Raw genomic sequence first — 57,671 nt, 5'->3', positions numbered from 1 at the left:
CGACAAGCTGGTCAAGGACGGCTGCCAGTTCATCATCGCCACCCATTCGCCGATCCTGCTGGCCTATCCGCGCGCCAGGATCCTCAGCTTCGGGGCCGACGGCATCCGCGACGTCGCCTACGAAGACACCGAGCACTACGCCATCACGCGCGACTTCCTGAACCACTATCCGCGCCGCCTGCAGCAACTGCTGGACGGGGACTAGGCTGCGCCGCCCGGCCGCCATGTTGACGTATGCTGCTTCCAAACGGACAGCAATGAAAGGCGGCGATGGCGATCGATACCCGACAACTGCAGGCGGTGGTGATGCTGCCCGGACCGCAGCGCTACGAATATTTCGTCAAGCACGTGGCCGAAACCGGCGTGGTCTGGAGCCTGTACCGCCAGGGCTGGGCGCTGGCCAAGAAGGAGGACGGCACGCTGGTGTTCCCGCTGTGGCCGGATAGCGAATTCGCGCAGGTCTGCGCCGACTACGAATGGACGGGATACGCGCCGCAATCCTTCGCGCTGGACGAACTGATGACGGAACTGCTGCCGCAGCTGGAGCAGGACGGCATCGTCACCGGCGTGTTCTATACGCCCGGCGCGCGCGACGTGATGCCGACCGCCGGGCTGCTGCGCGCCGACCTCGACGATGAAATGGGGCGTCGCCGCCATGGCGTCGAAGGGGGAATGCCATGATCCTGCCCCACGGTTCCTTGTCCCTGTCGAGCCTGGAAGAACAATGGCTGCAGCCGGGCATGAAAGGCTTGCCGATCACCGCACCCTTGCGCCAGGGCGCGATCGGCGTGCAGGGCTGGAACGTGCTGCACGGCGACACCGGCTTCCCGGTCGGCGTGCTGAAGCTGAGGGCGCTGGAACACAACCTGGCGTGGATGCGCGATTTCTGCGCGCGCCACGGGGTCCTGCTGGCGCCGCACGGCAAGACCACCATGTGCCCGCAGCTGTTCGGCGCCCAGCTGGCCCACGGCGCCTGGGGCATCACGCTGGCGACCGTGCCGCAGGTGCAGGTGGCGCACCGCTTCGGCGTGCGCCGCGTGCTGCTCGCCAACCAGCCGGTCGCACGCAGCGACATCCGCGCGCTGCTGCAGCTGCTGCACGACGATCCCGATTTCGAGTGCAGCGTGCTGACCGATGCCCTGGCCGGCGTGGCGCGCCTGGCCGAGGAGGTGGCACAGCGCTCGCTGGCACGGCCGCTGCCGGTGCTGGTGGAGCTGGGCCTGCAGGGCAAGCGCAGCGGCTGCCGCACGCCGGAACAGGCGTTGACGGTGGCGCGTGCCGTCGCCGGCGCGCCGGGACTGGCGCTGGCCGGCTTCGAGGGCTACGAAGGGCTGCTGGTGTCGGACGACCGCGAAGCCGACCTGCGCGCGGTCGGCGCCTTCGTCGACCAGCTGTGCGGACTGGTGCTGGAAGCCGACGACGAAGGGCTGTTCACCGGCAGCACGATCCTGGTGTCGGCCGGCGGCTCGACCTATTTCGATCTGGTGGCGCGCGGCCTGGGCTCGCTGCACGGCTTGTCGCGGCCCTTGCAGCCGGTGCTGCGCAGCGGCTGCTACGTCACCAGCGACCATGGCTTGTATCACGACGCCCTGGCCGAACTCGATGCGCGCGCCGGCTATGCGGCCGGGCAGGGCTTGCGCCCGGCGCTGGAAATCTGGAGCGTGGTGCAATCGCGCCCCGAGGCAGATCTCGCCATCCTGGGCATGGGCAAGCGCGACGCGTCGCACGATGCCGGCCTGCCGCTGCCTTTGCTGATGCACCGGCCGGGGCCCGGCAGCCCGCAGGCGCTGGCGCCGGGCTGCGCCATCGTCAAGATGAACGACCAGCATGCCTACCTGCGCCTGCCCGAGGGGCCGCTGCGCGAGGGGCTGGCGGTGGGCGACCTGGTCGGCTGCGGCATCTCGCATCCCTGCACCACCTTCGACCGCTGGCCGCTGCTGCTGGCGGTCGACGACGATTACCTGGTGCGCGGGGCCTGCAATACCTTCTTCTGAAGCAGCCGGGCATTAAGTTACAATCAATTGTCGCTTCAACCAGAACGTAATCCCATGCCCGCCACCCCGCAGTCGCTGTTCCCGCCCATCCTGCCCAACCGCCATGGCATGCTCGCCGTCGACGACCTGCACACGATCTACTGGGAAGAAGTGGGCAACCCGAACGGCATCCCGGTGATCTTCCTGCACGGCGGCCCGGGCGCGGGTTTATCTCCCCAGCACCGCCGCTTCTTCGATCCCAGCGCCTACCGCGTGATCCTGTTCGACCAGCGCGGCGCCGGCAAATCGACCCCGCTGGGCGAATGGCGCAACAACACGACCCAGTTGCTGATCGACGACATCGAGCGCCTGCGCGCCATGTTCGGCATCGAGCGCTGGCTGGTGTTCGGCGGTTCCTGGGGGTCGACGCTGGCGCTGGCCTACGGGCAGGCGCACCCGGAGCGCTGCCTCGGCTTCGTGCTGCGCGGGATCTTCCTGTGCACCCCGGCCGAGATCGACTTCTTCCTGTACGGCGTGCAGTGGTTCTATCCGGATCTGTACGACGAGTTCATCGCTCCCATTCCGCCCGAGGAACGCGGCGACCTGCTCAAGGCCTATGCGACCCGCCTGCTGTGCGACGATCCGCAGCAGTTCTGGCCGGCGGCGCGCGCCTGGAGCCGCTTCGAGGGCCGCCGCGTGTTCCTGCTGCCGCAGGAAGAGGAAAGCTCGTCGGACACGCTCGACCTCGGCGTCGGCCGCCTGGAAGCGCACTATATGGCCAACGGCGCCTTCCTCGAGGACGACCAGCTGATCCGCAACATGGGTCGGATCGCGCACTTGCCGGGCGTGATCGTGCAGGGGCGCTACGACGTGATCTGCCCGCCGCTGGCGGCCTACCGCCTGCAGCAGGCCTGGCCGGGATCGCGCATGCGCATGATCCCGGACGCCGGCCACGGCGCGCTCGAAACCGGCATCGCGCGCGCGCTGGTCGGCGCCACCGAACAGTTCAAACGCCACGGCCGCTTCGACTGAGGAAAGCCATGAATATCCAGACCAACGACATCGGCCACGTGATCCAGCTGTCGATCGCGCCCGTGTTCCTGCTGACCGGCGTCGCCACCAAGCTCACCGTGCTGATGAACCGCCTGGGACGCATCATCGACCGCACGCGCGTGCTCAAGGAGCAGCTGCGCAAGGGGCCGAATCCCGAATGCCACGAAGAGCTGGATGTGCTGTACGTGCGCTGGCAGCTGATCAACTACGCGCTGACCGCCAGCACCCTGTGCGGCTTCCTGATCTGCGTCGTCATCGCCTGCCTGTTCCTGGGCGACACCGCCAACCTGCCGCTCGACCGCTATATCGCCGGCATGTTCGTGATCGCCATGATTGCCCTGATTGCCAGTTTCACTTTCCTGTTGCGCGAAGTCTTCGTCTCGTTCCGCTACATGCGCATGCACCTGCACGACACGCCGGCGCCCGAGCCGCAGCAGATGACGACGACGCATTGACCCCCTTTTGAAAGCCTCGAATCACCATGCAAGACTACCAACGACCCCCGACCCTGTACCGCTACGGCCTGCGCAGCGAACTGGAACAGGCGCTCAGCGCCGGCCAGTTCCGCCTGGTGCCCGCCAACGGCTTCCTGGTGGTCTCCTTCGCGCAGGAGTGGAACAAGGAACTGTTCACCGTGCTCGGCCCGGCCGACAGCTGCCTGGTCATCCATGATGCGGAGGCCTTCGGCGAGCGCCTGCACCGTGCCGTGCAGCGCACGCTGCCCAACTGGGCCGGCATCGACGGCCCGGTCGAATACGGCGTACGCTCGCGCCTCGGCCTGGCGTTCTCGAAAACCGCCGCCGAAGCACGCGAAAAGGAGTGGAAATTCGCCTGGCGCTCGATGTCGCCGCAGGCCAGCCTGAATCCGGTCACGGTGCGCATCGGCAGCCTCGAGCAGTTTGCCGAGCTGCGTTCGCCGGAAAGCTATCCGGTGTAAAAGGGCGCGTCCGGCGCGTGCAAAAAAATGGCCGGGTGAACTTCCACCCGGCCACTACCACCAACCACAGTGATTCAGTCCTGTCCGGCGCCGCTGCTGCCCTTCTTGCTCGGCCGGCTGGCGTAATCCGAGGCCGGCTGCTGCGTTTGATCGATCTGGCGCGAACCGCCGGCGCCGGTCTGCAGCGACCCCGACGGTCCGGTCGGCGATTCCTGCGAGCCGGCTTTCTGCTGCTGTTCCATGCCGCCGTAACCCGACTGGCGCGACGCGTTCAGGCGATCTTCCTCGCCACGCGCCTGCATCCGCTGCGCGCTCTGGCGGGCGCTCCAGCCGGCCTGCTGGGCACCGCCGCCGCCGCGCTGGCTGCCGACATTCGCATCGCCGCCGCCGCTACCGCCCTGCAGCGAACCGCGTGCCCGCAGCGCCGCACCCTGCTGTTCGATATTCGCCGACTGCACGCTGGCGCCGCCCGGCGCGACCCAGCCCGGCGCACGCGGCTGCTGGCTGCCCTCGGCCACCGTCATGGTCACGGCCTTTTCCTTGGCGATGCCGCGTGCACGGACGCTGTCCGGTCCTTTTTGCTTGGTCATGTTGATCCTCCTCAAGTGCTGCGCTGCTGAAGCGCTGACAGGAAGATCATGCGCGCCGGGAAGCCCGTATTCCAGAGGAAGAGGGAGCGCACCTTTGTAGGAGTAGAACTACCATCATTCCCGAGGGAATTGAGAATGATGGTTACTGCCGAGTTGCCTCAGGTAGGATTTATTTTTTGCGCACGACCACGCAACCGATCGAGTAACCGGCACCGAACGAGCAGATCACGCCCTGGGCGCCGCTCGGCAGGTCGTCCTGGTACGAGTGGAAGGCGATGATCGAGCCGGCCGACGAGGTATTCGCATAGGTATCCAGGATCACCGGCGCCTCGTTGGCGGCGGCATCGCGGCCGAGCAGGGTGCGGATGATCAGCTGGTTCATGCTCAGGTTGGCCTGGTGCAGCCAGAAGCGCGAGATATCGCCGATCTGCAGGCCGGCGCCCTCCACGGTCTCGCGGATCATCTCGGCCGCCATCGGGCAGACTTCCTTGAACACCTTGCGGCCCTGCTGGCGGAACAGTTTGTCGGCCAGGCCGACACCGGCTTCGTCGAAGCGGTTCATGAAGCCGAAGTTGTTGCGGATGTTGTTCGAGAACTTGGTCTTCAGCTTGGAATCCAGGATTTCGAACTGGTGCGCGCTGGTGGCGGTGTCGGCCGCCTCGATGATCATCGCGGTGCAGGCGTCGCCGAAGATGAAATGGCTGTCGCGGTCGCGGAAATTCAGGTGGGCGCTGGTGATTTCCGGATTCAGCACCAGTACGGCGCGCGCCTGGCCGGTCTGGACGGCGCCGGCCGCGGTCTGGATCGCGAAGGTGGCCGACGAGCAGGCCACGTTCATGTCGAAGCCGAAGCCCTCGATGCCGAGCGCATCCTGCACCTCGACCGCCATCGCCGGGTAGGCGCGCTGCATGTTGCTGGCCGCAACCAGCACCATGTCGATGTCGGCCGGGGTGCGGCCGGCGCGCTCGAGCGCCTGGCGCGCGGCGGCGACGCAGATCTCGGCCTGCAGCGACAGTGCTTCGTCGGCGCGTTCCTTGATGCGCGGGGTCATGTGGGCCGGATCGAGGATGCCGGCTTTTTCCATCACGTAGCGCGATTTGATGCCCGAGGCTTTTTCGATGAAGGCGCTGCTGGACGGTTCCAGCGCGCCCACTTCGCCGGCCGCGATCCGGTCCGCGTTCTCGGCATTGAACAGTTCGACGTAGGCGTTGAAGGCGGTCACCAGCTCATCGTTCGAGATGGCATGCGGAGGGGTGAACAGGCCGGTGCCGCTGATGACGACAGATTTCATGTTTGGCTTTCCAAGGTAATAACGGGAGGCAACTCCCGGAGAATCTGGCGATTCTACACAAAGGGACCGGCCGTGGGAATCGCCCTGGTAGGACCATTCTAATCAGGCATAACGCCCGTGGGGACGGGCTTTGCTCAATATCAGTCAGTGTGCCTGCTGGGCCAGCGGCGCCACCGCGGCGGCACGCTTCGACAGCTGTACCGGCAAGCCCTGCAGCTGGCGCAGCGCTTGCGCCAATTGAAAATCGTCGGCGCTGCCGAAGTCGAGCGGCTTGCGGCGGCGCGCCTCGGCCAGGATGCGCATCTGTTCCTGGATGTCGTCGTGGCGCGTGGCTTCCTCATGGTCACGATCGTTCGACAGATGGCGCTGCAGGTCGGCTTCGCGCATGCGCAGCGCGTTCAGGCCGTCGCCCTCGGCGGTTTCGTCGACCGCGACGTCGGGCAGGATGCCGCGCGCCTGGATCGAGCGCCCGCCCGGGGTGTAGTAGCGCGCCGTGGTGAGTTTCACGGCGGCGTCGCCGGACAGCGGGCGGATGGTCTGCACCGACCCCTTGCCGAAGGTCGGGCTGCCGACGATGGTGGCGCGCTTGTAGTCCTGCAGCGCGCCGGCCACGATTTCCGAGGCCGAGGCCGAGCCGGTGTTCACCAGCACCACCATCGGCACTGTCTTGAACAGGGCCGGTACCTTGGCCAGCGGGTCGATGCCGCGTCCCAGCATGTAGTACTCGGGGCGGCCATAGAAACGGGCGCGCGATTCCTCGAGCTGGCCGTTGGTCGAGACCACTTCGGCGCCGGCCGGCAAGAAAGCGGCGGACACGCCGATCGCGCCCTGCAGCAGGCCGCCCGGGTCGTTGCGCAGGTCGAGCACCAGGCCTTTCAATGCCGGTTCTTCGCGCGCCAGCGCCGCCAGTTTGTTGGCCAGGTCGTCCACGGTCGGTTCCTGGAATTGCGCGATGCGGATCCAGGCATAGCCGGGCGCGACGATCCTGCCCTTGACGCTCTTCTGCACGATTTCTTCGCGCACGATGTTGAACTCGAGCGGGGCCGGCGCGTCCTTGCGAATGATGGTCAGCACCACGCTGCTGTGCGGCGCCCCGCGCATGCGCTTGATGGCAGTGTCCATATCCATCTGCTTGACCGCGGCGCCGTCGATGTGGGAAATCAGGTCGCCGGCCTGGATGCCGGCGCGCGCCGCCGGCGAATCCTCGATCGGGGCGGTGATCTTGATGGTGCCCTCGTCGCCCTGGCCGATCTCGATGCCGAGGCCGACGAATTTGCCCTCGGTGCCCTCGCGCAGCTCGCGCCAGGCGGCGCGGTCGAGGTAGGCCGAGTGGGGGTCGAGCGCGTCGACCATGCCCGCCACGGCCTGGGTGATGAGTTTTCGCTGGTCGACCGGCTCCACGTAATCGGCCTCGATCAGGCGGTAGACGCTGGCCACCTGGCGCAGGGCGTCGACCGGCATGCCATCCTCGACCGGCTTGTTCGCCAGCGAGGAAAACTGCATCGTCACCCCGACCCCGAGGATCACCCCGAGGGCGACGAGGCCATAGTGCTTGAGGGAAGAGCCCATTACTGAATACCGGTCCGGAAATGTGGATGCCGGCTCAGTATACTCGCTCAGGCTGCGACGCGGCGGCCGCTCGACAAGGGGCGCGCGGTACTGATGATGCGCGAAAACAGCTGGATCTGGCCTTCCGTGGTCGCATCCCAGCTGAAATTCTCGGCGTAGCGGCGGGTGGCCGCGTGATCAGGATAATTTTCGCGCAGGGTACGCACGGCACGGGCGATGCCTTCCGAGGTGCGCTCCGGCATCAGCACGCCGGCCTCGGGCGCGGCCACGACTTCCGGCGTGCCCCACACGTTGCTGGCCACCACCGGGGTGCCGCAGGCCATCGATTCCAGCAGCACGTTGGCCCAGCCCTCGCGGCTGGATGCCAGCACCATGGCGTCGGCGGCGTTGTAATACTCTTTCAGCTGGGGCTGGGCCACCGAGCCGAGGAAGGTGACGCGGTCCGCCACGCCCAGGCGCTGGGCTTGCATTTCCAGGTTCTTGCGTTCCGGGCCGGTACCGGCGATCAGCAGTTTCGCGTCGGGCATCAGGGGCAGGGCGCCGATCGTCAGGTCGTGCGCCTTGCGGGTATCGAGCAGGCCGACCGAGACCAGGGTAAACCCGTCGATGCCGAGCTTGGTGCGCGCGGCTTGCCGGTCCATCGGCTGGAAGCGCTGCAGGTCGACGCCGTTGCGCAGCGGGACGATGCGTTCGCCCGGCATGCCGAGCTGGACCATTTCATCGCGCAGCGCATTGCACACCGTGATCATGCCAGCGGCGTTCTCCGCCGCCCACATCAGCTGCTTGCGCGGCAGCGCGTATTGCGGAATCAGGTTGATGTCGGTGCCGCGTGCGGTGATCACGACCGGCTTGTTGAAATATTTGCCGAGCATGACCGCGGCCACGCCGTCCGGATAGAAATAATGGGCGTCGATGGCGTCGAAGTCGTAACCCTCGTCGATGATGCGGCCGATTTCCTGCTTCGCCGACTGGGCCAGCAGCCAGGGCGCCACCGTCATCCCGACTTTCGGGATCACCAGGTAGCGCGGATGGCGCACGTCGATGTCGTAGCGCGTCTCGCGCCGCGGCACCCCGGCGAAGGCGGCATAGCTGCCGAAACGCAAGTTCGACGACGGGAACCAGGGTACCGGCGCCACCACTTTTGAAGCGACTCTACCGCTGCCCAGCAGGTAGCGCAGGCGGGTTTCGACGAAGATGCCGTGGCTGGGCTTGACCGTGTTGGGGAACAGCGTGCTGAATGTAAGGAGCTTCATGGGGTGCAGTAAAAGTGGCGGCCGGGGCGGACCGGGCAGGGGGCTATTATGTTACATAACGCAACACCTGTCTTTTCTAACGGAACGTATCGTCGCTTAATAGCAAAAATGTAACGTGCGTAACGTGCTCAGTAGAAATTTATGATAAATTCGACCGGTTCCTAGCCTAGAGGAAAGTCTGCTTGTCTTTCCGCTAGCCTTCATTTTCATGGGATGTTCCGGCCGGCGGCACGGGCATCGCGTGCTTCACCTACTGTATAGATTATGAAAATTTCCGTTATCGGGACTGGTTACGTTGGCCTGGTGTCAGGCGCTTGCTTTGCCGACGTCGGCAACACCGTGCTGTGCCTCGACGTCGACACGCGCAAAATCACGATGCTCAAGGATGGCGTCATCCCGATCCACGAACCTGGCCTGGACAGCCTGGTGCAGCGCAATGCCGCCGCCGGCCGTCTGCTGTTCTCGTCGGACTACGACGACGCGGTCAGCCACGCCGACATCATCTTCCTGGCCGTGGGCACCCCGCCGGACGAAGACGGCAGCGCGGATCTCACCCATATCCTGTCGGCCGCGCGCAGCATCGGCCAGCGCCTGACGAAACCGGCGGTGATCGTCGACAAGTCGACGGTGCCGGTCGGTACCGCCGAGAAGGTCAAGCGCGCGATTGCCGGCGAGCTGGAAAAGCGCGGCGTGGACGTCGCCTTCAGCGTGGTCAGCAACCCCGAATTCCTGAAGGAAGGCGCGGCGATCGAGGACTTCATGAAGCCCGACCGCATCGTGGTCGGCGGCGACGAAGCGGAAGCGATGAAGCAGATGCGCAAGCTGTACGCGCCGTTCAGCCGCAACCACGAGAAATTCGTCGAGATGGACGTGCGCAGCGCCGAGCTGACCAAGTACGCGGCGAATGCCATGCTGGCCACCCGCATCAGTTTCATGAACGAGCTGGCCAACCTGTCCGAACTGCTGGGCGCCGACATCGAAGCGGTGCGCATGGGCATCGGCATGGACCCGCGCATCGGCCCCGATTTCCTGTACGCCGGCATGGGCTACGGCGGCTCCTGCTTCCCGAAGGACGTCAAGGCACTGATCAAGACCGCCAGCGGCCACGACCGCCACCTGCACCTGCTCAGCGCCACCGAAACCGTCAACGACGCCCAGAAGAACGTGCTGTTCACGAAGCTGGTGCGTTTCTTCGGCTCGGAACAGGCGTTGCAGGGCAAGACCATCGCGCTGTGGGGCCTGTCGTTCAAGCCGAACACCGACGACATGCGCGAAGCGCCGAGCCGTATCCTGATCCGTTCGCTGTTCGCCGCCGGCGCCAGCGTGATCGCCTACGACCCGGTCGCCAGCACCGAAGCCCAGCGCGTACTGGTGGCCGAGCATGGCGAAGCGCTGTGCCAGGAACGCTTGCGCATCGTCGACTCGGCCAAGGCCGCGGTCGAAGGCGCCGACGTGCTGGTGCTGGTCACCGAATGGAAGGAATTCCGCGCGCCGGACCTGCCTTTCCTGGCCGACAAGCTGAAACTGAAGGCGGTGTTCGACGGTCGTAACATCTACGATCCGGAAGCGTTCGCGGCCGCCGGCCTGGCCTACGAAGGCATCGGCCGCCGTTCGAAGAAAGTGGAACAATGACCGACCCAGTGCAAGGCACGGACAAGCAGACGGTGCTGGTGACCGGCGCCGCCGGCTTCATCGGCAGCGCGGTGGCGGTGCGCCTGGCCGGCATGGGCTACCGCGTGGTCGGCTGCGACAACTTCAACGATTACTACGACCCGGCGCTCAAGCACCACCGCGTCGAGGCCCTGCTGGGCCCGGCCGGCGTGCCTTGCGAGACGGTCGAACTGAGCGACGGCGAACAGACCGCCGCCCTGTTCGAGCGCGTGAAACCGGCGCTGGTGGTGCACCTGGCCGCCCAGGCCGGCGTGCGCTATTCGCTGAAGAACCCGGCCGCCTACGTGCAGGCCAACCTGGTGGCCTTCGGCCACATCCTGGAAGGCTGCCGCAAGTTCAACACCCAGCACCTGCTGTACGCCAGCAGCAGCAGCGTGTACGGCGCCAACGCCAAGACCCCGTTCAGTGAAACCGACCAGACCGACGCGCCGGTGTCGCTGTACGCGGCCACCAAGAAGGCGAACGAGCTGATGGCGCATACCTACAGCCACCTGTACGGTCTGCCGATCACCGGGCTGCGCTTCTTCACGGTCTACGGACCGTGGGGCCGGCCCGACATGGCCTATTTCAGCTTCGCGCGCAAGATGCTGGCCGGGGAAAGCATCCCGGTCTTTGCCGAAGGCAAGCTGTACCGCGACTTCACCTATATCGACGACATCGTCGAAGGCGTGGTGCGCCTGCTGTTCAAGCCGTCGATCCGCGAAGGCCAGCCGCCGCACTCGATCTTTAATATCGGCAACAACAACCCGGTACAGGTGCTGGATTTCATCCGCACCCTGGAAGAGGCGGTCGGGGTCAAGGCCGCGCTGGATTTCCAGCCGATGCAGCCGGGCGACGTGCCGGCCACGCATGCCGACACGAACAAGCTGCAGGACTGGGTCGGCTACAAGCCGACCACCTCTCTGGCGACGGGATTGGGCGAATTTGCGCGATGGTATAATCAGGCAACCAAGGCAAATGTTTCCTATCTGAAATGAAAAAAGTCCTCATCCTCGGCGTCAACGGTTTTATTGGCCACCACCTGTCCAAGCGTATTCTGGAGACGACCGACTGGGAAGTGTATGGGATGGACATGCAGTGCGAGCGCCTGGGCGACCTGCTGGATAATCCGCGCATGCACTTTTTCGAGGGCGACATCACGATCAACAAGGAATGGGTCGAGTACCACGTCAAGAAATGCGACGTGATCCTGCCGCTGGTGGCGATCGCCACGCCCTCGACCTACGTGAAAGAACCGCTGCGCGTGTTCGAACTCGACTTCGAGGCCAACCTGCCGATCGTGCGCTCGGCCGCGAAGTACAAAAAACACCTGATCTTCCCATCGACTTCGGAAGTCTACGGCATGAGCCCGGACGCCGAGTTCGATCCCGAAAATTCCAGCCTGGTCTACGGCCCGATCAACAAGCCGCGTTGGATCTACGCTTGCGCCAAGCAATTGATGGACCGTGTGATCTGGGGCTACGGCATGGAAGGCCTGAATTTCACGCTGTTCCGTCCGTTCAACTGGATCGGCGCCGGCCTCGATTCGATCCACACGCCGAAGGAAGGCTCGTCGCGCGTGCTGACCCAGTTCCTGGGCCACATCGTGCGCGGCGAACCGATCCAGCTGGTCGACGGCGGCGCCCAGAAGCGCTCGTTCACCTATGTCGACGACGGCATCTCGGCGCTGATGAAGATCATCGAGAACAAGGACGGCAAGGCCACCGGCAAGATCTATAACGTCGGCAACCCGGTCAACAATTACTCGATCCGCGAACTGGCCACCATGATGCTGGACCTGGCGGCCGAATACCCGGAATACCGTGAGACCGCGAAGCAGGTCAAGCTGGTCGAGACCAGCTCGGGCGCCTACTACGGCACCGGCTACCAGGACGTGCAGAACCGTGTGCCGAAGATCGAGAATACCGAGTCGGAGCTGGGGTGGCAGCCGCAGGTGTCGATGCAGGATGCGCTGCGCAAGATCTTCGATTCGTACAAGGACAATCTGGGCGATGCCAAGCAGCTCAATTCGTGAGTGTTTGTCGTCTCCATCAAAAGGCTGCCGTGGCAGCCTTTTTTATTGCCAGCAGCGTCAATACAATTTCGATGTTCTTGTAAATCCTTGTATTCCGTCCCCAACGTAGGGTAAGTATTTGTAAAGGGCCCGGACAGGGCCGGGCGAGAGGCATATAGTCGATCTCAGTTTTTCTCTCTCTCCACTCTTGAAGTGGTCTTTGCCCACGGTACCCACCGTGGGCTTTTTTATGCGCCATCGGAAAACCTGCTGCGCATTGCATTTTGAGATTGCGATGCTCGCTGTACCTCCGTACAGCTGCGCTTCTCGTCTCAAACTGCTGCCGCTCGCGACGGTTTTTCTCGATGGCGCTTCGCCCAGGAGATTTGCAGTATGTTAAGAACCCGCCTGTTTCGCGCCTGCGTGCTGGCCCTTGCCGTCGGTGCCGCCACGCCCTCGTTCGCCGTGCCGCTGATGGACATGCGTGTCGAAGACCTGATGTTCATGGCATCCGACCTGAAGTCGTCGATGCACCTGAGTACCAACCAGCAAACCTTGTGGAACCAGGTCGAGGGCCGCACCCGCAGCGTACTGCGCGAGCGCCAGCACCGCCGGGACACGCTGCAGGAACAGGCCAAGACGATGCTGGCCAAGCCGGACGTCGAATTGCGTGAGCTGAATAAACTGGTGGAAGCGGAAAGCGCGGCCGCGAATGCGGAAGACAGGCAGCTGCGCGAGCTGTGGCTGGGCGTGAACGATGCCCTCGACGACAAGCAGCGTGCCCAGCTTGCGGTGTTCCTGGGCGAGCAACTGTTGCGCGTGGTGCCGGAAGGGCGGCCGGGCGGCGCCGGCGAGCGGGGCGGCGAACGGGGAGAGCGGCGCGGCGGACGTGGCGGCCGCGGCATGGGCGGCATGGGCGGCGCCGGCGGCGCGGGCAGTACGGGCCCGGGCGGCGCCTCGATCAACATCGGCGGATGAGACCCGCGGTGGTGCTCACATATGCATGATGTATCGAAAAGTAAAAAAGCGTGTTTCTGTGTAATGGCTTTACCCTTCCCGGCTAGAATTTCCTCGATCTAGTCGGCAACATGGGGCAGGAACGACGGACAAGTGCCTGTCAGACAACAGCCCGGTTTTGCCAAGCCGGGCTATGTTACATTTGCCGACGGCCACAAGCCGCTCTTTTCCCTATGCAATGAAGGACTTCCTTGTGAAACGTTACCTGTTGAGCACCCTGACCCTGTCCCTGCTGGCCGCTTTCGCCAACGCTGCGGACAATGCCCCGGCATCGACTGCAACCGCAGCCAAGTCCGGCATCGAGACGCAGTACATCGACCCGACCGTACGCGCCCAGGACGACTTTTTCGAATACCTCAACGGCAAGTGGCTGAAAACCGCCGAGATCCCGGCCGACAAGTCGAGCTGGGGTACCTTCATGAAGCTGCGCGACGACACCACGCCGCAGCTGCGCGCCATCATCGAAGCCGACCAGCAAGCCAAGGCCAAGCCGGGTACCGATGCCCGCAAGATCGGCGACCTGTACGCCAGCTTCATGGACGAGAACAAGCTGGAAGCCCTCGGTACCAAGCCGCTCGCCGGCGAGCTGCAGCGCATCCGCACGTTGAAGGACAAGAAGGGCGTGCCGGCCCTGGTCGCGCACCTGGCCAAAATCGGCGTGGCCACGCCCTACGGCATTGGCGTGGCGCAGGACGCCAAGGCATCGACCCGCTACGCGACCTACATCCGCCAGGGCGGGCTGGGCATGCCGGACCGCGATTACTACCTGAAGCTGGACGACAAGCGCATGGCCGGCATCCGCGCCAAGTACGAAACGCATGTCGCCACCATCCTCGGCCTGGCCGGAGAAAAGGACGCCGCCGCCAAGGCGAAAGCGATCGTGGCCTTCGAGACCAGGCTGGCCGAGGTCCAGTGGAACCGCGTCGAACTGCGCGATCCAAACAAGGGCTACAACAAGATGAGCGTGGCCGAGCTGTCGACCCTGGCGCCGGACTACGACTGGAAGAGCGCGCTGGCTGCCGCCGGCGTCGGCAACAAGGCCGACTACGTGATCGTCGGCCAGCCGAGCTACGTCACCGGCTTCAACAAGGTGCTGAACGACACCGACCTCGAGACCGTCAAGGCCTATTTCCAGTGGCAGCTGCTGCGCGAATACTCGCCCTACCTGAGCAAGGGCTTCGTCGACGCCAACTTCGACTTCTACGGCACCATGCTGACCGGCGTCACCGAGAACCGTCCGCGCTGGAAGCGCGCCGTGTCGACCGTCGAAGGCGCGCTGGGCGAAGCGCTGGGCCGCGAATACGTGGCCAAGTACTTCCCGCCGGAGAGAAAAGCGCGCATGGACGCGCTGGTCAAGAACGTGCTGGCCGCTTATAAAGAGTCGATCGACGGCCTCGACTGGATGGGCGCGGCCACCAAGAAGGAAGCGCAGGCCAAGCTGGCCACCTTCAACCCGAAGATCGGCTACCCGAACAAATGGCGCGACTACACGAAACTGGCGGTCAAACCGGATGACCTGGCCGGCAACGTGATGCGCGCCTCGACCTTCGCCTACAACCGCAACATCAACAAGCTGGGCACGCCGATCGACCGCGAGGAATGGGGCATGACGCCGCAGACCATCAACGCCTACTACAACTCGCGCCTGAACGAGATCGTGTTCCCGGCCGCGATCCTGCAGCCGCCGTTCTTCAATGCCGAAGCCGACGATGCCGTGAACTACGGCGCGATCGGCGCCGTGATCGGCCACGAGATCGGCCACGGCTTCGACGACAAGGGCAGCCAGTCGGACGGCGAGGGCAACCTGCGCAACTGGTGGACCAAGGAAGACGAGGCGCGCTTCAAGGCCAAGACCGACATGCTGGTCAAGCAGTACGACGCCTTCGAGCCGGTGCCGGGCTACCACGTCAACGGTGCGCTGACCCTGGGCGAGAACATCGGCGACAACTCGGGCCTGGCCATCGCCTACAAAGCCTACAAGATCTCGCTGCACGGCCAGCCGGCCCCGGTCATCGACGGCCTCACCGGCGACCAGCGCTTCTTCATGGGCTTCGGCCAGGTGTGGCGCTCCAAGATGCGCGACGAAGCGGCGATCAACCAGGTCAAGACCGACCCGCACTCGCCGGGCCAGTTCCGCGCCAACGGCACCCTGCGCAACCAGGCCGCCTTCTATGAAGCCTTCGGCATCAAGGAAGGCGACAAGATGTACCTGAAGCCGGAAGACCGCGTGACGATCTGGTGATCCGCATCTGGTAAGCTGCACCGGCACGACCCGGGCCGGCGGCGATCCCGCCGGCCGATTGACCACAATCCGAGAGACCAAAGAGATGAAAAAACAATACCTGTTGAGCGCACTCACCCTGGCGCTGATCTCCAGCCTGGGCCACGCGGCCGAAGGCGCCGCCGCGGCCAAGAGCACCGCTGCTAAGAGCGGGCAGACCCTGAGCGCCGGCATCGCCACCCAATACATCGAGCCGTCCGTACGCCCGCAGGACGACTTCTTCGAATACCTGAACGGCAAGTGGCTCAAGACGGTCGAGATCCCGTCCGACAAGTCGAGCTGGGGCTCGTTCATGGAACTGCGCGAGAACACCCTGCCGCAGCTGCGCGGCATCATCGAAAAGACCGCGGCGACCAACCCGTCCGCCGGCACCGACGCCCAGCGCATCGGCGACTTTTACGCCAGCTTCATGGACGAGGCGCGCCTGGAACAGCTGGGCGTGGCCCCGCTGAAGCCCGAGCTGGACAAGATCGCCGCCCTGAAGGACAAGTCGGAGCTGCCGGCCATGCTGGCCCGCCTCGGTAAAATCGGCGTCGGCGTGCCGTTCGACTTCGGTATCCACCAGGACAACAAGGATTCGACCAAGTACGTCGCCGACATCGGCCAGGGCGGCCTGGGCATGCCGGACCGCGACTACTACCTGAAGGCGGACGACGCCAAGCTGGCCGACACCAAGGCCAAGTACCAGGCCCACGTTCAGAAGATGCTGGCCATGGCCGGCGACAAGAACGCCGCCGCCAACGCGAAAGCCATCGTCGACTTCGAAACCGAGATCGCCCGCGTGCAATGGACCAAGGTCGAACTGCGCGACCCGATCAAGGCCTACAACAAGGTCAACCTGGCCGACATGGACAAGACCGCCCCGGGCTTCGACTGGAAGACCTGGTTCGACACCACCGGCATCGGCGCCAAGGCGAGCTACGTGATCGTCGGCCAGCCGACCTACCTGAAAGGCTTCGTCGAGCTGTCGAACAAGACCCCGATCGACACCTGGAAAGCCTACCTGTCGCTGCACCTGATCGAATCCTACGGCAGCTTCCTGTCGAAGAACTTCGCCGACGAGCGTTTCGATTTCTACGGCCGCACCCTGTCGGGCGTGAAGGAGCAGGAACCACGCTGGAAGCGCGGCGTCGGCGCGGTCGAGCGTGCGCAGGGCGAAGCGCTGGGCAAGCTGTACGTGGCCGAATACTTCCCGGCCGAGCGCAAGGCGCGCATGGAAGCGCTGGTCAAGAACCTGCTGGCCGCCTATAAGCAGTCGATCGACAAACTGGACTGGATGAGCCCGGCGACCAAGAAGGAAGCGCAAGCCAAGCTGGCCACCTTCAACCCGAAGATTGGCTACCCGAACAAGTGGAAGGATTACTCGGCCCTGACCGTCAAGCGCGACGACCTGGTCGGCAACGTGATGCGTTCGCGCGTGGTCGAAGCCGACCGCGAGCTGAACAAGCTGGGCCGCCCGATCGACCGCGACGAGTGGGGCATGACGCCGCAGACCATCAACGCCTACTACAACCCGGAGATGAACGAGATCGTGTTCCCGGCCGCGATCCTGCAGCCGCCGTTCTTCGACGCCAATGCGGACGACGCGGTCAACTACGGCGGCATCGGCGCCGTGATCGGCCACGAGATCAGCCACGGCTTCGACGACCAGGGTGCCCAGTACGACGGCAAGGGCAACCTGCGCGACTGGTGGACCGCGTCCGACCACAAGAACTTCAAGGCCAAGACCGCGATGCTGGTCAACCAGTACAACGCCTTCGAGCCGCTGCCGGGCTACCACGTCAACGGCGAGCTGACCCTGGGCGAGAACATCGCCGACAACTCGGGCCTGGCCATCGCCTACAAGGCCTATCACATCTCGCTGAAGGGCAAGAAGGCGCCGGTCATCGACGGCCTCACCGGCGACCAGCGCCTGTACATGGGCTGGGCACAGGTGTGGCGTTCGAAGATGCGCGAACAGCAGCAGATCGTACAGGTGAAGACCGACCCGCACTCGCCGGGCCAGTACCGCGCCAACGGCACCCTCAAGAACCAGCCGGGCTACTACGAAGCCTTCGGCGTGAAGCCGGGCGACAAGATGTACCTGGCGCCGAAGGACCGCGTGATCATCTGGTAATGCATCGTCGACAATGAAAAAGGCCGCGAACTTCGCGGCCTTTTTTTACATCGACGCGGTGCTCAGGTCATCCGCTTATTTCGTCAGGCTGGACACGCTGCACGACTTGACCACGCCCAGGGCCGGGTCGCCGAAGATGCTGTTCGAGCACGCCACCGTACCGGTGAAGGTCCTGGTCACGAAGCTGCTGCCGGCGCCGTAGCGGACGTCGCGGGTGCCGCTGAAGGTGCACAGGCCTTCCTCGCCGGCGCAGGTGTTCCAGGTTTCGGCTGCCGGTGCAGTGCTGCTGTCGGCGGCGTAGCTGCAGGTCTTGGCCACGTTCGGGGTCGGGTCGCCGAACACGGCGTTGCTGCAGGCGACCGAACCGGTCACAGTGCGCGACACGAAGGTCGTGCCGGAGCCGTAGCGCACTTCATGGGTGCCGCTGAAGGTGCAGGTGCCGCCTTCGTTGGCGCACTGGGTCCAGGCGGTGGCCGCATAGCTGCAGGTCTTGGCCACGTTCGGGGTCGGGTCGCCGAATACGGCGTTGCTGCAGGCGACCGAACCGGTCACGGTGCGCGACACGAAGGTCATGCCCGAGCCGTAGCGCACTTCACGGGTGCCGCTGAAGGTGCAGGTGCCGCCTTCGTTGGCGCACTGGGTCCAGCCCGTCGTTACCGGCGGCGTCGCGGCAGCGCCGTTGGATGCGTAGGCGCCGATGTCGTTGACGTTGGCGCGGGCCTCGCCCGAGGCCACGTGCTGGTATTGCGCGATCGGGGCCAGCACGAAGCCGGTCGGTGCGGTACCGGGGGCCGAGGCGGCATTGATCATCGGCGAACCGGCGGCTGGATGCAGGTCGTAGGTGGCGCGGTTGACGAAGGCTGGCGTGGCGGCGCTGTAGTTGGTCCTGAGGGTCGCGTTACCCTGGCTGGTCACGCTGCCGGCACCCGCAAATACGTTGTTCTGAATCAGGGCAGGGGTGCCGACACCGGAACCGATCATCACGAAGGTGCCCGAACCGGCATCGTTCAGGAAGGTATTGTTGACCACGTACAGGTCCTTGCCCGGGTTGCTCGCGCCTTCCTCGCCATAGGCCAGGATGTTCGGGTTGCTGTTGGCGGCCGGCTGCTCGATCACGTTGCCGATGACGTACGAGGTGCCGGCGTTGGGCAGGTCGACTTCGTAGCTCGGGCTGCCCGCTGCGGTGCTGCTGGTCTGGCCCGGCGCGGTGCTGGAGAAGCGGTTGTTGTAGATCGCGTTGACCTGGGCGCGCGACTTCAGGTTGTGGCCGACGTTGGCGTCGTGCGAATAGCTGTAGCGGAAGGTGAGGCTGCGGACGTTGCCGATATACAGGTTGTGGCTATAGCCGTCGCCGAAACCGTTGTGGCCGAATTCGCTGTACTCGATCAGGATATCGCTGGCGGTATTGGCGCCGCTCAGGATGCCGTTTTCGTTATCGTGCAGGAAGCTCTGGCGCAGCGTAAAACCGGTGCCTTCCAGGCGCAGTGCGGCGCCGTTCTGGTCCGGCACGCGGGCACCGTACATTTCCACGTTGTCGATGGTGATGTTGTTGCCGCCGACCACCCAGATCGCCTTGCCCATGGCATTGGCGCCGTTGGCATCGATCATCGGACGGCCATTGACGCCGCGGATGATCAGGTTATTGCGGGAAATGCCACAGACATCGCCCTTGTAAATATTGTTGCCGCTGATTTCGATGGTGTCGCCATCGCGAGCGGCATTGAAGGCCGCGCAAGGGGCGGAATACTGTTTGCCGGGACCGACCGACAGGGTCGCGGCGGATGCGCCGGTTGCCGCCAGCAGCGAGACCACCAGGGCAGGGGCCAGGCGGGCGGCGATGGAGCCGGTATTGCGCTGTTGCATGTCGTTTCCTCGTAAATGAAAATTCTTTTGAGCAGTTATTCCTGCTGGAAAGAATAGAGCTTACGAGATTTGAGAAATGCGGTTTGTAAGTATTTGTAACCAGAAATTAGGTAATGAATAACTATAAAATTCTTGCAATTGAGTTGATATACAGGCAACGTCAAGCAAATTGTTCCGTGAATATCAAGCAAACTAAAATTTTTTCCTACAGAAACTATTAGAGAAAGCAAGAATGGTTTTTATAGCGCACCAGCAAGGTGCGCAATGATAACTGCCTTGAAATTCCTTCTATATAAGGTAATTTAAATTTTTCAGCGAAACTTTATTCGTTGTTGTTTGTAGGTATCGGCTGGTGTTGATGAATAGAGAATACATATTACTAATGACCGTAAAAACTAATATAAATATTCTATTTTTATAAAAATATACCTAAAGTTTTTGTTGATTTTATACCGATAGAGACGTCGAGATTCTTTACAAGGAAAATTTGGAATGCGCTAAAGAGAAAAATAAGTTATTGATAAAGAACAGATTTCTTTGCTGGAATGAAAATTGCTTATGTTCTTGACATTATTTATAATTTTTCATCTGGGAGAAGTATGTGAAAAAAATATTCATTTCATTGATGTTACTTGCTGCATCCTTTGCGGTAGCAGGTACTGCATCTGCAATCGTTCTTACCGGTTCTACGTACAGCGTCTATCTTGAAGGCGAAACCAGCGGCAATGCCTCGCTCCCGGTCAGCGTCTTCGACAATACGCCGGCGACATTTACGCGCGCTGGCCTGGTGGTAACGACGAGCGAATCCGATACCATGCTGAGCAGTGGGGACAATCGGATCAGCCTCAACCTAAGTGCAGACGGCGACCTGTTTCCCGTCTTTAATGAAGGTGCCTATCTCGGCGTCGGCACCTTTGGCGACGTGATCGATCTGGTTTCTGCAGTCACCTTGTACGACGTGCGCGTGACCCTGCGCGACCTGCTCGGCAAGGTGCTGTTCGTTTCGGACAACCTGACCGACATCGACCCGACCATCCAGACCCAGCCTTGGGACGGCAGCCTGCCGACGCCCGCGACCAGCTTGTTTATCAGCGAAATCGGTGGGCAGGGCCTCTCCAACATCACCTTCGATTTCTATGTGCGACGTGAGGCCCACAGCGATGTGCCGGAACCGGGCAGCATGCTGCTGTGCGGCGCCGGCCTGCTGGCGGCTTGCTCTGTGCGCCGCCGCCGTCAATCCCGGATGTGATCCAGCGGCCGGAGACGTACGCCCCGGCTGCCAGCCTTGCTTGTGCCTGCGGCCGTCGGATGACGGCCGCATTGCTGTCCGCCACACCATCTCCTCATGTTCAACATCGTGCCGCAGCCCCAAATACAACAGAATTCGGTACGAATGTATAAAAATTACAAATCCGTATAAAATTTGATTTGAAGCATTATTAATTGTCCATCTCGACCTCCTGAATGCAAGCTCTTACCAAGAGGCCATCGGCTTCCTTCCTGTTCCTGGCTTATCTGGCCGCCGTCGCCGTCGGGACGTTTGCCATGGTCCTCGCCAAGGCTTATCAATCGGGTTTTTCCGGCGCAGATGAACCTTCCCACTTCCTCAACGGCTATTTCATCGCGCAGTACCTGAGTACTCACCTGGGCGCCAATCCGATGGCGGCCGCGGCCGATTTCTATGTCCACTATCCGAAGATTTCGATAGGCCATTGGCCGCCCGCCTATTACGGTTTCCTGGGACTGCTGTTCATGGTGCTGCCGCCGACGATGCCGGTGGTCTTCGCGCTGAATGTGTTGCTGGCCGCGCTGCCGGCGGTCGGCATCGCCGCCGCGCTGGCCCTGCTGGCCGATCGCCGCGCCGCCATCGTCGGCGTGCTGGTGTATGCCCTGACGCCGCTGGTGCTCGAGGGCCATGCGATGTTCATGGTCGACCAGCCGCTGGCCGCCTGCCTGGTGGCCGCCACCGCCTTGTGGATCGCCTATGCGGCGGCCCCAGGCTGGGGCAAGGCGATCGGCTTTGCGCTGCTGGCTGCGCTGGCCGTGCTCATGAAGGGCAATGGCTGGCTGGTCGTGTTCATTCCGGTATTTCATATCGCGCTGACCGCCAACTGGAAGCAGCTGCTGTCCATCAAACTGTACGTGGCCGCCGCGCTGATGGCGCTGCTGGTGGTGCCGTGGTACGTGCTGACGGCGAAAATCGCCGCCGACGGCTTCAATTACCAGGCGGGCCTCCCGTATGCATCGCAGGCCCTGCTGGCCAACCTGCTCACGCTGTCGCACAACCTGACGCCGGCCGGCGTGCTGCTGGCCCTGTTGGCAGTGGTGGCCGAATTCCGCCAGCGTGCGCGCTCGGCGCTGCGCTGGTCGATCGTCAGCGGCATCCTTAGCCTGGTACTGGCCACGCTGCTGCTGCAGTCGCTGGTGCCGGTCGATATCGTCGACCGCTACATGGCGCCGGCCCTGCCGGCGGTGGTGGTGCTGGCCATCCTCGGTGTCCAGCATCTGCTGGCCATGCTGGCGCAACGCGGCGCCAGGCCGGCAGCGGCGCTTGCCACTGCCGTGCTGGCGGTGGTGATGGCGGTGCCCGGCGTGATGCATCTGGCGGCGCGCCCGCCCAAGGCCGACACCGGCATCGGGCTGCTGTCGCAGGCACTGGCGCCCGCCAACCGCCCGACGCTGACCGTGATCGACGGCCCGGCCGGCGCGGAAGGCGCCTTTATTGCCGAGATGGCGGTGCACGACAGCCACCTGCAGGGCTATGTGATCCGCGCGTCCAAGCTGCTGGCCGATTCGAATTTCATGGGCAGCAGCTACACCCTCAAGTACAGCAATGCCGGGCAGGTGCTGGCGGCATTGCACCGCCTCGGTGTGCAGCACGTCGTCATCGTGCGCCAGCGTAATAATCCGGCCTATCCCCATAGTACCCAGATGCGCGACGCGCTGATGGGTCCGGACTCCGGCTTCATGTTGACCCAGCGCCTGCCGCACCAGTACCGCGACGGCGTGACGGAAGTCTATGAAACCCGCGGCACCGTCACCCCCGACATCGCGGCCGTTCGCGAGATGGGCATTCCCGCCAAAGCCAACAAGCTAACCCAATTACAGCAGTAAGGAACATCATGGAATCCTCTTTGAGAACCCCGCAGAATGTCGTGCCGATGGACATGACGAATGCCTCCCTTGCCGGGTTCGAGATCGCAGTCATCTTGCCTTGCTACAACGAGGAAGCGGCCATCGGCGCTGTCGTCGAAGGCTTCCGCCGCGAGCTGCCGCAAGCCCGGATTTATGTCTACGACAACAATTCAAAGGACAAGACGTCCCAGGTCGCCGCCGCTGCCGGCGCCATCGTGCGCAGCGAAACCCTGCAAGGCAAAGGCAATGTCGTGCGCCGCATGTTCGCCGACGTCGACGCCGACATCTACCTGATGTGCGACGGCGACATCACCTATGATGCCGCCAGCGCACCCACCCTGATCGCCAAGCTGATCGCGGAAAACCTGGACATGGTGGTCGGTTGCCGCGTCGACTCCGAAGCCGCCGCCTACCGCGCCGGCCACCGCTTCGGCAACGCCTTGTTTACGGGCTTCGTCGCCAACCTGTTCGGCAACCGCTTCACCGATATCCTGTCCGGCTACCGCGTGTTCTCGCGCCGTTACGTGAAATCCTTCCCGGCGCTGTCGAACGGCTTCGAGATCGAGACCGAACTGACCGTGCACGCGCTCCAGCTGCGCATGCCGATCGGCGAACTGAATACGCCCTACGGCGCGCGCCTTGAAGGCTCGACCAGCAAGCTGTCGACCTACCGCGACGGCTTCCGCATCCTGTTGATGATCACCAAGCTGTTCAAGAACGAGCGCCCGCTGTTCTTCTTCACCATCATTTTCGCGCTGCTGGCCCTGCTGTCGCTGGGCTTGTCGCTGCCGGTGCTGCTGACCTACCTCGAGACCGGCCTGGTGCCGCGCCTGCCGACCGCCGTGCTGGCGGCAAGCACGATGCTGCTGGGCTTCCTGGCACTCACCTGCGGCCTGATCCTGGACACGGTCACCCACGGGCGGCGTGAACTGAAGCGCCTGGCTTACCTCACGGTGCCCTCGGTCGGTGCCATGCTCGGAAAACGGACTTGAAACAGTTCCTGCGCTTTTGCATGGTCGGTGCGCTCGGCTTCGTCACCGACTTTTCCATGCTGTATCTGGGCGTCAAGGTGCTGGGATTGGGAGCGGTCAGCGGCCGGATCCTTTCGTTCCTGATCGCCGCCACCGTGACCTGGAAGGTCAACCGGCATTTCACCTTCGTCCAGCAGGGGCAGGGGTCGCTGCGCGAATGGGCGCAGTATCTGCTGCTGACTAGCCTGGGCGGCGGCATCAACGTGATCGTCTATACGATCTGGCTCTGGCTGACCGACCACAGCACGCTCAACCTGTTCCTGGCCGTCGCCGCCGGCTCGGCCGTTGCGCTGGCGTTCAACTTCGCCATCTCGAAGTACGCCGTGTTTACGCGCCGCCAGGCCGCGTCGTAGCTGGCGGCCGGCGGCTCGCTTATTTTGCCGCCGCCACCATGTAGTCGACGGCCGCCCGGACGTCGGCATCCGGCGCCGCCGAACCGCCTTTCGGCGGCATCACGCCGGCCTTGCCCTGGAAGCCCTTGATTGCATGCTCGTACAGCACCGCATTGCCCTGGGCGATGCGCGCTGCCCAGCCGGCCTTGTCGCCGACCTTCGGTGCGCCCGCGATGCCGGCACCGTGGCAGGCGACGCAGGCCGTGTTGAACAGGGCCTTGCCGGTATCGGCGCTGGCACTGGCGAGGGCGGCCGGCGGCGCTGCAGCCGGCGCCGCTGCTGCAGCCGTGGCCGGTGCCGAGGCAGCAGCAGGGGCTCCCTCAGCAGCAGGCGTACCCGCAGCCGGTGCGCCGGCCGCAGGGGCCGCCGCCTGCTGGGTGGGGGCCGGCGCTTCCGGTTCCTTGAACTTGGCGCCCGCCTCGTTGCCCATGTAGACCACGGCACGTGCCACTTCGATGTCGTCCAGGTCCGGGTTGCCGCCCTTGGCCGGCATCAGGCGGATACCCTGCACGGCATGCTGGACCAGCGTGTCGTAACCCTGCTTGATGCGCGCGGCCCAGGCGCCGGCATCGCCCAGCTTGGGGGCGCCAGCAGCGCCGCTGCCGTGGCAGGCCGCGCACACCGCGGTGTATACGGCCTGGCCGCTCTGCAGGACTTTCGGGGCGTTGGCATCCTTGAAAGTGAAACCCTCGTCGGCCACCGGGCGGATACGGGCGCCGATGGCTTGCGCGGTCTGTTCTGAGCCGGCCCCCTGCAGATGGGTATTGGTGACGAAGGTGACGAGCAGGATGATGCCGATGACGATGACGAGGAAGAAACCTGCGACCGCAACGATGAGTTGCTTGGGTGTCTGGATCAGGGATTGCTGTTCATTGTGTGCGTCGCTCATGATTTCCTTAATCTAATTAAAAAAACCTGTCTCCTGCGCTGCGGATGCTTGTTTGCAATACCATCCGCGCCCGATTATAGACCCAAAAATCGTTAATGGAAACGCAATTACTGGCTGGCAGCGCCGGTTCCCATAGACGACGGTCGGGAAAGACTGTATCCTTCGCATCACTCTCAGCGCGGCTGTAGCTCAGTGGATAGAGTATTGGCCTCCGAAGCCAAGGGTCGCTGGTTCGATCCCAGCCAGCCGCGCCACCTTTCTTCCTGTTTTCTCACTTTTCCCCTTGTTTGCCTCCTGTGCGCACCTGCACGCGCTGCTGCGCATTTGTCTCTATCTGTCTCGTTGTGCAATATTGTGTCTCCAATGTTGCGCACGATAGATGAGCGCCTGCGGCGGCGCCATCGAAAATGATACTATTACATGCTCTAGGCATAAGAATGTTGCCCAAAAGATCACGGTAGCAGAATACTTCCCTTGAGAAAATGGCAGTATTTCATGGTTCGGGTGCGTATCAGGCACCATCGCGTGGAGGTCGTAAGGCCTGTCATGGCCGGTAACTTGTTGTTTCTATTTGACTATCCACGTACTTTTGCTGGGAAGTATCGGTTTTTCCGTGTTATATTAAATGTTATACAATTTGCAAAAATTGGATCGGAACCGATAAAATGAATGCAGAAGCAGTCGTTGCAGTAGTTGGACTCGGGTACGTTGGTTTGCCACTGGCGGTCGCATTCGGCAAGCGGGGCAGGACGCTCGGCTTCGATTTGTCCGTCACCAAGATTGCGCATTACCGCAGCGGCGTCGATCCCAGCGGGGAAGTCGCGGCTGCCGACTTGGCTGCGGCGGCGCAGCTCGAATTCACGACCGATCCGGCGTGCCTGGACGCCGCCGATTTCATCATCGTCGCGGTACCGACCCCGGTCGACGGCGCTCACCAGCCGGATTTCACGCCGCTGGCCGGCGCCACCACGCTGATCGGCCGTCACATGAAGCCCGGGGCGACCGTGGTATTCGAGTCGACCGTGTATCCGGGTGCTACTGAGGAAATCTGTATTCCGATCCTCGAGCGCCAGTCCGGCATGCGCTGGCGGCGTGACTTCCACGTCGGGTTTTCGCCGGAACGCATCAATCCGGGCGACCGCGAGCATACGCTGGCGACGGTCCCGAAAGTGGTGTCCGGCGACGACGACGCCACGCTGGCCCGGATCGCCGCGCTGTACGAATCGGTGGTCGACGCCGGCGTGCACCGGGCGTCCGCGATCAAGGTGGCCGAGGCGGCGAAAGTCATCGAGAACACCCAGCGCGACCTGAACATCGCGCTGATGAACGAGCTGGCGATCATTTTCGACAAGATCGGCATCGATACCAGCGACGTGCTGCGTGCCGCGGGCACCAAATGGAATTTCATGCCCTTCCGTCCGGGGCTGGTCGGCGGCCATTGCATCGGCGTCGATCCGTACTACCTGACGCATAAGGCCGAGATGGTCGGTTATCACCCGCAGGTCGTCCTGGCCGGCCGCCGCATCAATGACGGCATGGCCAAGTTCGTGGCCGAGAAAACCGTCAAGTCGATGATCTCGTCGGGTTTCCACGTCAAGGGCTCGACCGTCAACGTGGTCGGCCTGACGTTCAAGGAGAACTGCTCGGACTTGCGCAATTCCAAGGTGGCCGACATCGTGCACGAGCTGGCGTCCTATGGCTGCGACGTGCACGTGCACGACCCGCTGGCCGATCCGGGCCAGGCGCGCCACGAATACGGGATCGAGCTGGAGAACTGGGACAGCCTGCCGCGCGGCGACGCGATGGTGGTGCCGGTCGGGCACCGCGAGGTGATGGAACACTCGTCCGACGAGTTCTGCGCCAAGCTCAACGACGGTGGCTGTTTCATCGACGTGAAGGCGCAGTTCGACCCGAAAACCTTCAGCCAGGCAGGCTACAGCGTCTGGCGCTTATAAGAATGGCATGCGTTTGATAATGATTGCCAAAAATGATGCTTTGAATCAAGTCTACAACGCTTTGGCGTGCGTTCGTAGCGTGCTCAACGGCGTGTAAGGTATGATGAACGCTTTGCTGTCCGGGAACTTTGCGCATGCCGCTGCACGGGTCCCGGAATACGCCGATTTCCGCCGCGGCGATACACGGCACTCGCAGGCGGACATGTCCAGGGCACTCAACACCGCCCATGTTTTCCAAATAATCAAGAAGAAGCCCGGGAGTTATCGTGTTTAGGATTTCTAATCACTACGTGTCGAAGATCGTATTCGTTCTGCTGTTCGTCGAGGTGCTGGTGCTGCTTGGCGCAGCCTATATCGGGGCGACGGTGCGTTTCATGGAGCTGGGCCCGGGGGCTTCGCTGCCGAACATCGACCACTTCCTGACTTCGGCCATCGCCTTTACGGTCGCCATCATCTTCAGCATGAGCGCGATGGGCATGTACCAGCTCGACTTCAACGAAGGGCTGCGCAACCCCTTCCTCATGAAACTGATGCCCTCGTTCGTGATGGGCTTCCTGATCCTGACCCTGGTGTTCTACGTGGCGCCCGACCTGTACTTCGGCCGCGGCATCCTGGCGCTGGTGTTCGGCATCGGCGGCGTCGGCATCGTCGTATCGCGCATGGTGTTCTTCAAGACGTCCGAACTGCGCTTCCTCGAAACCCGCATCCTGTTCCTCGGCAGCGGCCCGCTGGCCAAGGAATGCAGCGACCTGGCCCAGCAGAGCGCCAGCTACCACCGTTACCACATCACCGGCTTCATCCCGACCCCGACCGAAGAGCTATGCGTGCCGTCCACCGGCCTGCTGTCGGCGCGCGAGAACGAGTCGCTGGTGGCGCTGGCGCGCCGCCACAACGTGCAGGAAATCGTGGTGTCGGTGCAGAACCGCCGCGGCGGTTTCCCGATCAAGGAACTGCTGGAGTGCAAGCTGGCCGGCCTGAAGGTGACCGATGCCGCCACCTTCTTCGAGCGCGAAACCTGTCCGATCCGGGTCGACTCGCTGCAGCCGTCGTGGCTGGTGTTCGGCGGCGGCTTCGACCAGAGCTTCGTGCGTACCTTCATGAAGCGCAGCTTCGACATCATCTGCAGCACCCTCATCCTGGTGCTGACCTTCCCGCTAATGCTGGGTGCGATGCTGGCGGTGTGGTTCGAGGACCGCGGTCCGGTGTTCTACTCGCAGGAACGCGTCGGCATGGATGGCGAGATCTTCCGTGTGCATAAATTCCGCAGCATGCGCATCGACGCCGAAAAGGGCGGCAAGCCGCAGTGGGCGCAGCAGAACGACCCGCGCATCACGCGCGTCGGCAACTTCATGCGCAAGACCCGTATCGACGAGCTGCCGCAGATCCTCAACGTGTTCAAGGGCGAGATGTCCTTCGTCGGCCCGCGTCCGGAGCGCCAGTACTTCGTCGAGCAGCTGATCGAGGTGGTCCCGTATTACAACGTGCGCCACAGCGTCAAGCCGGGCATCACCGGCTGGGCCCAGGTACGCTACGGCTACGGTTCGTCGGCCGAGGATGCATTGCAGAAACTGCAATACGACCTGTATTACGTGAAGAACAACAGCCTGTTCCTCGACGTCCTGATCCTGATCGATACCCTGAAGGTCGTGCTGTTCCGCAGTGGCCGCTGATCGGGCCGACGGTTTTACTCATACTTGCGGCCGCCTGTGCGGCCGTTCATCGTTCCTATCCGTGACTAAGATCGCGTGACCAACATCGCTGCCTCGAGTTACCTGCTGGCCGCCATCGGTTTCCTGGTGCTGGGCCTGCCCGTGCTGTCGGGCTGGCGCGGGCGTGCCCAGCGCATCACGCTGCCCCTGGCCTGCCTGGCCAGTGCGCTGTGGGCCGGGGTGCTGTCCTGGGAAGCGGGACTCGGGGTGCTGTGGAGCCCCTTGTCCGGCCTGCTCGAAGTGGTGCGCGACGGCGCCTGGGCATTGTTCCTGGTGGCGCTGCACGGCCACTGGCGCGACGAGGCCGGCCGCCTGCGCCGCTCGCTGACCATCGCCGCCGCCTGCTACCTGACGCTGGTGGTGCTGCTCGCCCTGGCACTGGCCGGGCACGGCACCGGTCTCCTGGTCGCATTCGGCAGCCTGCCGATGCTGGCCGCCTTCGTCGGCCTGTCGGTGTACGGCATGCTGCTGGTGGAACAGGCCTACCGCAATAAAACCATTGAAGAGCGCTGGGCCACCAAGTTCGTCTGCCTCGGCGTGTGCGGCATGTTCGCCTATGACTTCTATATGTACAGCAACACCATGCTGTTCCGCGAGCCGAATCCCGACCTGTGGACCGCGCGCGGCGTCGTCAACGCCCTGACGGTGCCGCTGGTGGCGGCCTCGCTGGCGCGCCGCCGTTCCTGGACCACCTCGTTCTCGGTGTCGCGCCGCGTGATGTTCCATTCGGCCGCCCTGTTCGGCTCCGCGATCTACCTGCTGGCGATGGGGACGGTGGGTTATTACCTGCGCTATGTCGGCGGGCGCTGGGGCACGGTGATGCAGACCGGCTTCCTGTTCGGCGCCGTCTGCCTGCTGGGCGTGATCCTGTTTTCGGGCACGGCGCGCTCCTGGCTGAAGGTCTCGATCAGCAAGCATTTTTTCCGCTACAACTACGACTACCGCGAAGAGTGGATGCGGTTTACGCGCACGCTGTCGGAGCGCGGCCCGAACCTGGGCGACCGTGCGATCCAGGCGCTGGCGGCGCTGGTGGAAAGCCCGGGCGGCGTGCTGTGGCAGCGCGAGGGCGCCCGGTTCGCGCCGCGTGCCTACTGGCAGGCGCCGGCGGCCGATGCGGTCGAGCCGGAGCATTCGCCGTTCTGCCGCTTCCTGGAAAGCACCCAGTGGGTCATCGACCTCGACGAATACGTCGACAGCCCTGACAAATACGAAGGCCTGGCCGTGCCCGACTGGGTGCTGGACCTGCCGCGGCGCTGGATCGTGGTGCCGCTGATGCTGCACGAAAAGCTGTTCGGCTTCGTGGTGCTGCAGCGCGCGCGCAGCCCGCTCAAGCTGAACTGGGAAATCTTCGACCTGCTGGAAATCGCCGGCAGCCAGGCCGCCAGCCACCTGGCCCAGGAAGACGCGGCCAATGCGCTGATGGTGGCGCGCCAGTTCGAGTCCTTCAACCGGATGTCGACCTTCGTCGTGCACGACCTGAAAAACTTGGTGGCCCAGCTGTCGCTGATGAACGCCAACGCCGAGAAGCACAAGAACAATCCCGAGTTCCAGCAGGACATGCTGGAAACCCTGAACCACTCGGTGCAGAAGATGAAGCTGCTGCTGCAGAAGCTGTCGCGCACCGAAAATGCCGACAACAAGCTGCCGCTGGCGATCGACCAGGTGGTGCGCGGCGCGGTGGCGCTCAAGAGTGCGTTCGAGCCGCACCCGCAACTGGTGGTCGAGGCGCCCGGCTTGCGCGTGCTGGCCGACCGCGAACGCCTCGAGCGCGTGGTCGGGCACCTGATCCAGAATGCGATCGAGGCCACGCCGCGCGACGGCCATGTCATGATTCGTGTCGGCATCCGCAACGACGACAAGCGCCCGCAGGACGCGGTCGAGATCGAAATCAGCGACACCGGCGAAGGCATGAGCGAAGAATTCATCCGCGAGCGCCTGTTCAAGCCTTTCGACTCGACCAAGTCGGCCGGCATGGGCATTGGCGTGTTCGAGAGCCGCGAATACATCACCGAGCTGGGCGGGGCGCTGGAAGTGAGCAGCCGTCCCTCGCTCGGCACCACGTTCCGGGTCGTGCTGCCGCCTTACCGCGAAGCAGCGCCGGCCATGACCTGAACGCCCGCTTGAACAGAGGACATCCGTGACCCAAACCAAACCGAAACTGCTCATCATTGAAGACGATCCAGGCCTGCAGAAGCAGCTGCGCTGGAGCCTGGATGCCTACGACGTGGTCGTCGCCGGCGACCGCGAGGCGGCGCTGACGCAGATCCGCCGCCACGAACCGGCCGTGTGCACCATGGACCTCGGCCTGCCGCCCGATCCGGACGGCTCGACCGAAGGCCTGGCCACGCTGCAGCAGATCCTGGCGCTGGCGCCGGACACGCGCGTGATCGTCCTGACCGGCAACCAGGACCATGCCAACGCGGTAAAAGCGATCGGCATGGGCGCCTACGATTTCCACCAGAAGCCGGTCGATCCGGAAGTGCTGAACCTGGTGATCCAGCGCGCCTTCTTCCTGCACACCCTGCAGCAGGAAAACCGCCGCATGCAGCAGTCGCAGGCGGATTCGCCGCTGTCGGGCGTGATTTCGCGCGACCCGGGCATGCTGAAGGTGTGCCGTACCGTCGAAAAGGTCGCGCCGACCTCGGCCTCGGTGATGCTGCTGGGCGAATCCGGCACCGGTAAAGAAGTGCTGGCGCGCGCCGTGCACGCGCTGTCGCCGCGTGCCAAGGGCCGCTTCATGGCGATCAACTGCGCGGCGATTCCGGAAAACCTGCTCGAAAGCGAACTGTTCGGCTACGAAAAGGGCGCCTTCACCGGCGCCGCCAAGCAGACCAAGGGCAAAGTCGAGCTGGCCCACGGCGGCACCTTCTTCCTCGACGAGGTCGGCGATCTGCCGATGGCGCTGCAGGCCAAGCTGCTGCGCTTCCTGCAGGAGCGCGTGATCGAGCGCGTCGGCGGCCATGAGGAAATTCCGGTCGACGTGCGCATCGTGTGCGCGACCCACCAGAAGCTGAAGGACCTGTGCGCCCAGGGCCGCTTCCGCGAAGACCTGTATTACCGCCTGTCGGAAATCGTGGTCAACATCCCGCCGATGCGCCAGCGGGAGGGCGACGCCGCGCTGCTGGCCCACCATTTCAAGAATAAATTCTGCGCCCAGGAATCGCGCGCATCGCTGCACTTCGCGCCCGACGCGCTGGCGGCGATCGAGGGCTATGCCTGGCCGGGCAACGTGCGCGAGATGGAAAACTGCATCAAGCGCGCCGTCATCATGGCCGATGGCAACACCATCGTCGCCGACGACCTCGGCCTACCCGAGAGCGGTGCCGAGGAAGAGCCGCTCAACCTGCGCCAGGTGCGCGACGAGGCCGAATATAAAGCCATCGTCAAGGCACTGGCGCGTACCGACGGCAACATCGTCAAGGCGTCCGAGGTGCTGGGCATCAGCCGGCCGACCATGTACGACCTGATGGGCCGGCACGGGATCAAGGTCAACGCGTGAAGCGTGTCCGCTCAAGCCGCACGGGCCGCGGGCGCCGCCTGCTGCTGGCCTGCGCCGCGCTGGCCGCGGTCGGGCTGGTCGGCGCTGCGGTCACGATCGAACAGCTGGGCATTGCGCCGCGCACGCTCGCGCCCTACGTGGCAAAACGCAGCAGCGGCCACAATCCGACCATCGTCGGGCTGGGCCGCTTCGCCAGCGAGACCCTGGTGGCACTGGATCGCGGCACGCCAGCCATGCCGGCCGACCTGGCGCTGATGCTGGGCGCCCAGGCGCAGCCGGCGGGCACGAGCCGGCCGGGCGGCGTGCTGGTCGCTACGCCCGACGAGCTGCGCGCGGCGATCGCGAATGCCCAGCCGGGCGAGGTCATCACCTTGCTGCCCGGGACCTACCGCTTCAAGGAACGCGCGATCGATGCCAACCGGCCCGGCCGCGACGGCGCCCCGATCGTGGTGCGCGCCGCCCGTCCCGGCAGCGTGCAGGTGGAGTTCGAGCAGGTCGAGGGTTTCCGGGTAAGCGCGCCTTGGTGGCGCTTCGAAAACCTGGAAATCCGCGGCGTCTGCAGCGACGACACCTACTGCGAACACGCCTTCCACGTGGTCGGCGCCGGCCGCCATTTCGCCGCCGTCAACAACAAGATCGCCGACTTCAACGCGCACTTCAAGATCAACGGCGGCGGCGAGGATTTCCCGGACGATGGCCTGATCGAATCGAACACGCTGTACAACACGCGGGCGCGCAAGACCGCTAATCCGGTGGTGCCGATCGATTTGGTGGCGGCCAGCCGCTGGACCGTCCGCACCAACGTCATCAAGGATTTCGTCAAGCTCGAGGGCAACCAGGTCAGCTACGGTGGGTTTGCCAAGGGCGCAGGCAGCGCTAACGTGTTCGAGCGCAATCTGGTGTGGTGCGAAGACAAATTGCGCGGGCAGCCGGGCCAGCGGGTCGGGTTGTCGCTCGGCGGCGGCGCTACCGGCGCCGAGTGGTGCCGCGACCGCAAGTGCATCACCGAGCAACAGGGCGGCGTCATCCGCGCCAACCTGGTGGCATCCTGTTCGGATGTGGGGGTTTATCTGAACAGCGCCGCCGACAGCCGCGTGGAAGACAATACACTGGTCGACACGACCGGCATCGACGTGCGCTTTGCAACCAGCAGCGCGCGGCTGGATGGCAACCTGGTCGATGGTCCGATCCGCACCCGCGACGGTGCTTTGCTGCACCTGGGCGACGACCGCACGGTGCCGCTGTGGCACGCCTATCTGGGGGACCACCCGGTAAGGGCGCTGTTCCGTGCGCCATTGGAGGGGGATTTTTCGTGGAAGGAGGAGGCACCGCAGCGCGAGGGCGGCCGCAAGGGCCTGGACTTGTGCGGCGCCGGACCCGTGCGGGCCTACGGCGCCTTCGACGACTTCGCCGCGTGCCGCCACAGGCCTTGACGGCGGCGGACTGGCACTTCAGCGGCGCTGGGCCTTGCTCATTTCCCTTTCCGCGCGCTTGGCTTCCTCGCGTTTCGCGATTTCCGCTGCTTCACGTGCCAGGACCGACGCCGGTTTGTCGATCGGCGCCAGCTTGGCGTCCGTGTAGCGGCGCAGGGTATGATCGTAGGTCAGCTGGACCAGCTTATAGAACTGGTTGCTGACATGCTTGAACGGCGTCAAGCGGACCACCGGCGCGGTCTGGCGCGTGTAATGGCCCTTGAAAATCTTCGCGTGTCCCTGGTCGCCATCGATGATGTTGTACTCGAGGCCGAACACGTTGCGCCCGTCGACCATGCGGTGCGGATGCTTCTCGCGGATGCGCTCGATCGCCAGCGTGTAGGGAATCGGACCCGTCAGACGCAGGGTACCGTTCTTGCCGGCCTGGTGCAGGGAGGGCAGGTAATGGTCGATGTTGAACAACACCTGCTCGATCACCGCTTTCAGGTAGGGATGTCCCGGCGCGCTAATCACATGCCATTGCTGGAATTCGCCGCCCAACAGGTCGCGCAGGTCGAACACCAGGCCCCAGTGCTCGAACTGGCCATCGGCGCTGTGCCATTTCGACAGGATGTAGCGGTCGTCCGGGCGCAGCACCGAATCCAGCGGCAGGGTGGCGCTGCTCTTAATGTCGAGATAGACGCCACCGACCTTGTACAGCAGCAGGTAGCGGAACAGGTCGGCACGGGCCGGGCCGTAACGCGGGTCGATGCGCTCGTAATACGCCCAGATCTCCGGCGGATAGTTACCTTTGATGAAGGCTTCGATCTCGTCGTCGCCGTAGAAACGGAATTCCCAGCCGGGATTCAGCGCCTTCATCTTTTCGATGTTCTTTTCGAACAGCGGCGGGATCTGGCGGTTTTCAAAGGCTGGACGCATGCCCACTTGGTGAATGATGCGTGGGATCGACGTGCCCTCGGGGAGTGCAGCGATGTATTCGCGCGCGGGTGGACGATTCAGCGATGGGATCAGAAGGGATTTGAGCGACATTACGGACAGATTAGAGTGTGGGAAATAAACCCAAGGAATGTTGCAAGTCTAACACGAAGAAATCGATTTGCACGTTGTGATACAGGATAAGAAAACCACTATTTTTTTATGTTTGTCGGTCATTTGCATCACAACGCGTTGTATTACGGTTTTATTCCCCACGGATCCACGCGCAGGTCCAGTCCGCCACTTGATCGCGCCACATGCGGCGCGAAAACGTGTGGTCCGCCTTGTCGATCTGGCGGCGGGTCACACGCGGCGCTTCCAGCAGGCGTTTCCACGCCGGCATGGCGGTGGCGGCGTCGCAGAATTCACGTGCGGTTAGATCGGCACCGCTGGTAATGACCAGCATCCGCCCCTGAAAAGCCTGCATGCCGGCCAGAATCCGCTGCGGCAGCGGGGACGGGCGCGAACTGGCGGCGGCATCCGGCTTGCCAGGACTGAAGGCGCTGCGGGCCAGCTTCGCCATCGATGCCAGCGAGCCTGCTAGGTCGAAGCGGCCGCTCAGCAGCTTGCGCCAGAAGTCGCGCTCCAACAGCCGGCCGCGGTAGTAATGCTTGAGGGTGGCGCGCGCCAGGCCGTCGCTCGTGCGCACCCACGGGTTCAGCATCACCACGCCACTGACGCGCGCATCGCTGGCCGCGTACATGGCAATCGCCGAGGCAGCGTCGCACAGGCCCCACAGCACGAGTTCCCGCATGCCGGGCACGGCTTTTGTAAAGGCGTCGATGGCGGCGCACAAGTCGCTGGTGATGGTCTCGAAGTCGCGCAGCGCGCCTTCGCTGTCGCCCATGCCGCGGTAGTCGAAGCGCATGGCGGCGATGCCGTTCGCGGCCAGGCTGCGCGCCAGCAGGGTAAACTGGCGGTGACTGCCAGCGCGGTATTGCGGTCCGCCGACAACGATCAGGACACCTTGGGTAGGCATCGTGTCCGGCATGCTGAGTACGCCGTACAGCCAGTCGTCCCCGCAGCGGAAAGCGAGCGCGCGGTCGTCGCAGTCTTCAATCGACATCGGCGCTCTCCTGCAGGACCGCCACGGTCGCCTGCAGCCAGGCTTGCGATTCCGTGATCTCGGGAGTAATCCAGAACGACGGGCAGGCCAGCGCATGCAGGTGCAGGTCGACGCCGCGGCGCTGCCATTCGGCGCTGACGCGGGTGGTGCCAGCCGCCAAGGCGGCATCGGGCGTGGCAAGCGCCTCGAACCAGTCCACCCGGCAGGCGGGTGCCATGCTGTCCGCTGCCGGCAGCGTATCGATGGCCATGGCCAGTTCGGGCGCCAGGTCGTAGCCGGCGATTTCCAGGGTTGCGCCGTTTTGCAGGGCTTGGCGCAGCATACTGGTGCTGGTCTGCGCACCCTCGTCGAACATGGCGCCGGCGACGCGCAGGCGCAGGAACTGCGTCAGGTAGCTGGCACCGTTCAGCACGGGTTGCCACAGGATCAGCGCATGCGGCGGCTCGGGGGCCTCGTGCGCATAATCAAGCGCAAGCAGGGCGCCCAGACGCAGTCCCCACAAGGTGAGAGGGCGCGCGAGCCGCCGCTGCAGCCAGGCCGCGCCCGCCGCCAGGTCCGATTTCCAGATCGTCCAGCGGGCATCGCCGAAGTCGCCGCTGCTGTCGCCGCAGCCGTACAGGTCGAGCTGCAGGACGCCATAGCCGCAGGCCGCCAGGGCGCGCGCCTGCAGCGCTGCCATCCGGCGCGAACGGTTCATTTCCTCGGCAAACGGGTGAACATACAGGACCGCGCCGCGGCAGACGCCAAGGGGCGGGTGGAACAGGCAGAACCGTCGGCCGGGGGCACTTTCCAGGAAGAAGGGCTCGGCCGGTTGGCTCGGCACGGCGCTCATTCGCCGCGTTTATGTGCGACGAACGCGGCCAGGCTGCCCAAAGTTTCGAAGGTGCTGGCGCTGATCTCGTCATCGTCGATCGCGATGTCGAACTGTTCTTCGAGCGCGGCGATCAGGCTCACCACTGCCATCGAATCGAGTTCGGGAAGACTGCCCAGCAAAGGCGAGTCGGCATCCAAGCGGCTGCCTGCTTCGCCCAAGCCCAGCACGTCAATCAGGATCGTCTTAACTTGGTTGAGGTACATAATCTATTCGTGATTCCGGTCAGGAGGCGATTATACATTCGGGCGCAGCAGTCCGAGCCTGATCCCGATTGGCGCCGCCAAGCGGTGTATTTCCTCGAGCAGCACGTGGCGCGTGACGCGCAGCAGCAGGTACCAGACGGCGGCCAGCGGCACCAGCATGATCAGCAGGCGCGCCAGTGCCGGCAGCGAGGACGGCAGCGCCAGTTGCAGCAGGTAGCCGGTCGCGCCGGTGCCGAGGGCTACCAGCGCGCTCGGCGCCAGTGCACGCAGCATGACGCCAGTCGGGTAGCCGAGATGGCGTGTCTGCTGCAGGCCGACGACCGGCGCGGTGACGATGGTAGCGAGGCACAGCGCCCAGGCGAAGTGAACCAGGCTGCCGTTGAACAGCAGCACGCCGAAGCCGATGCGGGTCAGTACCGATATCATGATCGGCACGGTGCTCAGGTAGGGCCGGCCGATCGCGGTCACCGCCATCGGCACGTAGTGATACATCATGGTCACCGCCGCGGCCAGCGACAGGGCCGGGATGGCGGGTACGGCTTCGAGCCAGCTCGGTCCGTACAGTGCCAGCACGATGTCGTGCCCCAGAATGGCAGTCAGCAGCAGGGCGGCCCAGCCCACGCCGGTCAGCAGGGCGGTGGCGCGCGACAGCGTTGGTGCCAGGGACTCGCCGCGGTGGTAAGTCTGGGCCAAGTAGGCTACGGCACCATAGTTAACGGTAGAACCGGCGATGTAGGTGAAGATCGCCACAGTCGAATTCGCGCGGCTGAGCAGGCCGACCAGGCGCGGGCTGCCGAGCTTGCCCAGCAGCAGGTCGGGAACGGCATTGTTCAGAGAGCCCGCGCAGCTCGACAGCAGCGAGCCCACGCCGAAGTGAGCGACCTCGCGCCAGTGCTTGAACGAAGGCAGCCACGGCAAATCCTTGGGCCGCATGAAAGCGCAGCCGATGCCGCAGGCGATGATGTTGATCAAGTTGGCATACGCCAGCGCCATGCTGCCGAAGCCGAGCTTGGCCAGGGTGATACAGCTGATGCAGAAGCTGCCGGTACCGATTGCCCACAGTACGGCTTCCTTCTTGGCTTCGAAATTACGGGCCAGCAGCGAGTTGGTAATCGACCCGAACGGAATGAAGAAGAAGCCGACGGCCAACACACGCATCACTGGCACCAGTTTCGGTTCCCGGAACCATTCACCGATCCAACCGCTGGCCAGCAGCAGGACTATGGCGATGATCCAGGAGGTGGTGAACACGACGCCGGTCACCGAACGCAATTTGTCCGGAGTCAGCTCTTTTTCGCGCTGAATATAGTTGGTGACGCCGAAATCGCGGAATACGTGGCCCAGATTGACGACCACCGCCGTCATCGAATAAATACCGATTTCGCTCGGGCTCAGGATCCGTGCCAGGATGATGCTGACGACGAACTGGAGAACCGCGGCCCCGGACGTCGAGAAAAAGTTGATGACCAGCGAGCGACGGAGATCTGCCATAAAAACAACTGCGTACTAGAGAGAGAACGGCAACGATTTACGCTGGCGCACTGTTAATCAGGCGAATGGCATGCCGTGAAGCAGCCTCGTATTTGTTATTAATAAAACGCATCGACCCGATGAAATGGTAGAACGCGGTGTCAGCCGTTGCACAGTCCGGCGTGCCGTACTTGGGGAAAGGCAGCGGTTGGACACCCGGCATATTGCTGACCAAGTAGTTGGAGGTGACTTGCTCGGTGCCCCAGCGTTTCCAGTCGTCGCCGAGCTTGGCGCCCATGCGGCGCGAATAATCGGTCATGGTGTCGCGCATCTGGAAAGAGCGCGGAAAACCGGTGAAGCCCGAGCAGCCGCGAATATAGCGGGCGTCCTGCGGCAAACCGACATTGACCATCTCGGTTTCGGCGATCGCTTGGACGTGCGCCCACGGCGCCAGCCAGGGCAAGGCATTCTCGCGGGTCGCTTGCAGCGAGCGGATCGGCGTATCCGGCATTTCGCCGAGCACGAAACCGGTGCCGTTGCGGACCGCGTCCAAGATTTCCGGCACCGGACGCACGGTCAAAGTGTCAGCGTCCAGCTGTACCACGTAGCTATCCTCGACGTAGTGGGCAATCGCGAACAAGCGTTCCCAAGTACCGCCACGCGGGATATCCGGATGCACGAATTCGTGGGCTTCGCGCAGTTCGACATGCGGCAGGTGGCGTTTCAGGACAGCGCGGTCGGCATGGTCGATCGATGGATCGCAGACCACGACGATCTTGGCCGGATTGAGGAAATGCGCAAAGGACTTGACGGCAACTAGGTACGACGAGACGTCGCGCTGGTGCACCATCGATAACAGGGTGAACGGCAGCACGCCCCGTTCGAGGGGGCGGGTTCCCAGGATTTGCCGGGCGACCCTGTGGTACTTCCAGCGCCAATAATCACGCTTGGCACGCCCCATGGCCTTGTTGAATAAAGACATCCTCACTAACTCCCAAATGACCTGCTAAATTGCAAGTTCCTTGCTATATCGCATTACATTATATGCTGCAACGCGGCACGCACACGTGAGCTTACGGGTTTTTTCTATTAAATTCTTGCCAACAATGTAGCGTCAAAGAAAAGCCGGACTTCCTGTCAAGGAAGCCCGGCTCGGTTCAGCCCAGAGCGGGCTGGCGATGATGCGATGCCGACGTTCAGCGTGGCAGGATGGCCCACTGCGGCGCCGAACGGTAATTCGGCTTGGCAGTGCGGTTCATGAAGATCGTCCACGCCTTCTTGGCATCGGCGCCACCCAGCTGGGCGGCAACCGCAAGTGCCGGTTGCATGTTGGCCGGGTAACCCATTGCGCCGTCGGCATAACCCATCATGCGGCCCGCCGGCCATTCAAAGCCGTTGATCGAGCCGAGGAACTCGGCCTGTTCGTTGCTGCCGCACGTCATGTCGACGAACTTCTTGCCATTGCGGCTGGTGGACACTCCACGTACGTCGTCATTGAACATCATGTCGCCGCCGAAGGTGGCCGCGTACACGCCGGCAAAGCTGTCATACAGCGGCGCCGAGCGGCTAGGACGGATGTTCAGGATGTACGCCGAGGCGCCGACCCAGCAGAAGCCTGGCGCCGTCATGCGACCCACGGGGTATTTCGATTTCCATTGGACGATTGGATCGGCCTTGGTGAAGCCGAGTTCGCTCAGGTAACCGAAGCTCCAGGTCAGGAAGTCATCCTGCCATGCACCGAAATTGTCGGCATCGTTGAATGCGCCTTCACCCGAGCCGTCATAGGCACCCAGTTTGTTTGGCTGGCCGTCGACATAAGTCTGCTTGTAGAAGTCCAGGTTATTGCCCAGCTGCTGGACGAAATAATCCTTCATCGGATCGGCGTCGGGCGTGATATAGGCCACCTGACCCAGGGTGCGCAGCGACCATGCCTGGCCACGTACCTGCAGCCAGCGCACCAGGCCCCTGCCGTTACCCGAATTGTTCGGGTCGGTGCCGAGCGGATTGGAAGCTGCCCAGAACTGCAGTTCTTCCAGGTAGTAATAGTCACCCGTGACCAGATAAGGGAGGTAGTCCAGCGACGGCTGGTGGGCGGTATCGTCCGTGTACGGCGTCCATGAGTGGCCCAGGTCGTTGTTCACGTAGCGCGGCACCGGCAACGGGCCCCTGTCGCGCAGGTTGAAGTGGGTCGTCATGTTCTTGTTCGTATCGTTGTCGGTACGAACCGGGCGCCCGGTCTTTTCATCGCGATAGTGGATCGACCAGCTGCCCGCGCCATCGGCTGCGGCCATCATGACTGTCCAAGCGCGCTGGTCCATCGACAGCAGCCACATCACCGACCAGGAAGGCAGTGAGCCGATATCGTTGCGTCCGCCAGTGGTCGGCATATAGGCGGTCACGGGACCGATGGTCATCGGACCAGTATTGCCACCGTTGATGCTCTGGGCCATCGAGCTCAGCTCGCCTTCGCCAGGGGCGAAGCTTGTGTCGTAGTTGGGAACCGCCTTGGTGGCGATCAGGTAAGCCGTATTGAGTTTCACGTTCACTGCCGGCTGGCGGGAGGCATCCCACCAGGCATACTGGTGCCAGCGCGAGTGGTGATAGTGGTCCATGCCGGTCTTGCTGAACACCGACTGACCGTTCAGTTCGAGGTTGACGTCATAATTGACTTTGATTCCCGGTACCCAAGTCTTATTATTTTCGACCACGAACTCGACGCGTGCCTGCTTGTTCAAGCCCGAATACCAGCGCACGTCGAAGCGCGCGGTCAGTTGCGGGTGGGCAACGCCATTCGCATCCTTCAGCGGCGCGCTGACGATCCATTCGTTGGCGACCGTGCCCGACAGCCAGGCGATAGGCGTCGACTGCGCCACGGCATCGGCCAGCGTTGCACTGTATTTCACGCCGTTGAGCGAAATAGTCGTCTTGCCGGTCAGGCCGGCGCTGAGCAGGCCTTGCAGCGTCACCGTGGCGGTGGCAGAGGGGGTCGACTTGACCAGGTTCAGGGTCTGGGTCTGGCCAGCAGCAAGTGAAGGCAGCACGCCGGAAATGATGGCATGACGCACCGAACCGTCGGCATGGGTCGCCTTGACGTTGATCTGCAGCGGCAGCACGGTGCCGTCGGCCAGCTTGGCAGCGACGCCATCGGCTACGCTCAGGGCACCCGGGGCGAACACCTGACCGAAAGTGAATGGCATGTTGGTCTGGGCGCTGCCGGTGCTCTCCAGGCGCACGTCCGTCAACAGGCTGCCAATGACGGTCGGCGTCGTCACGACCGGTGTGGTGACGACAGGCGTAGTCGGGGTGGTACCGATCGGAGTGAGGGCATGACCGCTGGTGATCGTTGCCAGCGATACGTCGCCGCCGGTGGCTGCACCGGATGCACCGGATGCACCGCCACCGCCGCAGGCAACCAGCAGAGCAGCTACTGATAAGACAGCAATAAAACGCAAGGTAGGAGTAGAGGTAGTCGAGCGCATGATCTGGAGGGGTGGAATGGGTAGAGAAGAATTCGGTTTCATGAGTCGCGGCAATTTATTTACCGTAAGAAATTTCACGAGAGAATCAAACTTTACTCCAGTCAATAAAATGTGTGTTCTGTTTTAGGACAAAAACGCCGGGATTCCGCACAAAAACAACAAAAAATATCATCTTTGATACCGAAAGTTTATTTGAGCTTAAGAAGCAAATGAAAAATATTGTCCCGTGTGCTATGCCGATCAGAACAAAAATTTCCATATTTTCACAAAAATTTCCTAAAAGATCACGCTCATGATAATTTTAATAAAATATTTTTATAGCAAATAAACATTTATATTATTACAGTGCAACTTTTTTGTCTATTTTCAACAAAAGAAGGGCATTATGAAGTGATTGATAGAAGAAAGGAATGGATACTTAGCAATCCATTCTTTTTTTTACGTGGAACAGGAAGCGTTAGGGAAAAGCAAGTAGCGGGGCTGTTCAGCTGGGAGCATGCCGCTAAGAAAGATTAAGAAATCATTAAGCGAGATGTTCAGAAAATACTTGATTGCATCTGTAGGGCGAATATGAACAGGCTTTCTCGACGAGAAATAACAATCTCGAATCATAATAAAATTATTTTGATGTTCAAATAACCGAGAGTGAGATTATTGCGTATCAATATATAGCGTAGATCCATTCTTCATCAGGGTATTTAAGAAGAACGATGATCGAATGCTCTATGCGCATTCCAGGCCGCCGCACTATGTGCCGACACTGGCATTACACGGTTATGGAACTCGGCGATACTGCCGAGCCGATATTGACATGCAGTGTCAAGGGAACGAGGGTCAATCGGCAGGCGCCGATATTGGCGCCCGCTGCAGCCGCGCATGCAGGCGCAGCAGCAAAGGCCAGCGGTAACAGTTCAGGTGATACAGCGTGCGAACGTCCTCGGTCCAGCGCGTATGCCATTCCATGACCTTGCCGTAAAACTCGATACGGCGCAGCCGTCCTTCCTCGAACACGCGGCGGCAGGCTTCCTCGCGCATCAGCAGGGCCGGTGAATAATGCTTCGGTATGCTTTCGTCATAGGCGGTCTTGAGGATCACGATGCAATCGCCATCCTCGATGCACAGGTCCATCGCAACCAGCTGGTCGCCGAAGCAGTAGCGGTAGATGCTGCCCTGGCCGCGGGCACAGAATGCTTCCAGCATACGCCGGTAAAAGCGGCCCTGGTCGTTGTCGGCGGCCACTGCGGTGCCGGCGCGTCCTTTCCAGCCGGTGCTCTCCAGGCGGCCATAGTCGGCAATGGCTTGCGCCACCTGGTGCGGTGCGCGCCAGGTGTCGAGCCGGGTGGCGACGCCCGCCGCGGCCAGGCGGTTACGCTGCTTCTTGAGATTGACGCGCAGATTCTTGCCGCGACCCTCCCACCACGCATCGAAAGTACCTTCGACCACGATGCGCGCGGTATCGATGTAGTCGGTGGTCCGCATGCCGGGACCATTGGCCGGCCGGCCCAGCAGGAAGGGATCGCATTGGCTCAGGCCAACCAGCAGCGCACATCCGGGCAAGGCGCGCACCAGGCTGGCCAGCAGCGCCTGCGGATCGCTATCCGGACGCTGCAGCCAGCAGCCAACCGGCGCCTGGGCCGGTTGGAAGGTGGCCCAGCTGGCGCGGCCTTGCGGCACCAGCAGCGCCGCGGCCAGCAATTCAGCGCCGTCGTGGCACAGGGCGATGCGTTCCCGGCCGGTGCCGAAGGCAGCCAGCAGGGCGGCGACGAAATCGGCGGCCAGCATCGGCGCCGCCGGTCCGAAGGCACGCAAGGCATCCCATTGCGGGGCGATCGCGGAGAAACCGCTAGCCGGCAGGAAGCTCCATTTCATGGCGCCAGCACCTCGGCCAGGCGGGCGCACATCCAGTCGAGTTCCTGTGCGCTCAGCTCCTGGTGGCAGGGGAAGGCCAGCACGTGGCGCGACAGGTGCGCACTGTCGGGGCAGCGCGCCGCGTCCACGCCCGGCCACAGCGTCTCGGCAAAGCGCACGACCGGCAGCCCGAGCTGCCGGATGCGCGCGAACGCCGCCTCGGCATCGTCGACGACCAGCGGGAACAGCCAGGGGCAGACGCCGTCCGGCAGCGCCGCGTGCAGCGGGCGGCAGCCCGGCAGACCGGCCACCGCCGCCTGCAGACGCTGGTAGTGGCGGCGGCGCAGGGCGACGATGCGTCCTGCCGACACGCGCCTGAGCAGCACGCGCGCGAACAGCGAGGAACGCTTGTCGAGCCAGCGCGTATCGAAGCTGAAATCGCTGTCCGAGGAAGCAGGGGCCAGCCCGCCCGCCGCCGCCGCCGCCGCGGGGCGGCTGGACTTGATGCGGCGCCACAGCTGGTCCTTGGCGCGCATCGGCAGTGCGAGCAGCGCCTTGAGAGCCGGCAGGCGGCCGTAGCGGAAGCTGTGCTCGAGCGTATTCAGGACCACCTTGGCTTCGAAGCCCTTGCCGGCCGAACGCAGCACGACCCGGTCCAGGGCATGGCGTGCCGATACCAGCGCCCCGCCTTCGTACATCGGGAAGAATTTCATGCTGCTGGCGATCGCATAATCGCCATGGCTGCCGAGCGGACGGCCGGTGTATTCGCCGAAGAAGGCGTGGGCGCAATCCTCGATCAGGGCGATGCCGTGCGCATCGCACAAGGCGCGCAGCGCCGCCAGGTCTTGCGGAAAGCCGAAATAATGGGTGGCTACCAAGGCCTTGACGCCGGGGCGGCACAGCGCTGCGATATCGTCCAGGTCGGCGCGCGCGCCGCCATCGACCCGATAGAAAAGCGGCGCGGCGTCCAGCCACAGTACCGGCGGCACCATCGACAGGCTGTGGTAGGCCGGTAGCAGCACGCTGTCGCCCGCGCCCACGCCGAGTTCGCGCAGCGCCAGCGCCAGGGCGATGCGGCCGCTGGTCACCAGGCGCACGTGCGCTGCGTCCAGCACCGACGACAGGCGCTGTCCGCGCACGGGACGGAACGAAGCGCCCGACAGCACCGGTACCAGCGGCACGTGCGGCCGGGCGGGCAGGGACTGCGCGGCCGGCGCGGCAGAAGGGGACAAGGGCATGATGGGTTCGTTCCGGGATCGTTTATCGGTATTCGGTGATGCGGCTTCGACGTTGCGCAGGTGGAATGGTAACATTGCAGTTTGGTTTTCCCGAGTACGTCCTCGTCCTTATGAGCGACCTGATCCACGACTTCATTTTCACGGCGGCGCGCCGTACGCCGGCTGCGCAGGCGCTTGTCCACGGCAACGTGCGGCTCGATTATGCGGCACTGGCGGAGCATGTCCGGCGTGCCGCCCAGGTCTTCCTCGGCGCCGGCCTGCAGCGTGGCGAGCGGGTCGCGGTGTATCTCGAGAAGCGCATCGAGAACGTGGCCGCGATGTTCGGCGCTTCCCTGGCCGGCGCCGTGTTCGTCCCGGTCAATCCGCTGCTCAAGCCGGAGCAGGTGGCGCACATCCTGGCCGACTGCAACGTGCGGGTGCTGGTGACGTCCGGCGAACGGCTGGCGCAGCTGGCACCGCAGCTGGCGGCCTGCCCCGACCTGCGCCTGGCGCTGCTCACCGGCACCCCGGACCTGGCTGCGGCGGGCGCCCACCCGGCGCTGGCCTTGCGGTCCTGGGATGCGGCGTTGCATGAAGCCGGCACCGACCTGGCGCCGCACCGCCGCATCGATGGCGATGTCGCCGCCATCCTGTACACCTCGGGCAGCACCGGCAAGCCGAAGGGCGTGGTGCTGTCGCACCGGAACATGGTGACCGGCGCCCGCAGCGTCGCCAGCTACCTCGAACTGGCCCCATCCGACCGCCTGCTGGCGGTGCTGCCGCTCAGCTTCGACTATGGATTGAGCCAGCTCACCTGCGCCTTCCTCACCGGCGCCAGCGCCGTGCTGCTGAACCACCTGTTCGCGCGCGACGTCGTCGATGCGGTGGCCGCGCACGGCATCACCGGCCTGGCCGCGGTGCCGCCGCTGTGGAACCAGCTGGCGCGCCTGGACTGGCCGCAGGATTGCACGCTGCGCTATCTCACCAATTCGGGCGGGGCGATGCCGGGTGCGACCCTGGCGGTCCTGCGCGCCGCCCTGCCGCGCGCCCAGGTGTTCCTGATGTATGGCCTGACCGAAGCCTTCCGTTCGACTTACCTGCCGCCGGCGGAGATCGACCGCCGCCCCGGTTCGATGGGGCGCGCAATCCCGAATGCCGAGATCATGGTGGTGCGCCCCGACGGCAGCCCGTGCGACAGCGACGAGCCGGGTGAACTGGTGCACCGCGGTGCGCTGGTCTCGCTCGGCTACTGGAACGATCCCGCCAAGACCGCCGAGCGTTTCCGCCCGGTCCCGGGCCAGGATCCGGCGCTGCCGCTGACCGAGATCGCGGTGTGGTCGGGCGACACCGTGCGCCGCGACGGCGACGGCTACCTGTACTACATCGGCCGCGCCGACGACCTGATCAAGGTGTCCGGCTACCGCGTCAGCCCGACCGAGCTGGAAGACGCAGTGTACGGCCTCGGCACGGTCGACGAGGCGGTGGCCTTCGGCGTGCCGCATCCGGAGCTGGGCCAGGCTATCGTGCTGCTGGCCAGCAGCGCCGGCCTCGATGCGCCCACGCCCGAGCTGTTGCGCCGGGCCTGCCAGCGCAGTCTGCCCGCCTGGATGGTGCCGTCGCATGTCGAAGTCCGCAGCGAACCGTTCCCGCGCAACCCGAACGGCAAGATCGACCGCAAGGGGCTGGCGCTTCCTTTCCTGACCCTGTTCGAAGACCGTTCATCATGAGCACCACCAAGCCCGTCCACGCCGAGATGACCCAGTTTGCCGTCGACGGCGGCGAGCTGCAGGTCGGCGGCGTGCCGCTGACCCGGCTCGCCCAGCGCGTCGGCCGCACCCCTTTCTATGCCTATGACCGGGCCCTGCTGACGGCGCGCGTCGGTCATGTGCGCGCCCACCTGCCGGCGCCGCTGCGCCTGCATTATTCGGTCAAGGCCAATCCGATGCCGGCGCTGGTGCAGCACATGGCCACCCTGGTCGACGGCCTCGACGTCGCTTCCGCCGGCGAACTCAGGACGGCGCTCGATACCGGCTTCGATCCGGCCCATGTCAGCTTCGCCGGTCCCGGCAAGACCGACGCGGAACTGACGCAGGCGATTGCCGCCGGCGTCACGCTGAACGCCGAGTCGCCGCATGAAATCGGGCGCGCGGCGCGCATCGGCGACGCGCTCGGGATCGCGCCGCGCATCGTGCTGCGCGTGAATCCCGACTTCGAGCTGAAGGGATCGGGGATGCGCATGGGCGGCGGCGCCAAACCCTTCGGCATCGACGCCGAACAGGTGCCGGACTGCCTGCGCCAGCTGGCGGCGCTCGGCATCGCGCTGCAAGGCTTTCATATCTTCAGCGGCTCCCAGAGCCTGAAGGCCGAGGCGATCGCCGAATCGCATGCGCGCAGCGTCGAGCTGGCCCTGCAACTGGCGGGCGCAGCGCGCCAGCCGCTGCCGGCCCTGTACCTGGGCGCCGGTTTCGGCATTCCCTATTTCCCCGGCGAGCAGCGGCTCGACCTGGCGCCGATCGGCGACAACCTGGCGCACTGGCTGGCGCGCATCGACGCCGAACTGCCGGGCATGCGCGTCTCGGTGGAATCTGGACGCTACCTGGTCGGCGAGGCCGGCGTCTACGTGGCGCGTGTCATCGACCGCAAGGTCTCGCGCGGCCAGGTGTTCCTGGTCACCGACGGCGGCCTGCACCACCACTTGGCGGCGTCCGGCAATTTCGGCCAGGTGATCCGCAAGAATTACCCGGTCGCGGTCGGCAACCGCATGGCCGCGGAAGCACGCGAAACGGTGTCGGTGGTGGGACCGCTGTGCACGCCGCTGGACGTGCTGGCTGAACGCATGGACCTGGCGCGTGCCGACGTGGGCGACCTGGTGGTGGTATTTCAGTCGGGTGCATACGGCCTGTCGGCCAGCCCGACCGCTTTCCTGGGACACCCGGCGCCGCTCGAAGTCCTCGTCTAGACGCGCCGGGCCGCGTCAGCCACGCTGCGTCAACTGCCATAACGGCTTGCGGAGCAGGCCGGGCAGAGCGGTAATGAATGCTTTCAGGCGGAATTTGCGGTCCTGAGGCCGGCGCCGCATGCGCGCCAGCATGTCGCCTGCCGTATCGAAGGCGCCGCGCGCAAAGGCGCCGTCGAACACGTCCAGGCGGCGCACGTCGATCTCGCGCAGGATGGCCTCGCGGTAGGGAGCGGCGTACGGGTGCTCGTCGAGGGCGAATTCGAGGATGTGCACGCAGCCGCTGACGGTGCGGATGTTGTCGCCCGAATCGTTGGTGGCGTGCTTGCGGACGCGTACCAGCGGCGTGGCGCACAAGGCCAGGCGCGCCTGGCCGATCAGGCGCAGCGTGAATTCCCAGTCTTCGGCGCCGACGCCGTTGAAGCGCACGTCGTAGCCACCGATATGCTGGTACAGGATCTTGCGGATCACGCTGCCCGAAGGGAATAGCGGCTGGTAGGACAGGGTGCGCAGGTACAGGTCCGGGATGTCGATCCAGAAACCGTCGCTCTGCTGCGCGCCGTCGAAGAAGCCGGCCGGCGCCAGCGAAAACTTGTCGGCATGGGCGCCGCGTTCGTCGAAGGTCGTGAAATTGGTGTACACGGCGTCGTAGTCAGGATGCCGGGCCAGCCAGGCCGCGATCGTCTGCGTGTACGCCGGCTCGAACAGGTCGTCGGAGTCCATCAGCACGACATAGTCGCCGCCGGCCGCCTCCACGCCGGTATTGCGGGCCTTCTGCACGCCGCCGTTGGCCAGCCGGATCACCCGGATCCGTCCGGTGTACTGCGCCAGTACCCCGGCCGTGTCGTCGGTCGAACCGTCGTCGACCACGATGATCTCCAGGAACGGCAGGTGCTGTGCCAGCGCGCTGTCCAGCGTGGCGCCGATCAGCGACGCCCGGTTGTACGTGGGGATGACTAGACTGAACGTGGGTGCGATGCTGGACATGGTAATTCTTTGGTCAGTTTGGCCGGGACATGCTGGTCGCCTGGTACCTGTGCCGCCTGCATGCGCCCGCCGAAGGACAGGGGTTTCTTCAGGAGCAGCAGCTTTTCGAGCAGGACCAGGATGATGATGATGTCGTAATACAGGTCGAAGTAGGCAAGCGACAGGAAGGCGCCGCTGACGGCATAGCCGATGATGCTGACCTGGGCCATTTTGGCCAGGTCCGAAGCCCACTTTAGCTCGGGGTTCTTTCCGCAGAACTTGATGATGCGGGTGCCGGTGCGCCAGCTGAAGAACATCAACACCAGGAACATGATCAGCCCGACGTAGCCGTGATCGCCCAGCACCTGGAAATAGATACTGTGCGCCACGTGGTAGCCGAGCGGATCGGGCGCATACTGCATGAACAGCCGGGGCGTGAAGACATTGAAGCCGCCACCCAGCAGGTGGGTGTTGGCGATATTGATGGCGAAGTACCAGGCGTTGATGCGGCCCAGTGCCGAGCTGTCTTCCTGGTAGTCGTTGATCGTGTCCATGCGCGCATACCAGGCTTCCGGCATGATGCAGGCGATCAGGACGCCGATCACGATCACCGCCAGGCCGGTCTGCGCCTTCTTCGGGCTCTTCAGCCACAGGAACACCAGCATCGCGGCGCCGCCGAGCAGTGCGCCGCGCGAATAGGAACCCATCGCCGACACCGACGTGAAGATCACGACCGCCAGCAGGCCCATCGAGACCAATTTGCTCTTGACCTGGCTACGCAGGTACCAGATCATCGGCAGGGCCACCACCAGCGCCAGCGCCATGCTGTTGTTTTCGGCGATGTAGCTGCCGTCCGGGCCGAAGACGCGATAGTGGCCGCCGGAGGCGATCGTGAACAGGCCGCCTTTCAGGCCGTAGATACCGAGCGACAGGGCGACGACCCACACGAACAGCTTGATGTTCTTTTCGGTGTTGATGACCATCAGGGTTATGGCGACCATCAGGAAGGTCTTGGTCACCCGGTCCCACTCTCTCCACACCAGGCCCGGTTCGAGGGCGAACTGGCTGGTGAGGTTCATCCAGGCATAGAACAGCAGCAACGTGACGGTGACCGGCGTGAGCGGGAATCGTTTCGGCTCCTTCGACATCAGCATGCTCAGGATCGTGATCCCCGCCACCACTGCCGCGAACTGAAAGTTGTACGCCGCGCCGTAGGCGAGGCGGTGCGGGTTCATCAAGCTGATCCAGGTAAACAGCAGGGCGCCCAATGCCGGCCGCTTGAAGACGAAAGGCAGCAATCCGAAGATGATGCCGAAAATGACGAGGTCACGCATGGGTGCGCAAAGTCCCGAACAGTTCCACCACGCGCTGGGCGTTGGCTTTCCAGGTCAGTTTCTGCTCGCCGATGGCGCGGCGCGCATTGGCCGCGACCTTGGTGCGCAGCAGGTCGTCGGCGCACAGGCGGCCGGTGGCGGCGGCCAGGCCGCCGCTCTGTTTCGGGTCGAACAGCACCGCGTTGTGCTCGTCGGTCAGGATTTCCTTGATGTTAGGCTGGTCCGGGGCCACGATGGCCTTGCCCAGGGCCAGATATTCGAACAGCTTGAGCGGCGAGGCATAGGCCACCACCGCCGGCTGCAGGGCGACGTCGAAGGCGGCGACGTAGCGCGCCACGTCGTCGCGGCCGATGATGCCGGTGAAGGTGACGCGGCTGTCGATGCCGAGGCGATGCGCCTGCTGTTCCAGGTCGGCGCGCGCCGGGCCGTCGCCGACGACCAGCAGGTGGCGCCGCGATTCCGGCGGATCCTGGGCGATCATGTCGATCACCTTGTCCAGGCCATGCCAGTCGCGCACGAAGCCGGTGAAGCCCAGCACCAGGCTGCCTTCCAGGCCGAGGGCGCGCTTGGCGGCTTCGACGTCGGGATTGGCCTGGAAACGGTCGGAATTGATGCCGTTCGGGATCACCACGATCTTTTTCGGGTCGACCCCGTAGGATGCCACGATGTCGCCCAGCACCTGGGTGACCGGCAGCACCAGGTCGGCATTGCGCCAGCAGTAAGCCTGCGACCAGCGCGCCAGGCGTTTCAGCGACAGGCCGTCGTAGCGGCTGCGCTCTTCCAGGATCGGCGCATTGATCTCGAGCAGCATCGGCAGGCGGAAGCGGCGCGCCAGCCAGACGCCAGCCGGCAGGAACAGGTTGTAGCGTTCGTACAGGCAGTCCGGCTTGTATTTGCGCACCGCGGCCGCCAGGCGCCGGTAGGCCACCAGCGAGTAACCCAGTTCCATCACTTCATAGAACCATTTCGGCAGGTGGCGCTTGAGGACGGCCACCAGGCCGGCATCGGCACCGAAGGCTTCGGTGTCGGCGCTGGGCGGCGCGACCACGATGACTTCGTGGCCGAGCGCGCGCAGCGCATTGATCATTTCCTCAATGTGGACGTATTGCCCATCCTTCGAGCGGGTACGGTGGTGGTAAAGAATGCGCACTGTTGCTGCCAATATAAAAGTTTATAAAATCAATCGCCGCGCATGACGCGGTGCAGGACGGCGCACACCGCTTCGGTGTGCCGTTCGATCGAATAGTCGCGTGCCTTGAGCGCGGCGCGGTTGCCGAGCGCGGCCGCGAAGGCCGGCTGGTCGAGCAGGCGCAGCACGGCGTCGGCCAGCCGCTGCGGGTCACGCGGGGGGATCAGGAGGCCGTCGACGCCATCCTCGATGACGTCGAGCGGGCCGCCTTCGTTCGAGGCGATCACCGCCTTGCCGAGCGCCATCCCTTCCAGGAAGGTACGGCCGAAGGGTTCCGGTGTGGTCGAGGCGTGCAGCACGACGGTGCTCAGGGCCAGGATGTCGGGCACGTCGCTGCGCATGCCGAGCAGGCGCACGCGGCCCTTGAGGGCCGGCGCGGCGGCGCGGCGTGCGATCTTGTCGGCGAATGCGCGGTCCTTGCCGTAGGCGCCGCCCACCAGCAGCAGGTGGGCGTGCGGATAGCGTTCCAGGATGCGCGGCGCGGCGTCGAGCAGGACGTCCTGGCCTTTCCAGTCGACCAGGCCGCCGACCAGCGTGATCACCGGCTCGTCGCTGCCGATGTCCAGTTCGGCACGCAGGCCGGGCAGGGGCGCGCGCGGCGAAAAGGCATCGAGGTCGAGGCCTTCGGCCACCACCGTGCATTTTTCCGGCGCCAGTCCGAGCGTCAGCAATTCGGCCTGCACTGCGGTCGAGACCGGGATGCAGTGGCGCAGCTTGGACAGGACCCAGCGGTTGCCGCGGGTATCGACGTTGAAGCCACGCGCGTGCAGCACCGTCGGCAGTCCGGCCAGGGTGGCGCCCAGCGCGGCCGCGAGATTGCAGCTGGCGTCGTTGTTCAGGTAGACCAGGTCGATGCCGTCGCGCTTGAAGCGCCAGTAGTAACCGAGCGCGGTCGGCAGGATGTTGACCAGGTTGTCAATCGCCGAGGCGGCCGGGATGCGGCGCCGGCGCAGCCACTGCTGGCTCAGTACGCGCACCGCGCGCAGGTGGCGCCAGCGGCCCAGCCGCGCCAGGCGCGGATAGGGATCGATCGCCAGCCCGGTATAGATATGCGCGACGAACTCGGGCGGCAGCTTTTCCAGCAGCGCTTCGAGCGAGATGACGGCGCCGCCATAGCCGGCGCCGTTTTCGCAGAAGGCCACCCGCAGCGCGCCGCCGCTGCGTGCGCGGCCGGAGCCGTGCGACGGGCCCGGCCGCGCATGCTGTTCGTGGAGCGGCTCGACCGGCGCCAGCGGCGCGACCTGGGAAGACGAAGAGGGGAAAGTCATCGTGGCCCCGTCAGATCAGGCCGGCGAGCCAGCGCAGCAGGCGCGCGGCGAACATTCCCGGCGTGGCATCCCATGGCCGCGCACGCGGCAGTTCGAAGCGCGGATGCGCGCGCGTGGCGGCCCCGGTCTCGGTCGTGAAGGCGGCGCTGTAGCCGGCTTCTTCCAGCATCTGCACGTGGGCGGCGGTATAGTCGGCGCGCCGCTTGCCGTTGGGGTAGGCGAACAGGCGCAGCGGCTGGCCGATGATCGCTTCCAGCACGCGCTTGTTGTCGACGATCTCGGCGCGAGCCGCATCGTCGTCGATCTTCGCCAGGATCGGGTGGCTGACCGTATGGCCGCCGATCTCGATGCGGTGCTTGACCAGCGTGCGCAGCATGTCGTCGTCGAGCATCAGGTCCTGCTGCAGGGCGACGCCGGCATGGCGCTGGAGCAGGGCGGTGAAGGCATCGCGTTCCGGCAGCGCCATGTACTTGCAGCGGTCGGTCAGCACCTGGGCCGTCCGGCGGCGCTGTTCGGCGGTGCGCAGCGGCAGCTCGCCCAGGCCGATCTCGCGCAGGTCGAGCGAGGTCGGCGGCATGCGGCGCACCGCTTCCAGGATCATGTCGTTCCACATGCTGCCCTTCGCCTGCATGTGGCCGGTGGTGACGAAGACCGTCGCCGGCAGCCCGTATTCCATCAGCACCGGCAGCGCCAGGTCGTGGAACGAGCTGTAGCCGTCGTCGAAGGTGATGGCGACGGCGCGCGGCGGCATGCGCTCGGTCGCCATCGCCTGCACCGCATCGTGCAGCGGCATCACGTTGAAGCATTCGGCCAGCAGGCGCATCTGCCAGCGGAAGGTTTCCACGTCCGGATCGCCGTCGATCAGCGGATCCGGATTGGCCAGGATGCGGTGGTAACTCAGGATGCACAGGCGGCCGGCACCCTTGCCACGGGGCGCAATCAGGTCGCCCGCCGTGCGCACCATGCCGGCGGTGAACCGCGGCAGGACATGGGAAACGCTGGCGTTTCCGGTCGGGCGCCCGGCTGGGTGCACCGAAACCGGGGCGGAAAAAGGAGCACGCATTCTTATGTCGTCAACATTGGAGGCGGCATCGGGTGCCGGGTGGATCGAACTGTTCATGCCTGAATTCAACAGCATACTATCTTATTTGCAATGAAACAGGCGTATCCAACCGGAGCGTTGTCATGACGCCACCGATACCCGCAGGAAAGATTCGAACATCAGCAGCGACCACAGCGCCACGCTGTGGTCGGCCGCGCCGGACTCGTGCTGGCTGACCAGCTGTTCCAGGTAGCGGCGGTTGAAGATGCCGGTATCGAGCAGGCGCGCGCCGAGCACGCCATCGCGCACGGCCTGGCGCAGCGGACCGCGCAGCCAGTCCGCCAGCGGGATCGAAAACCCTTTCTTGGCGCGGTACATGATGTCGTGCGGCAGGTGCGGCTCGAGCGCCTTCTTCAGCACGTACTTGCCTTCGCCGCCGCGCAGTTTCAGGTCGTTCGGCAGCGTGGCCGCGTATTCGCAGAAGGTGTGGTCGAGCAGGGGCACGCGCACTTCCAGCGAATGGGCCATGCTGGCGCGGTCGACCTTGGTGAGAATGTCGCCCGGCAGCCAGGTCTTGAAATCGAGGTACTGGATCAGCGACAGCGGATCGTCAGTCGGCGCGCGCGCGGCGTGCTCGCGCATCACGTCGATCGCACGGTAGCCCTGCAGGTCGTCGCGGAAGCCTTGGGAAAACAACTGGTCCCGCTGGCGGTCGGTCAGGCGCGACACGCCGTGGAAGTAACCCTCCACCAGGTCGCGCGCCAGCGCCTCGAAGGTGGTCTTGGCGCGGAACATGCGCGGCGCCCAGTCGGCCTTCGGGTACAGGCTGCCCAGGGTGCCGAACAGCGGCTTGCGGATCGCTTCCGGCAGTTTCGAGCGCACGCTGTGCTCGGCCATCGCGAAGCGGTAGCGGCGGTAGCCGGCAAAATTCTCGTCGCCGCCGTCGCCCGACAGCGCCACCGTCACGTGGCGCCGCGCCAGCTGGCACACGCGGTAGGTCGGGATCGCCGAACTGTCGGCGAACGGTTCGTCGTACAGGTGGGCCAGCGTATCGACCAGGCCGTAGTCGTCCTTGTCGACGATCTGCCCGTGGTGGACGGTCGCGTAGCGGCGCGCCACCTGGTTCGCGTACTCGGACTCGTCGAATTCCGGATCGTCGAAGCCGATCGAGCAGGTGGTCACCGGCTTGTCGCCGGCCATCATCGCCACCACCGCGCTGGAATCGACGCCGCCCGACAGGAAAGCGCCGAGCGGCACTTCGGATTCCATCTGGCTGTGCACGGTCTCGCGCAGGCGTTCGATCAGCTCTTCCTGGACTTCGGCGTCCGGACGCTGCGGTGCCGGGCGGAAGGCCAGGTCCCACCAGCGCTGCGGCTGCACCGCGCGGTCGCCGACTTTCAGGGTGATGCAGTGGCCCGGGCTGAGTTTATAGGCGTTATTGAAGATGGTCTTCGGCTCCGGCACGTAGCCGTAGGCGAAATAATCCTCGACCGCGCGCGGGTTCAATTCGCGCGACAACTCGGGGAAGGTCATGATCGATTTCAGTTCCGAGCCGAACACGAACAGGCCGTTCGGCAGCAGCGAATAGAACATCGGCTTGACGCCGACGTGGTCGCGCGCCAGGAACAGCGTCTGTTGGCTGCGGTCCCAGATGGCGAAGGCGAACATGCCGCGCAGGCGGCGCACGCAGTCCGGGCCCCAGGCCAGCCACGACTGCAGCACGACTTCGGTGTCGGACTTGGTGCGGAACACGTGGCCGAGCGCGACCAGCTCGTCGCGCAGCAGCCGGTAGTTGTAGATTTCGCCGTTGAACACCAGGGCGACGTCGCGCGCCGGGTTGAGGAAGGGCTGCTGGCCGGTGGCCAGGTCGATCACCGACAGCCGGCGGTGGCCCATGCCCAGGCCCTTTTCCAGGTACAGCTCGCCCTCGTCGGGACCGCGGTGGTGCTGGCTCTCGTTCATGCGCCGCAAGGCTTCGCGGTCGATGTCCCGGTTGCCGTGGGTATCAAAGATGCCGACTATTCCGCACATGGTTGCTCTTTTCGATTCGTAGTAAAGTCAGGCCGTCACGGCCAGTCCGGCCTTGCGGCGGCACAGGCCGGCGTACAGGTCGCCATAGGCGGCCAGCATGGTGCGCATGCTGAAGCACTCTTCCACGCGCGCGCGGGCGGCGCGGCCGTGGCGCGCGCGCAGGTCGGCGTCGAGCGCGTAACGCGCCATGGCCTGGGCCAGTGCCTCGACGTCGCCGACCGGCACCAGCAGGCCCTGGACGCCGTCGTCGACCACTTCCGGGATGCCGCCCACGCGCGAGGCCACCACCGGCAGGCCGCAGGCCATCGCCTCCAGCATCGACACCGGCGTGCCTTCGGCCAGCGACGGCAGGGCGAACATTGTAAACGTATGCAGCAGGGACTTGACGTCCACGCGTGCGCCCGGCAGCCACACGGCATCCTGCAGGCCGAGGTCCTGCACCTGCTGGCGCACCGCCGGCAGCAGCGGGCCGTCGCCGACGATCGACAGCTTTACGCGCGCCGCCAGTGCCGGATGGCGCGCATGCAGGCGCGCCAGTGCCTCCACCAGCAGGCGGTGGTTCTTGACGTCCTGCACCCGGGCCACGGTGCCGATCACGATGTCGTCCGGCTGCCAGGGCGAATCCGCGGCTGGCAGGCCGCCCGGGGCGTACTTGTCGGTGTCGACGCCGTTCTTGATGAACAGGGTCTTGGCCGGCGCGATCCGCACCACCTCGCCCAGCCAGCGGTTCAGGTCTTCCGAGACCGGAATGAAACGGTCGACAAAGGGTGCGATGCGGCGGCGCAGGAAGTTGTGCTTCGGGTTCAGGCCGTGCGGGTCGCCGGCGTCGCGCCCATGCTCGGCATGGATGCGCACCGGCACCCCGGCCATGCTGGCGGTAAACGCGTACTCGAGCGCCGCCAGGTTGTAGGTATGCAGCACGGTCGGCCGCAGCTTGCGCATCAGGCGCCAGAAATCGAGATGGGTGCCCAGGCCCAGGCCGGGCGCCTTGCCGAGCGCGTGCAGCGTCACGTCCGGGCGCTGGATGCGGTCGGCGAAGTCGGTGTAGCGGGTCAGGCAGACCACCGCGTGGCGCCAGGCCGGCATGCGGTTGATGCAATCGACCAGCAGCGTTTCCAGCCCGCCGACGCCGAGCGCGTACACCAAGTGCACGACCAGCGGGCGGGTGTCGGCGCCGTGGGCGACCGGATGCGGTACGGCAGCGTTCATCGTGTCCGTTCCGCGCGCAGGGCCGTGTCCAGCGCCGCACCCTGTTGCGCCAGGAAGCCGCCCAGGGCGCGGCGCGCCGCGTCCGGGTTGTCGTCGAGCGGCGCGTACAGCATCACGGCGGCGCCGTCGTCGCCCTGCAGCAGCGCCTTGGCGCGCGCCTGCAGCAGCTTGCCGGCGATGTCGCTGTTGGTGTACTGGCCGCCGATCCATTTCCAGGACCAGACCAGCAGCGTGCGGCCGCCGCTGCGCAGCGTCGTTTCGCGCACCACGACCGGGTGGCCGGCCACGTTTTCGGTGCGCGCGCCGGCGTCGATCTCGTGCCAGGTGTCCTCATAGGCCGTCAGGCGGTTGATGGAGCTGATCAGGGCCTGGTCGCGGTCCTGGTTGCGGTAGTACAGCACGGTCAGCGCGACCGGCACGCTGCCGTTCTGGTAGACGCGGTGGAAGCGCGCGCTGGGCGTCATGTAATCGGGCTTCCAGTCGGCGAAGTCGGGCGCCGGCGGCAGGTTCACTGCGATCTGGCCGAGAGCGACCGGGGCCGGGTTGTGGTTGACGCGCTCGCCGATCAGGGCGGAAGCGGGCCACAGGGCGGCCAGCGCCAGCACGGCGGCAGCCATGGCGGCGAAGCGGCCTTGCGGGGCGCCGGCCGGATGGATGCCGGCCGGCGCTGCCGTTGCGGCGCCGGTGCCGGTGGCGCTGGATGCCTCGGGGGCATCCTCGCGCCAGTAGCTGCCGATCCAGAACATGACGAACATGACCAGGCCGAAGAACAGCCAGCCGTAGATCAGGTGGTCGACACCGGTCGCCAGCTCCATGCCGGACAGGTGGCCGATCATCACGATCATGTAGGCGCGCAAGCCGTTGGCGATGATCGGCACGATCATCGCCAGGCCG

General features: G+C 64.3%; 46 protein-coding genes and 1 tRNA gene (2 of these 47 only partly in view). 24 read left to right on the top strand and 23 right to left on the bottom strand.

Annotated elements, in window-relative coordinates; genetic code table 11:
• The 6 genes from U1H99_RS13850 to U1H99_RS13825 form a co-directional block, all read left to right on the top strand.
• A protein-coding gene (locus tag U1H99_RS13850) for an AAA family ATPase (RefSeq protein ID WP_323142319.1) crosses the window boundary here: on the top strand, window positions 1–205 show its end. The gene continues 515 nt to the left of window position 1, outside the view; the window shows 205 of its 720 coding nt (coding positions 516–720); its start codon lies beyond the left edge, outside the window; its stop codon occupies window positions 203–205.
• A 65-nt stretch (window positions 206–270) separates the two neighbouring features.
• Entirely contained in the window at window positions 271–681 is a 411-nt protein-coding gene (locus U1H99_RS13845) for a DUF2750 domain-containing protein (RefSeq protein WP_323142318.1), read from the top strand.
• On the top strand, window positions 678–1,994 hold the full coding sequence (locus U1H99_RS13840; RefSeq protein WP_323142317.1) for an amino acid deaminase: 1,317 nt from the start codon (window positions 678–680) through the stop codon (window positions 1,992–1,994). The genes U1H99_RS13845 and U1H99_RS13840 overlap by 4 nt, the downstream gene beginning before the upstream one ends.
• 54 nt (window positions 1,995–2,048) lie before the next feature.
• Window positions 2,049–3,005 carry a prolyl aminopeptidase gene (gene pip, locus U1H99_RS13835; protein WP_323142316.1) on the top strand — a complete coding sequence of 319 codons (957 nt, stop codon included), beginning with the start codon at window positions 2,049–2,051 and terminating at the stop codon, window positions 3,003–3,005.
• Window positions 3,006–3,013: 8 nt separating this feature from the next.
• Window positions 3,014–3,481: a DUF2721 domain-containing protein gene (locus tag U1H99_RS13830; RefSeq protein WP_141836317.1), complete on the top strand. Its 468-nt coding sequence runs from the start codon at window positions 3,014–3,016 to the stop codon at window positions 3,479–3,481.
• A 26-nt stretch (window positions 3,482–3,507) separates the two neighbouring features.
• On the top strand, window positions 3,508–3,963 hold the full coding sequence (locus tag U1H99_RS13825; protein ID WP_141836315.1) for a hypothetical protein: 456 nt from the start codon (window positions 3,508–3,510) through the stop codon (window positions 3,961–3,963).
• Between the two features lie 74 nt (window positions 3,964–4,037).
• On the opposite strand, the gene U1H99_RS13820 is transcribed toward U1H99_RS13825, so the two are convergent.
• From U1H99_RS13820 to U1H99_RS13805, 4 genes are all read right to left on the bottom strand, one after another.
• Complete coding sequence (locus tag U1H99_RS13820; protein ID WP_323142315.1) at window positions 4,038–4,553, bottom strand: hypothetical protein; 516 nt, start codon at window positions 4,551–4,553, stop codon at window positions 4,038–4,040.
• 169 nt (window positions 4,554–4,722) lie between these two features.
• Window positions 4,723–5,844 (bottom strand): beta-ketoacyl-ACP synthase III, encoded by a 1,122-nt coding sequence (locus U1H99_RS13815; RefSeq protein WP_323142314.1) that lies wholly within the window; start codon window positions 5,842–5,844, stop codon window positions 4,723–4,725.
• 144 nt (window positions 5,845–5,988) lie between these two features.
• Window positions 5,989–7,413 carry a S41 family peptidase gene (locus U1H99_RS13810; RefSeq protein WP_323142313.1) on the bottom strand — a complete coding sequence of 475 codons (1,425 nt, stop codon included), beginning with the start codon at window positions 7,411–7,413 and terminating at the stop codon, window positions 5,989–5,991.
• 47 nt (window positions 7,414–7,460) lie between these two features.
• Window positions 7,461–8,666, bottom strand: a complete 1,206-nt coding sequence (locus U1H99_RS13805) for a glycosyltransferase family 4 protein (protein ID WP_323142312.1) — start codon at window positions 8,664–8,666, stop codon at window positions 7,461–7,463.
• A gap of 264 nt (window positions 8,667–8,930) precedes the next feature.
• On the opposite strand from U1H99_RS13805, the gene U1H99_RS13800 reads away from it, so the two are divergent.
• The 6 genes from U1H99_RS13800 to U1H99_RS13775 all read left to right on the top strand — a co-directional run bounded on the left by U1H99_RS13800 (window position 8,931) and on the right by U1H99_RS13775 (window position 17,744).
• The gene (locus U1H99_RS13800; RefSeq protein WP_323142311.1) at window positions 8,931–10,298 is read left to right on the top strand and encodes a UDP-glucose dehydrogenase family protein; all 1,368 of its coding nucleotides are present in this window, start codon (window positions 8,931–8,933) and stop codon (window positions 10,296–10,298) included.
• Window positions 10,295–11,314, top strand: a complete 1,020-nt coding sequence (locus tag U1H99_RS13795; RefSeq protein WP_323142310.1) for an NAD-dependent epimerase/dehydratase family protein — start codon at window positions 10,295–10,297, stop codon at window positions 11,312–11,314. Before U1H99_RS13800 ends, U1H99_RS13795 begins: the two co-directional genes overlap by 4 nt.
• Complete coding sequence (locus U1H99_RS13790) at window positions 11,311–12,351, top strand: bifunctional UDP-4-keto-pentose/UDP-xylose synthase (RefSeq protein WP_323142309.1); 1,041 nt, start codon at window positions 11,311–11,313, stop codon at window positions 12,349–12,351. The genes U1H99_RS13795 and U1H99_RS13790 overlap by 4 nt, the downstream gene beginning before the upstream one ends.
• Window positions 12,352–12,723: 372 nt before the next feature.
• A complete protein-coding gene (locus tag U1H99_RS13785; protein ID WP_323142308.1) occupies window positions 12,724–13,308 on the top strand; it encodes a hypothetical protein in 585 nt (194 codons plus the stop codon).
• A 232-nt stretch (window positions 13,309–13,540) separates the two neighbouring features.
• Window positions 13,541–15,589 (top strand): M13 family metallopeptidase, encoded by a 2,049-nt coding sequence (locus U1H99_RS13780; protein ID WP_323142307.1) that lies wholly within the window; start codon window positions 13,541–13,543, stop codon window positions 15,587–15,589.
• Window positions 15,590–15,674: 85 nt separating this feature from the next.
• Window positions 15,675–17,744: a M13 family metallopeptidase gene (locus U1H99_RS13775; protein WP_323142306.1), complete on the top strand. Its 2,070-nt coding sequence runs from the start codon at window positions 15,675–15,677 to the stop codon at window positions 17,742–17,744.
• A gap of 75 nt (window positions 17,745–17,819) precedes the next feature.
• Here the strand turns inward: U1H99_RS13775 and U1H99_RS13770 are convergent, their stop codons facing one another.
• Entirely contained in the window at window positions 17,820–19,607 is a 1,788-nt protein-coding gene (locus U1H99_RS13770; protein ID WP_323142305.1) for a right-handed parallel beta-helix repeat-containing protein, read from the bottom strand.
• Window positions 19,608–20,208: 601 nt separating this feature from the next.
• Here U1H99_RS13770 and U1H99_RS13765 point away from each other — a divergent pair.
• From U1H99_RS13765 to U1H99_RS13750, 4 genes are all read left to right on the top strand, one after another.
• Window positions 20,209–20,856, top strand: a complete 648-nt coding sequence (locus U1H99_RS13765; protein ID WP_323142304.1) for a PEP-CTERM sorting domain-containing protein — start codon at window positions 20,209–20,211, stop codon at window positions 20,854–20,856.
• 215 nt (window positions 20,857–21,071) lie between these two features.
• The gene (locus U1H99_RS13760; protein WP_323142303.1) at window positions 21,072–22,721 is read left to right on the top strand and encodes an ArnT family glycosyltransferase; all 1,650 of its coding nucleotides are present in this window, start codon (window positions 21,072–21,074) and stop codon (window positions 22,719–22,721) included.
• 53 nt (window positions 22,722–22,774) lie between these two features.
• Window positions 22,775–23,734: a glycosyltransferase family 2 protein gene (locus tag U1H99_RS13755; protein WP_323142671.1), complete on the top strand. Its 960-nt coding sequence runs from the start codon at window positions 22,775–22,777 to the stop codon at window positions 23,732–23,734.
• The gene (locus tag U1H99_RS13750) at window positions 23,731–24,126 is read left to right on the top strand and encodes a GtrA family protein (RefSeq protein WP_323142302.1); all 396 of its coding nucleotides are present in this window, start codon (window positions 23,731–23,733) and stop codon (window positions 24,124–24,126) included. Before U1H99_RS13755 ends, U1H99_RS13750 begins: the two co-directional genes overlap by 4 nt.
• Window positions 24,127–24,145: 19 nt before the next feature.
• Here the strand turns inward: U1H99_RS13750 and U1H99_RS13745 are convergent, their stop codons facing one another.
• The gene (locus U1H99_RS13745) at window positions 24,146–25,054 is read right to left on the bottom strand and encodes a c-type cytochrome (RefSeq protein ID WP_323142301.1); all 909 of its coding nucleotides are present in this window, start codon (window positions 25,052–25,054) and stop codon (window positions 24,146–24,148) included.
• Window positions 25,055–25,232: 178 nt separating this feature from the next.
• On the opposite strand from U1H99_RS13745, the gene U1H99_RS13740 reads away from it, so the two are divergent.
• The 6 genes from U1H99_RS13740 to U1H99_RS13715 all read left to right on the top strand — a co-directional run bounded on the left by U1H99_RS13740 (window position 25,233) and on the right by U1H99_RS13715 (window position 33,650).
• Window positions 25,233–25,308 (top strand) — tRNA-Arg (locus U1H99_RS13740).
• A 411-nt stretch (window positions 25,309–25,719) separates the two neighbouring features.
• Entirely contained in the window at window positions 25,720–27,009 is a 1,290-nt protein-coding gene (locus U1H99_RS13735) for a nucleotide sugar dehydrogenase (protein WP_323142300.1), read from the top strand.
• A gap of 290 nt (window positions 27,010–27,299) precedes the next feature.
• A complete protein-coding gene (locus tag U1H99_RS13730; RefSeq protein WP_323142299.1) occupies window positions 27,300–28,679 on the top strand; it encodes a TIGR03013 family XrtA/PEP-CTERM system glycosyltransferase in 1,380 nt (459 codons plus the stop codon).
• Window positions 28,680–28,754: 75 nt separating this feature from the next.
• A complete protein-coding gene (gene prsK, locus U1H99_RS13725) occupies window positions 28,755–30,830 on the top strand; it encodes an XrtA/PEP-CTERM system histidine kinase PrsK (protein WP_323142298.1) in 2,076 nt (691 codons plus the stop codon).
• Window positions 30,831–30,855: 25 nt separating this feature from the next.
• Entirely contained in the window at window positions 30,856–32,217 is a 1,362-nt protein-coding gene (gene prsR / locus U1H99_RS13720; RefSeq protein WP_141836270.1) for a PEP-CTERM-box response regulator transcription factor, read from the top strand.
• Window positions 32,214–33,650: a right-handed parallel beta-helix repeat-containing protein gene (locus U1H99_RS13715; RefSeq protein ID WP_323142297.1), complete on the top strand. Its 1,437-nt coding sequence runs from the start codon at window positions 32,214–32,216 to the stop codon at window positions 33,648–33,650. The genes prsR and U1H99_RS13715 overlap by 4 nt, the downstream gene beginning before the upstream one ends.
• A gap of 18 nt (window positions 33,651–33,668) precedes the next feature.
• Here U1H99_RS13715 and U1H99_RS13710 read toward each other — a convergent pair whose 3' ends face one another.
• The 9 genes from U1H99_RS13710 to U1H99_RS13670 form a co-directional block, all read right to left on the bottom strand.
• Complete coding sequence (locus U1H99_RS13710) at window positions 33,669–34,568, bottom strand: glycosyltransferase family 32 protein (RefSeq protein WP_323142296.1); 900 nt, start codon at window positions 34,566–34,568, stop codon at window positions 33,669–33,671.
• Window positions 34,569–34,830: 262 nt separating this feature from the next.
• Window positions 34,831–35,691 (bottom strand): hydrolase 1, exosortase A system-associated, encoded by an 861-nt coding sequence (locus U1H99_RS13705; RefSeq protein WP_323142295.1) that lies wholly within the window; start codon window positions 35,689–35,691, stop codon window positions 34,831–34,833.
• A complete protein-coding gene (locus U1H99_RS13700) occupies window positions 35,681–36,523 on the bottom strand; it encodes a hydrolase 2, exosortase A system-associated (protein ID WP_323142294.1) in 843 nt (280 codons plus the stop codon). Before U1H99_RS13700 ends, U1H99_RS13705 begins: the two co-directional genes overlap by 11 nt.
• Entirely contained in the window at window positions 36,520–36,768 is a 249-nt protein-coding gene (locus U1H99_RS13695; RefSeq protein WP_141836256.1) for an acyl carrier protein, read from the bottom strand. Before U1H99_RS13695 ends, U1H99_RS13700 begins: the two co-directional genes overlap by 4 nt.
• A gap of 30 nt (window positions 36,769–36,798) precedes the next feature.
• A complete protein-coding gene (locus U1H99_RS13690) occupies window positions 36,799–38,259 on the bottom strand; it encodes an oligosaccharide flippase family protein (RefSeq protein ID WP_323142293.1) in 1,461 nt (486 codons plus the stop codon).
• A gap of 37 nt (window positions 38,260–38,296) precedes the next feature.
• Window positions 38,297–39,220, bottom strand: coding sequence for a hypothetical protein (locus U1H99_RS13685; RefSeq protein ID WP_323142292.1), 924 nt, complete (start codon window positions 39,218–39,220; stop codon window positions 38,297–38,299).
• 214 nt (window positions 39,221–39,434) lie between these two features.
• Window positions 39,435–41,510, bottom strand: coding sequence for a hypothetical protein (locus tag U1H99_RS13680; RefSeq protein WP_323142291.1), 2,076 nt, complete (start codon window positions 41,508–41,510; stop codon window positions 39,435–39,437).
• A 1,041-nt stretch (window positions 41,511–42,551) separates the two neighbouring features.
• On the bottom strand, window positions 42,552–43,586 hold the full coding sequence (locus U1H99_RS13675) for a GNAT family N-acetyltransferase (protein ID WP_323142290.1): 1,035 nt from the start codon (window positions 43,584–43,586) through the stop codon (window positions 42,552–42,554).
• Complete coding sequence (locus U1H99_RS13670) at window positions 43,583–44,803, bottom strand: DegT/DnrJ/EryC1/StrS family aminotransferase (protein ID WP_323142289.1); 1,221 nt, start codon at window positions 44,801–44,803, stop codon at window positions 43,583–43,585. The genes U1H99_RS13675 and U1H99_RS13670 overlap by 4 nt, the downstream gene beginning before the upstream one ends.
• Window positions 44,804–44,913: 110 nt before the next feature.
• On the opposite strand from U1H99_RS13670, the gene U1H99_RS13665 reads away from it, so the two are divergent.
• Window positions 44,914–46,509 (top strand): acyl-CoA ligase (AMP-forming), exosortase A system-associated, encoded by a 1,596-nt coding sequence (locus U1H99_RS13665; RefSeq protein ID WP_323142288.1) that lies wholly within the window; start codon window positions 44,914–44,916, stop codon window positions 46,507–46,509.
• A complete protein-coding gene (locus U1H99_RS13660) occupies window positions 46,506–47,741 on the top strand; it encodes a pyridoxal-dependent decarboxylase, exosortase A system-associated (protein ID WP_323142287.1) in 1,236 nt (411 codons plus the stop codon). Before U1H99_RS13665 ends, U1H99_RS13660 begins: the two co-directional genes overlap by 4 nt.
• 15 nt (window positions 47,742–47,756) lie before the next feature.
• Here U1H99_RS13660 and U1H99_RS13655 read toward each other — a convergent pair whose 3' ends face one another.
• The 8 genes from U1H99_RS13655 to xrtA all read right to left on the bottom strand — a co-directional run.
• Window positions 47,757–48,725: a glycosyltransferase family 2 protein gene (locus tag U1H99_RS13655; RefSeq protein WP_323142286.1), complete on the bottom strand. Its 969-nt coding sequence runs from the start codon at window positions 48,723–48,725 to the stop codon at window positions 47,757–47,759.
• Complete coding sequence (locus U1H99_RS13650) at window positions 48,695–50,038, bottom strand: putative O-glycosylation ligase, exosortase A system-associated (RefSeq protein WP_323142285.1); 1,344 nt, start codon at window positions 50,036–50,038, stop codon at window positions 48,695–48,697. The genes U1H99_RS13655 and U1H99_RS13650 overlap by 31 nt, the downstream gene beginning before the upstream one ends.
• Complete coding sequence (locus U1H99_RS13645; RefSeq protein ID WP_323142284.1) at window positions 50,031–51,188, bottom strand: glycosyltransferase family 4 protein; 1,158 nt, start codon at window positions 51,186–51,188, stop codon at window positions 50,031–50,033. The genes U1H99_RS13650 and U1H99_RS13645 overlap by 8 nt, the downstream gene beginning before the upstream one ends.
• Before the next feature lie 29 nt (window positions 51,189–51,217).
• A complete protein-coding gene (locus U1H99_RS13640; protein WP_323142283.1) occupies window positions 51,218–52,495 on the bottom strand; it encodes a glycosyltransferase family 4 protein in 1,278 nt (425 codons plus the stop codon).
• A 10-nt stretch (window positions 52,496–52,505) separates the two neighbouring features.
• Window positions 52,506–53,558 (bottom strand): polysaccharide deacetylase family protein, encoded by a 1,053-nt coding sequence (locus U1H99_RS13635; protein WP_323142282.1) that lies wholly within the window; start codon window positions 53,556–53,558, stop codon window positions 52,506–52,508.
• A 120-nt stretch (window positions 53,559–53,678) separates the two neighbouring features.
• Window positions 53,679–55,568 (bottom strand): XrtA/PEP-CTERM system amidotransferase, encoded by a 1,890-nt coding sequence (locus U1H99_RS13630; RefSeq protein ID WP_323142281.1) that lies wholly within the window; start codon window positions 55,566–55,568, stop codon window positions 53,679–53,681.
• A gap of 27 nt (window positions 55,569–55,595) precedes the next feature.
• Window positions 55,596–56,777, bottom strand: coding sequence for a TIGR03088 family PEP-CTERM/XrtA system glycosyltransferase (locus U1H99_RS13625; protein WP_323142280.1), 1,182 nt, complete (start codon window positions 56,775–56,777; stop codon window positions 55,596–55,598).
• Window positions 56,774–57,671, bottom strand: partial view of an exosortase A gene (gene xrtA / locus U1H99_RS13620; RefSeq protein WP_323142279.1) — the 3' portion only. Its footprint extends 680 nt past the window's final position; 898 of the gene's 1,578 nt are visible here — the last part of the coding sequence; its start codon lies off the right edge, out of view; it ends in the stop codon at window positions 56,774–56,776. The genes U1H99_RS13625 and xrtA overlap by 4 nt, the downstream gene beginning before the upstream one ends.

The sequence above is a fragment of the Massilia phyllosphaerae genome, assembly GCF_034659755.1.
GTDB lineage: Bacteria > Pseudomonadota > Gammaproteobacteria > Burkholderiales > Burkholderiaceae_D > Telluria > Telluria phyllosphaerae.
The sequence above is the reverse complement of the archived record's forward strand: the minus strand, read 5'-3'. Positions and strand labels throughout refer to the sequence as shown.

Coding starts and splice junctions, on each gene's coding strand:
- U1H99_RS13845 (WP_323142318.1), top strand. CDS start 271: ATGGCGATCGATACCCGACAACTGCAGGCGGTGGTGATGCTGCCCGGA.
- U1H99_RS13840 (WP_323142317.1), top strand. CDS start 678: ATGATCCTGCCCCACGGTTCCTTGTCCCTGTCGAGCCTGGAAGAACAA.
- pip (WP_323142316.1), top strand. CDS start 2,049: ATGCCCGCCACCCCGCAGTCGCTGTTCCCGCCCATCCTGCCCAACCGC.
- U1H99_RS13830 (WP_141836317.1), top strand. CDS start 3,014: ATGAATATCCAGACCAACGACATCGGCCACGTGATCCAGCTGTCGATC.
- U1H99_RS13825 (WP_141836315.1), top strand. CDS start 3,508: ATGCAAGACTACCAACGACCCCCGACCCTGTACCGCTACGGCCTGCGC.
- U1H99_RS13820 (WP_323142315.1), bottom strand. CDS start 4,553: ATGACCAAGCAAAAAGGACCGGACAGCGTCCGTGCACGCGGCATCGCC.
- U1H99_RS13815 (WP_323142314.1), bottom strand. CDS start 5,844: ATGAAATCTGTCGTCATCAGCGGCACCGGCCTGTTCACCCCTCCGCAT.
- U1H99_RS13810 (WP_323142313.1), bottom strand. CDS start 7,413: ATGGGCTCTTCCCTCAAGCACTATGGCCTCGTCGCCCTCGGGGTGATC.
- U1H99_RS13805 (WP_323142312.1), bottom strand. CDS start 8,666: ATGAAGCTCCTTACATTCAGCACGCTGTTCCCCAACACGGTCAAGCCC.
- U1H99_RS13800 (WP_323142311.1), top strand. CDS start 8,931: ATGAAAATTTCCGTTATCGGGACTGGTTACGTTGGCCTGGTGTCAGGC.
- U1H99_RS13795 (WP_323142310.1), top strand. CDS start 10,295: ATGACCGACCCAGTGCAAGGCACGGACAAGCAGACGGTGCTGGTGACC.
- U1H99_RS13790 (WP_323142309.1), top strand. CDS start 11,311: ATGAAAAAAGTCCTCATCCTCGGCGTCAACGGTTTTATTGGCCACCAC.
- U1H99_RS13785 (WP_323142308.1), top strand. CDS start 12,724: ATGTTAAGAACCCGCCTGTTTCGCGCCTGCGTGCTGGCCCTTGCCGTC.
- U1H99_RS13775 (WP_323142306.1), top strand. CDS start 15,675: ATGAAAAAACAATACCTGTTGAGCGCACTCACCCTGGCGCTGATCTCC.
- U1H99_RS13770 (WP_323142305.1), bottom strand. CDS start 19,607: ATGCAACAGCGCAATACCGGCTCCATCGCCGCCCGCCTGGCCCCTGCC.
- U1H99_RS13760 (WP_323142303.1), top strand. CDS start 21,072: ATGCAAGCTCTTACCAAGAGGCCATCGGCTTCCTTCCTGTTCCTGGCT.
- U1H99_RS13755 (WP_323142671.1), top strand. CDS start 22,775: ATGACGAATGCCTCCCTTGCCGGGTTCGAGATCGCAGTCATCTTGCCT.
- U1H99_RS13745 (WP_323142301.1), bottom strand. CDS start 25,054: ATGAGCGACGCACACAATGAACAGCAATCCCTGATCCAGACACCCAAG.
- U1H99_RS13735 (WP_323142300.1), top strand. CDS start 25,720: ATGAATGCAGAAGCAGTCGTTGCAGTAGTTGGACTCGGGTACGTTGGT.
- U1H99_RS13710 (WP_323142296.1), bottom strand. CDS start 34,568: ATGCGTCCAGCCTTTGAAAACCGCCAGATCCCGCCGCTGTTCGAAAAG.
- U1H99_RS13705 (WP_323142295.1), bottom strand. CDS start 35,691: ATGTCGATTGAAGACTGCGACGACCGCGCGCTCGCTTTCCGCTGCGGG.
- U1H99_RS13700 (WP_323142294.1), bottom strand. CDS start 36,523: ATGAGCGCCGTGCCGAGCCAACCGGCCGAGCCCTTCTTCCTGGAAAGT.
- U1H99_RS13695 (WP_141836256.1), bottom strand. CDS start 36,768: ATGTACCTCAACCAAGTTAAGACGATCCTGATTGACGTGCTGGGCTTG.
- U1H99_RS13690 (WP_323142293.1), bottom strand. CDS start 38,259: ATGGCAGATCTCCGTCGCTCGCTGGTCATCAACTTTTTCTCGACGTCC.
- U1H99_RS13685 (WP_323142292.1), bottom strand. CDS start 39,220: ATGTCTTTATTCAACAAGGCCATGGGGCGTGCCAAGCGTGATTATTGG.
- U1H99_RS13675 (WP_323142290.1), bottom strand. CDS start 43,586: ATGAAATGGAGCTTCCTGCCGGCTAGCGGTTTCTCCGCGATCGCCCCG.
- U1H99_RS13670 (WP_323142289.1), bottom strand. CDS start 44,803: ATGCCCTTGTCCCCTTCTGCCGCGCCGGCCGCGCAGTCCCTGCCCGCC.
- U1H99_RS13665 (WP_323142288.1), top strand. CDS start 44,914: ATGAGCGACCTGATCCACGACTTCATTTTCACGGCGGCGCGCCGTACG.
- U1H99_RS13660 (WP_323142287.1), top strand. CDS start 46,506: ATGAGCACCACCAAGCCCGTCCACGCCGAGATGACCCAGTTTGCCGTC.
- U1H99_RS13655 (WP_323142286.1), bottom strand. CDS start 48,725: ATGTCCAGCATCGCACCCACGTTCAGTCTAGTCATCCCCACGTACAAC.
- U1H99_RS13650 (WP_323142285.1), bottom strand. CDS start 50,038: ATGCGTGACCTCGTCATTTTCGGCATCATCTTCGGATTGCTGCCTTTC.
- U1H99_RS13640 (WP_323142283.1), bottom strand. CDS start 52,495: ATGACTTTCCCCTCTTCGTCTTCCCAGGTCGCGCCGCTGGCGCCGGTC.
- U1H99_RS13635 (WP_323142282.1), bottom strand. CDS start 53,558: ATGCGTGCTCCTTTTTCCGCCCCGGTTTCGGTGCACCCAGCCGGGCGC.
- U1H99_RS13630 (WP_323142281.1), bottom strand. CDS start 55,568: ATGTGCGGAATAGTCGGCATCTTTGATACCCACGGCAACCGGGACATC.
- U1H99_RS13625 (WP_323142280.1), bottom strand. CDS start 56,777: ATGAACGCTGCCGTACCGCATCCGGTCGCCCACGGCGCCGACACCCGC.